This window comes from Bacteroides sp. 1001302B_160321_D4 (assembly GCF_015667765.1).
Lineage (GTDB): Bacteria > Bacteroidota > Bacteroidia > Bacteroidales > Bacteroidaceae > Bacteroides > Bacteroides xylanisolvens.
This window is the reverse complement of the sequence record NZ_JADPLO010000037.1, coordinates 1-57,671: the sequence shown is the minus strand read 5'-3', so window position 1 is coordinate 57,671 and position 57,671 is coordinate 1. Positions and strand designations below refer to the sequence as shown.

The 57,671-nt window shown below is 41.4% G+C and carries 47 protein-coding genes; 11 read left to right on the top strand and 36 right to left on the bottom strand.

What is annotated here, in order from left to right; genetic code table 11:
* Positions 1 to 158 precede the first annotated feature (158 nt).
* The 7 genes from KFO40_RS14990 (at position 159) to KFO40_RS14960 (ending at position 10,069) form a co-directional block, all read left to right on the top strand.
* The gene (locus KFO40_RS14990) at positions 159 to 1,922 is read left to right on the top strand and encodes a type VI secretion system Vgr family protein (protein ID WP_211146521.1); all 1,764 of its coding nucleotides are present in this window, start codon (positions 159 to 161) and stop codon (positions 1,920 to 1,922) included.
* Between the two features lie 2 nt (positions 1,923 to 1,924).
* Positions 1,925 to 3,283, top strand: coding sequence for a hypothetical protein (locus KFO40_RS14985; RefSeq protein WP_211146520.1), 1,359 nt, complete (start codon positions 1,925 to 1,927; stop codon positions 3,281 to 3,283).
* A gap of 13 nt (positions 3,284 to 3,296) precedes the next feature.
* Positions 3,297 to 3,551: an immunity 17 family protein gene (locus tag KFO40_RS14980; protein ID WP_211146519.1), complete on the top strand. Its 255-nt coding sequence runs from the start codon at positions 3,297 to 3,299 to the stop codon at positions 3,549 to 3,551.
* 5 nt (positions 3,552 to 3,556) lie between these two features.
* Positions 3,557 to 7,984: a DUF6531 domain-containing protein gene (locus tag KFO40_RS14975; protein ID WP_248005590.1), complete on the top strand. Its 4,428-nt coding sequence runs from the start codon at positions 3,557 to 3,559 to the stop codon at positions 7,982 to 7,984.
* 11 nt (positions 7,985 to 7,995) lie between these two features.
* Positions 7,996 to 8,466, top strand: coding sequence for a hypothetical protein (locus KFO40_RS14970; RefSeq protein ID WP_248005589.1), 471 nt, complete (start codon positions 7,996 to 7,998; stop codon positions 8,464 to 8,466).
* Between the two features lie 254 nt (positions 8,467 to 8,720).
* Positions 8,721 to 8,987: a hypothetical protein gene (locus KFO40_RS25895; RefSeq protein WP_211146517.1), complete on the top strand. Its 267-nt coding sequence runs from the start codon at positions 8,721 to 8,723 to the stop codon at positions 8,985 to 8,987.
* A 332-nt stretch (positions 8,988 to 9,319) separates the two neighbouring features.
* Entirely contained in the window at positions 9,320 to 10,069 is a 750-nt protein-coding gene (locus KFO40_RS14960) for a hypothetical protein (protein ID WP_248005588.1), read from the top strand.
* 292 nt (positions 10,070 to 10,361) lie between these two features.
* On the opposite strand, the gene KFO40_RS14955 is transcribed toward KFO40_RS14960, so the two are convergent.
* The 15 genes from KFO40_RS14955 to KFO40_RS14890 all read right to left on the bottom strand — a co-directional run bounded on the left by KFO40_RS14955 (position 10,362) and on the right by KFO40_RS14890 (position 26,737).
* Positions 10,362 to 11,072, bottom strand: a complete 711-nt coding sequence (locus KFO40_RS14955) for a hypothetical protein (RefSeq protein WP_211146516.1) — start codon at positions 11,070 to 11,072, stop codon at positions 10,362 to 10,364.
* 2 nt (positions 11,073 to 11,074) lie between these two features.
* The gene (locus KFO40_RS14950; RefSeq protein WP_211146515.1) at positions 11,075 to 12,166 is read right to left on the bottom strand and encodes a relaxase/mobilization nuclease domain-containing protein; all 1,092 of its coding nucleotides are present in this window, start codon (positions 12,164 to 12,166) and stop codon (positions 11,075 to 11,077) included.
* 2 nt (positions 12,167 to 12,168) lie between these two features.
* Entirely contained in the window at positions 12,169 to 12,552 is a 384-nt protein-coding gene (locus KFO40_RS25720; RefSeq protein ID WP_248005587.1) for a MobC family plasmid mobilization relaxosome protein, read from the bottom strand.
* A gap of 198 nt (positions 12,553 to 12,750) precedes the next feature.
* Positions 12,751 to 13,092, bottom strand: coding sequence for a permease (locus tag KFO40_RS14940; protein ID WP_211146514.1), 342 nt, complete (start codon positions 13,090 to 13,092; stop codon positions 12,751 to 12,753).
* 24 nt (positions 13,093 to 13,116) lie between these two features.
* Positions 13,117 to 13,761, bottom strand: coding sequence for a hypothetical protein (locus KFO40_RS14935; protein WP_317194786.1), 645 nt, complete (start codon positions 13,759 to 13,761; stop codon positions 13,117 to 13,119).
* Complete coding sequence (locus tag KFO40_RS14930; RefSeq protein ID WP_138995444.1) at positions 13,700 to 14,416, bottom strand: hypothetical protein; 717 nt, start codon at positions 14,414 to 14,416, stop codon at positions 13,700 to 13,702. The genes KFO40_RS14935 and KFO40_RS14930 overlap by 62 nt, the downstream gene beginning before the upstream one ends.
* An 8-nt stretch (positions 14,417 to 14,424) precedes the next feature.
* Entirely contained in the window at positions 14,425 to 14,661 is a 237-nt protein-coding gene (locus KFO40_RS14925; protein WP_005939551.1) for a helix-turn-helix domain-containing protein, read from the bottom strand.
* A gap of 235 nt (positions 14,662 to 14,896) precedes the next feature.
* A complete protein-coding gene (locus tag KFO40_RS14920) occupies positions 14,897 to 15,298 on the bottom strand; it encodes a hypothetical protein (RefSeq protein WP_005939548.1) in 402 nt (133 codons plus the stop codon).
* Positions 15,295 to 15,879, bottom strand: a complete 585-nt coding sequence (locus KFO40_RS14915; RefSeq protein WP_248005586.1) for a hypothetical protein — start codon at positions 15,877 to 15,879, stop codon at positions 15,295 to 15,297. The genes KFO40_RS14920 and KFO40_RS14915 overlap by 4 nt, the downstream gene beginning before the upstream one ends.
* Positions 15,880 to 15,957: 78 nt before the next feature.
* Positions 15,958 to 17,115, bottom strand: a complete 1,158-nt coding sequence (locus KFO40_RS14910) for a site-specific integrase (RefSeq protein WP_196213472.1) — start codon at positions 17,113 to 17,115, stop codon at positions 15,958 to 15,960.
* Positions 17,116 to 17,127: 12 nt separating this feature from the next.
* The gene (locus tag KFO40_RS14905; protein ID WP_211146512.1) at positions 17,128 to 18,279 is read right to left on the bottom strand and encodes a site-specific integrase; all 1,152 of its coding nucleotides are present in this window, start codon (positions 18,277 to 18,279) and stop codon (positions 17,128 to 17,130) included.
* A 157-nt stretch (positions 18,280 to 18,436) separates the two neighbouring features.
* Positions 18,437 to 19,168 carry a RagB/SusD family nutrient uptake outer membrane protein gene (locus tag KFO40_RS14900; protein ID WP_248005585.1) on the bottom strand — a complete coding sequence of 244 codons (732 nt, stop codon included), beginning with the start codon at positions 19,166 to 19,168 and terminating at the stop codon, positions 18,437 to 18,439.
* On the bottom strand, positions 19,169 to 19,492 hold the full coding sequence (locus tag KFO40_RS25715) for a hypothetical protein (RefSeq protein WP_225449726.1): 324 nt from the start codon (positions 19,490 to 19,492) through the stop codon (positions 19,169 to 19,171).
* A gap of 12 nt (positions 19,493 to 19,504) precedes the next feature.
* Entirely contained in the window at positions 19,505 to 22,588 is a 3,084-nt protein-coding gene (locus KFO40_RS14895) for a SusC/RagA family TonB-linked outer membrane protein (RefSeq protein ID WP_008643144.1), read from the bottom strand.
* Between the two features lie 156 nt (positions 22,589 to 22,744).
* Positions 22,745 to 26,737 carry an ATP-binding protein gene (locus tag KFO40_RS14890; RefSeq protein ID WP_128859276.1) on the bottom strand — a complete coding sequence of 1,331 codons (3,993 nt, stop codon included), beginning with the start codon at positions 26,735 to 26,737 and terminating at the stop codon, positions 22,745 to 22,747.
* 153 nt (positions 26,738 to 26,890) lie between these two features.
* Here KFO40_RS14890 and KFO40_RS14885 point away from each other — a divergent pair, with 153 nt between their 5' ends.
* Positions 26,891 to 28,459 carry an ATP-binding protein gene (locus KFO40_RS14885; protein WP_151936155.1) on the top strand — a complete coding sequence of 523 codons (1,569 nt, stop codon included), beginning with the start codon at positions 26,891 to 26,893 and terminating at the stop codon, positions 28,457 to 28,459.
* 104 nt (positions 28,460 to 28,563) lie between these two features.
* Here KFO40_RS14885 and KFO40_RS14880 read toward each other — a convergent pair whose 3' ends face one another.
* From KFO40_RS14880 to KFO40_RS14840, 9 genes are all read right to left on the bottom strand, one after another.
* On the bottom strand, positions 28,564 to 29,919 hold the full coding sequence (locus KFO40_RS14880) for an MFS transporter (RefSeq protein WP_128859277.1): 1,356 nt from the start codon (positions 29,917 to 29,919) through the stop codon (positions 28,564 to 28,566).
* Between the two features lie 16 nt (positions 29,920 to 29,935).
* Positions 29,936 to 30,856 (bottom strand): glycerophosphodiester phosphodiesterase family protein, encoded by a 921-nt coding sequence (locus KFO40_RS14875; RefSeq protein ID WP_008643138.1) that lies wholly within the window; start codon positions 30,854 to 30,856, stop codon positions 29,936 to 29,938.
* A 30-nt stretch (positions 30,857 to 30,886) separates the two neighbouring features.
* On the bottom strand, positions 30,887 to 33,418 hold the full coding sequence (locus KFO40_RS14870) for a glycerophosphodiester phosphodiesterase family protein (protein WP_055235399.1): 2,532 nt from the start codon (positions 33,416 to 33,418) through the stop codon (positions 30,887 to 30,889).
* A 21-nt stretch (positions 33,419 to 33,439) separates the two neighbouring features.
* The gene (locus KFO40_RS14865) at positions 33,440 to 34,786 is read right to left on the bottom strand and encodes a RagB/SusD family nutrient uptake outer membrane protein (RefSeq protein WP_055235400.1); all 1,347 of its coding nucleotides are present in this window, start codon (positions 34,784 to 34,786) and stop codon (positions 33,440 to 33,442) included.
* 12 nt (positions 34,787 to 34,798) lie between these two features.
* A complete protein-coding gene (locus tag KFO40_RS14860) occupies positions 34,799 to 38,218 on the bottom strand; it encodes a SusC/RagA family TonB-linked outer membrane protein (RefSeq protein WP_211146511.1) in 3,420 nt (1,139 codons plus the stop codon).
* Positions 38,219 to 38,380: 162 nt separating this feature from the next.
* A complete protein-coding gene (locus KFO40_RS14855; RefSeq protein ID WP_004314735.1) occupies positions 38,381 to 39,361 on the bottom strand; it encodes a FecR family protein in 981 nt (326 codons plus the stop codon).
* A gap of 67 nt (positions 39,362 to 39,428) precedes the next feature.
* On the bottom strand, positions 39,429 to 40,025 hold the full coding sequence (locus KFO40_RS14850) for an RNA polymerase sigma-70 factor (protein ID WP_004314736.1): 597 nt from the start codon (positions 40,023 to 40,025) through the stop codon (positions 39,429 to 39,431).
* A 212-nt stretch (positions 40,026 to 40,237) separates the two neighbouring features.
* The gene (locus KFO40_RS14845) at positions 40,238 to 41,536 is read right to left on the bottom strand and encodes an outer membrane beta-barrel protein (RefSeq protein ID WP_120144156.1); all 1,299 of its coding nucleotides are present in this window, start codon (positions 41,534 to 41,536) and stop codon (positions 40,238 to 40,240) included.
* A gap of 6 nt (positions 41,537 to 41,542) precedes the next feature.
* On the bottom strand, positions 41,543 to 42,091 hold the full coding sequence (locus tag KFO40_RS14840) for an RNA polymerase sigma factor (RefSeq protein WP_049703136.1): 549 nt from the start codon (positions 42,089 to 42,091) through the stop codon (positions 41,543 to 41,545).
* Positions 42,092 to 42,267: 176 nt separating this feature from the next.
* On the opposite strand from KFO40_RS14840, the gene KFO40_RS14835 reads away from it, so the two are divergent.
* The gene (locus KFO40_RS14835) at positions 42,268 to 42,990 is read left to right on the top strand and encodes a NigD-like protein (RefSeq protein ID WP_074708452.1); all 723 of its coding nucleotides are present in this window, start codon (positions 42,268 to 42,270) and stop codon (positions 42,988 to 42,990) included.
* A gap of 139 nt (positions 42,991 to 43,129) precedes the next feature.
* On the opposite strand, the gene KFO40_RS14830 is transcribed toward KFO40_RS14835, so the two are convergent.
* Positions 43,130 to 43,819, bottom strand: a complete 690-nt coding sequence (locus tag KFO40_RS14830) for an MIP family channel protein (RefSeq protein WP_004314740.1) — start codon at positions 43,817 to 43,819, stop codon at positions 43,130 to 43,132.
* A gap of 117 nt (positions 43,820 to 43,936) precedes the next feature.
* On the opposite strand from KFO40_RS14830, the gene KFO40_RS14825 reads away from it, so the two are divergent.
* The gene (locus KFO40_RS14825; protein WP_165450455.1) at positions 43,937 to 44,107 is read left to right on the top strand and encodes a hypothetical protein; all 171 of its coding nucleotides are present in this window, start codon (positions 43,937 to 43,939) and stop codon (positions 44,105 to 44,107) included.
* A 24-nt stretch (positions 44,108 to 44,131) separates the two neighbouring features.
* On the opposite strand, the gene KFO40_RS14820 is transcribed toward KFO40_RS14825, so the two are convergent.
* Positions 44,132 to 45,058 carry a hydrogen peroxide-inducible genes activator gene (locus KFO40_RS14820; RefSeq protein ID WP_008643125.1) on the bottom strand — a complete coding sequence of 309 codons (927 nt, stop codon included), beginning with the start codon at positions 45,056 to 45,058 and terminating at the stop codon, positions 44,132 to 44,134.
* Positions 45,059 to 45,196: 138 nt separating this feature from the next.
* Between KFO40_RS14820 and KFO40_RS14815 the strand changes: the two genes are divergently transcribed.
* The gene (locus tag KFO40_RS14815) at positions 45,197 to 45,673 is read left to right on the top strand and encodes a Dps family protein (RefSeq protein WP_004314742.1); all 477 of its coding nucleotides are present in this window, start codon (positions 45,197 to 45,199) and stop codon (positions 45,671 to 45,673) included.
* 310 nt (positions 45,674 to 45,983) lie between these two features.
* Here the strand turns inward: KFO40_RS14815 and KFO40_RS14810 are convergent, their stop codons facing one another.
* The 10 genes from KFO40_RS14810 to rlmF all read right to left on the bottom strand — a co-directional run bounded on the left by KFO40_RS14810 (position 45,984) and on the right by rlmF (position 57,377).
* Positions 45,984 to 47,120, bottom strand: a complete 1,137-nt coding sequence (locus tag KFO40_RS14810; protein ID WP_008643122.1) for an AMP-binding protein — start codon at positions 47,118 to 47,120, stop codon at positions 45,984 to 45,986.
* A 21-nt stretch (positions 47,121 to 47,141) separates the two neighbouring features.
* Positions 47,142 to 48,167 (bottom strand): o-succinylbenzoate synthase, encoded by a 1,026-nt coding sequence (locus tag KFO40_RS14805; RefSeq protein WP_211146510.1) that lies wholly within the window; start codon positions 48,165 to 48,167, stop codon positions 47,142 to 47,144.
* A 172-nt stretch (positions 48,168 to 48,339) separates the two neighbouring features.
* Positions 48,340 to 49,164, bottom strand: coding sequence for a 1,4-dihydroxy-2-naphthoyl-CoA synthase (menB, locus tag KFO40_RS14800; RefSeq protein WP_004310001.1), 825 nt, complete (start codon positions 49,162 to 49,164; stop codon positions 48,340 to 48,342).
* A gap of 3 nt (positions 49,165 to 49,167) precedes the next feature.
* A complete protein-coding gene (gene menD, locus KFO40_RS14795; protein ID WP_211146509.1) occupies positions 49,168 to 50,835 on the bottom strand; it encodes a 2-succinyl-5-enolpyruvyl-6-hydroxy-3-cyclohexene-1-carboxylic-acid synthase in 1,668 nt (555 codons plus the stop codon).
* A 19-nt stretch (positions 50,836 to 50,854) separates the two neighbouring features.
* Positions 50,855 to 51,970: an isochorismate synthase gene (locus tag KFO40_RS14790; RefSeq protein ID WP_211146508.1), complete on the bottom strand. Its 1,116-nt coding sequence runs from the start codon at positions 51,968 to 51,970 to the stop codon at positions 50,855 to 50,857.
* On the bottom strand, positions 51,967 to 53,199 hold the full coding sequence (locus KFO40_RS14785) for a Cof-type HAD-IIB family hydrolase (protein WP_004315182.1): 1,233 nt from the start codon (positions 53,197 to 53,199) through the stop codon (positions 51,967 to 51,969). Before KFO40_RS14785 ends, KFO40_RS14790 begins: the two co-directional genes overlap by 4 nt.
* 84 nt (positions 53,200 to 53,283) lie before the next feature.
* Positions 53,284 to 53,646, bottom strand: a complete 363-nt coding sequence (locus KFO40_RS14780; RefSeq protein WP_008643118.1) for a DUF488 domain-containing protein — start codon at positions 53,644 to 53,646, stop codon at positions 53,284 to 53,286.
* 65 nt (positions 53,647 to 53,711) lie between these two features.
* A complete protein-coding gene (locus tag KFO40_RS14775) occupies positions 53,712 to 55,469 on the bottom strand; it encodes a helix-turn-helix domain-containing protein (RefSeq protein ID WP_211146507.1) in 1,758 nt (585 codons plus the stop codon).
* A gap of 154 nt (positions 55,470 to 55,623) precedes the next feature.
* The gene (locus tag KFO40_RS14770; RefSeq protein WP_211146506.1) at positions 55,624 to 56,391 is read right to left on the bottom strand and encodes an N-acetyltransferase; all 768 of its coding nucleotides are present in this window, start codon (positions 56,389 to 56,391) and stop codon (positions 55,624 to 55,626) included.
* Between the two features lie 50 nt (positions 56,392 to 56,441).
* The gene (rlmF, locus tag KFO40_RS14765; RefSeq protein ID WP_049703141.1) at positions 56,442 to 57,377 is read right to left on the bottom strand and encodes a 23S rRNA (adenine(1618)-N(6))-methyltransferase RlmF; all 936 of its coding nucleotides are present in this window, start codon (positions 57,375 to 57,377) and stop codon (positions 56,442 to 56,444) included.
* Positions 57,378 to 57,671: the final 294 nt, after the last annotated feature.

Here is a 57,671-nt window from a genome sequence, read left to right as displayed (position 1 = left end):
GTATAGGAAGCATTCTCTTATGTTTTTAAGCATGATAATCTAAAAAACATCTATAATATTTGGCTTTATTATTCTTATTCTTTAACTTTGGGAGAATGGTTTTATTTTCTTCTCTTTCTTCCCCCCAATAAAACTATTATTATAAAATATTTATTGCCATGCTGGAACAGAAGAATATAATCGTAAGTATAGCTGGGGGGCTACTCTCCTCATATCAAAAGGTCTTATTAAAACAGACAATAAACGACCATCACTATTTTGAACTGGTTCTTGATATAGAGACTGGTGAATTATATGATACCCACACACTAGAGCGCAGTAAAGACTGGGTAGGAGAAAAAGTGGAAATAAATTTCGGAAATAAGCAATTTATAGGAATTGTAACACAAGTATCTCTCAAACGAAGTAGTGGTAATTATGGATGCCTCATTGCTTCTGGTTATTCCATGACTTTCTTACTTGAATCAGATTTGCATTGTGCTTCATGGTTGAATAAGACACTGGCTGATATTGTGAAAGAAATTTGTGATAAAGTAGGATTAAGTGTGTTAGTAAATCCCGAATATAAAGATCCTATAGAGTACGAATCCCAATACATGGAAAGTGATTTTGACTTCCTTCGCCGCTTGGCACGACAGTATCATGAATGGTTCTATTATGATGGACGCCAATTAGTGTTTGGAAAGCCCCAATTACCTTCTGCAATACCATTGACTTATAATCGCGATATTTTCAGCATGGATATGAATATTCAGGCCATAGCACGACCATTAAAAGTGCAATCATATAATTCAAAGGTAGCTCAAATGTATGATAGTACTAGTCCGAATGTACCACAAGGTCTTAACTCTTTAGGACAATCAGTTTTTGGTTCGTCAATGAAAATGTTTAAATCCCCTTCTGTTCAATATTCAGAAATGAGAATAACCAATGCGAGTGAGTTAAAATACTATTTACAAAGGAAACAACAGAGTGATAGTGCTGCATCTCATTATATTAATTGTGAGACTGATAACACTTGCATTGATTTAGGAAGTGTGGTATCTATACAAACCTCTATTCATGTCTATAAATCAGAGTGTGTAGAGAAACTTTTAGGTTCATATTTTGTAACAGAAATAACACATACTATTGAATCTGGTAATAATTACCGCAATCAATTTTCGGCTGTAAGTTCTTCTGTTAATTGTCTTCCTGTTCCTAATGTTCCTCTACCAGTGGCTCAAACACAACAGGCGGTGGTAATAGACAATGAAGACCCCAAAGGGCAAGGGCGCGTGCAGGTAAAGATGAACTGGCAATCTGGAAACATGAAGACCTCATGGATACGTGTCATGACCCCTGATGCCGGAAGTAGTGATTCCGTTTCCAAAAACCGTGGATTAGTTTTTATTCCAGAAAAAGACGATATTGTGCTTGTGGGTTTCCGTTATGGTGATCCCAACAGACCTTTCGTGTTTGGAAGTCTGTTCAATGGAATTACAGGCACAGGTGGTGGCAGTGGAAACAAGAAAAAAAGTCTGACCACTAGAAGCGGATGTACTATTACCATTGATGATGATAAAGGCAGTGTTACGATGAAAGATAAATCCGGGAATAGCTATAGCGCAGACGGAGACGGGAATATAGTCGTTTCAGCTTCCAAAAGTATTAAATTATGCGTTGGAGAAACTATGATAATATTGGACTGTGACGGTAACATTACCTCCAATGCACAAAATAATATATCAGAAAATGCGGCAAATAATATATCACAGCAGGCAGATAGCATAGACAGTACTGCTGTCAATGAATATAATATTAATGGCACTGATGTAACCGCTACTGCTGAAGGTAGTGCTATGATTTCAGGTGGCACTTCAACCACAGTTGATTCATCAGGTACAACAGCCGTTACGGGTTCAATCATTAAACTTAATTGACAATGAGCAATTCCATACAACATATAGCAGACAACATGCTTAGCATGTGGGAAGAAGCCATAAGAAATCCGGTGAAAATGGTGCGCATCGTAATTAATCCTGGGGATGAAATTATGATCAAGGCTTTTTATGACTATATGCTGGCTATAGACAGTGATGAAGAAGATATGGTATTCGTTTTGGAATGCCCTTTTTTTAACCCTGCTACTTTTTCTAAAGAGCTCCTTGAATATGTAGAGACGCAAATTATACTTTGGAATGAATCAAAGAAGCCGGGAAATATTGTCTTCGAACATATTGAATGGAAACCAGATTACAACATAGAAGATAAAGAAAATCAAGCTATGCTGGCAGTCAGCAACTTTAACAGGTTGACTGAAATTCTTGTCGGTGATATAAATGTAAAGTGCAGTTTTATTTTCGACGTAGGAGAAGTATCAGACAATGAGTCTTGTAAGGAATGGTTCAGACAAGCTCTATCACTACCATTCCATAAACAGATGATTTGGGGCATAGCAGACATAAAAGGATTTGAGTATTTCAATAAGTTCCCGACTCTTTTTCCACATGATTTTATTTCAATTTATCCACCGATAGACATAGATGGAGCTATGGAGCAGTTGGCAGAACAAGCTGCTAACTACGACCGCAATGATCCTGCTGCATCCAAATTCAGGCTTGCACTGATAAAACTGATGAACAGTGTTAAAAAGGGGGATTCAGCCCAAACAGACAGATATTCAAAAGAATGTCTGGACATGGCTCTTGTAAATGTAAAGAATGACATTAACTGGCTAAGCCAATTTGTTACAGTATATACAATATTGTATACAGACAAGATAATACGTAAGGATGTGGATGCCGCCCTATATTTTTCAGGCAAAGCCATTGAATCTGCACGGCTAGGCATTGGCAAACTTGATCCGTCGCTGGCATTCCGACTGCTCGGTAATACATTATTTGGAAAGGGAGGGATACTTGTTCGGAAATCTGAATGGACGGAGGCGGCAGAAGTTTATCAGCAAGCTGCTGACGCATATAAGAACTGTAAAGATTACCTTATGCAGGCAGAAGCCCTCAGGATAAGCGGATGGTGCTGGGAAAAGAAACATGAAGATGGATGTGCTGCTGACTGTTATATTGAAGGATTCCGACTTATAGAGAAACTCTCTTCTGATTTGATCAGAAACTCATCTTACCCCTTACTACTGCTTAGTTTATTGCATAATTCCAAACGTATGGAAATTCTTTCAGATGATAAAATGGAGAAAATATTAAGCAAGGTACTAGGTAGTGATTGGAAAGATTATTTATATGAGTACAAACGAAATTTAGGGAAACGTTATGAACCAGGACAATGATATACAGAATTTTATGGGAGGACTTTCAGAAAAAATATCCGTTTTTTTTGACAAGAACCATGATATTGCCTTTTTAGTTTTTATCGGAGTCTTTGTTTTTTTGCTGATTGGCAATATTTTAAACTGGAAATGGACCTATGAACCTAAAAGTTGGGTTGGGTATTATTGGCTTGATCTTTTGGGACCAACTGCTTATCGTTTTTGGAATGCAGCTATATTGGTTGTTATAATAATTATATTATTTATTATCTATTTTCATACATATTAACTACTATGTCATTAAGAGAAGATGGTTACTTTGAACAAGTCAGCGCACAGCTAGAGTCAACAGTTGGTGCCCAATTTTCGGATGTGACTGACAGTGCATCAGAAAATGCCGAGTCTGGGGTTTCTCCTTCTGTTAATGCGTTGGATGTAGGTATAAAAGCAGCGACTGCCATAGGCGGTCTTCCTGACAACGTAGCGGAAGCGACAATTCTTCCGGTAATAGGTGCGCTTGGCATCAAAGGACAAGCTTGTCTTCCAATAGCCAAACAACTTGATCCAGTAATTGGCATAGATATACATTTGGTAACAATGCCTCCTTCCCCGGTTGTTCCTATGCCACATCCTTATGCCGGGATGCTGCTAAAGCCTCAAGATTTTCTTGCAGTATCCATAGCGACATATATAGTACCCAAATTGCTTCCGCCTAAAAATGAATCAGAGACTGCCGATGAATCTAAAATTCGTGACATTAAGCAGCTAGGCATAAATATGGCTGTAAGCAAAATTGGAGCGACTGTCAAAATTGGAGATTTTCTTCCTCGTGCTGTAGCATCAACTGCAACAAGAAGTATTCCTCATGTTCCGATGGGAGCTGGATTCGCTATTCCTTCACGCCCTATACCTAAAAACAATGGTCATGCGTTTATGGGAAGTCTGACTGTGCTTGCAGATGGTTTACCTCTCTCAGGAGGAGGTGCACACTTGCATCTTGACTGTAATGATTTGGGTATTCCAAGCGTGCATAAAGTAACCGGTCAATTTCTTCCCACAGGGATTATCAATCCAATTCCATTGGCAAAACCAATTCTGACCAATCCTGTACCTATACCGTTAAACCCAGTGGATGCACTTGCGAAGAAATGTATGGGTGCTTTTGGAAGGCTTTACAAAAAGAAAAATGCAAATGCTGCCAAGCGTTTGCATGACATGGTCAACGAAAAAATAAAGAGCGGAAAACTAAAGAATATGCTGCATAAGACCATCTGTACCGTAACCGGGCACCCAGTGGACGTGGCAAGCGGCACATTTTTCACTGATGAGGAGGACTTCTGGCTGGACGGCCCGATTCCTCTCTCTTGGGAACGTACCTGGTACAGCCGAAGCGACTATCAGGGACCGCTTGGCAATGGATGGCATCATACATACGATATGGGTATTGTGGTGGAGGACGGCTTACTTACCTTACGCATGTCCGATGGAATACCTGTGGCTTTCCCGATACCGACAGAGAAGAAGCCCTCGTTCATCCGTGCAGAACGCAAGGAAGCCAGAAAGGAAAAGGAAGGCTACTGCATCTGGGATATGGACGAAGACCTATACTACCGTTTCACCCAGAAAGAATACGACACCGTACATCTGCTGGAGAGCGTGTCGGATACAAACGGATTCTCCATAAGGTTCGGGTACAATGGTAAAGGAAACCTGAAAGAAATTACCGACAGTGCGGGAAGAAAACTTGTCGTGGAATGCGACGAGCGTAACGGACGCATTCTGGAAATAAAAGGCCCCCACCCTGAAAACAAGGGAGAAGAAATAATCCTTACATCCTATGAATACGATGCGGAGGGAAACATGACATGCCAGCGTAATGCCGTGGGCGATGCCATGCGGTATGAATATGAGGGGCGGCTAATAGTAAAGGAGACATGGAGAAACGGTCTTGAATGGCATTTTGAATATGATGGGAAACATATTGGTTCCAAATGTATTCATACTTGGGGCAGCGGAGGAATATACGACCATAAACTAAAATATAAGGATGGGGTGACGGAAGTTCTTGACAGTTATGACAAACTGACAATATATCACCACCAAGATGGTCTGGTGTACCTCAAAATAGATGCAAATGGTGGCGAATACCGCTGGAAGTATGATTCGGACAGAAAACTGCTTCAGAAAACAGATCCTGTCGGCAACAGCAATCTGTACAAATATGACCAATGGGGCAACTGTACAGACTTTGCAGAATCCGGCGGTGGAAGCGTATCAGCCGAATATTTTCATAAAGAAACATTACGTAACAGACCTGCAAGCATAACAACAGCTGACGGTGGTACATGGAAATTCGTGTATGATAAAAAGGGTAATATAACTAAACGTAAGAATCCTGAAGGAGCCTGTACAATCATAGAATACAACGAAGGTCTGCTTAAACACATTACAGATCCGTATGGAAAGGTTACAACACTGTCTTACGATGAGGAGAAAAACTTAATACTGGTATCTGACAGCCGAGGCAACACCTCAAGCTACCGCTATGACGGACTGGGACGCTGCACGCAGGTGACAAATCCTAAGAGAGCAGTACAGACAAGACGCTATGATGCCATAGGACGCGTGACAGAGGTGGAGGATTTTGACGGGAACCACATACACCTGAGATATGACGGAATAGACAACCTGCTGGAATACCGGGACGACCTGCAGAAGGTGGAATACACCTACTCGGGCATGTGGAAGCTGACACACCGCAAGGACAGCCGGGGCGTGGTGGGTTTCCATTATGACAGGGAAGAACGGTTGCGCCACGTGATAAACGAGCGGATGCAATACTATGAGTTCGACCTTGACGACGTGGGCAACGTAATTCGGGAAACAGGGTTTGACCGGGGAATAAGGATATACCAGCGTGACATAGCCGGACGTGTAACTAGTGAAAAGTTGCCGAGCGAGATCGTACGGGAATACGAATATGATAATGCATCTAGGGTAACAAGGGTGTCGTATGTAACCACGGATGAACCAGACCAAACCTACCGGTATGGAATATCGGGAAGGCTAATGGAAGCCACACGGGGTGAAAGCCGCGTGGAGTTTGCCTACAACGCACTGGGACTGCCGGTAACGGAAACGGCGGACGGTGAAACAATCACACGCACCTACGACAAGACCGGACAGATACTGTCCCTGCAGAGCACGCTCGGGGCGAATCTGGAATACAAACGCAACGACTTCGGAGAACTGATGGAGTTTCGGGCCGGAGACGGCAGCGGGAACGGTGAAATGCCGTGGAAGTCGCAGCACAGTTACGACACACTGGGCTTTGAAATAGAACGTATGCTGCCCGGAGGCGTAATGCGAAGTTTCGTTTATGACAATATTGGCCGCCTCGTGGACGCACGCACGAGAAAGGATGCGCAGACACGCCATATGCGCAGCTACCGCTGGGGCAAGGCTGACCGACTGCTCGCAACGGAAGATAGCAGACGTGGAACGACACGGTACGGGTACACTCCGAACGGACAGCTGGAATATGCCGAGTACGGAGACGGAACGGAACAGTGGAGAAAGAGCGACAGCCTGGGAAACCTGTACCCCGACCCGGACTGCACTGTACGTCGCTTCCTGAAGGGAGGAGCAATGGAACAGGACGGAAAGTGGCACTGCAAGTATGACAAGGACGGAAATCTGACAGAACGATACATCGGTACGGGAAGATGGCTGGACGGAAAGAAGGAACACTGGAAATACAGGTGGAACGCTGACGGCTCGCTGGCAAAGGTGGTACGACCTGACGGAGAGGAAGTGACATTCGAATACGACGCTCTAGGAAGAAGGCTCTCCAAGAGTTTCGGTACGACCGTGACACGCTGGATGTGGAACGGGAACGTGCCTTTGCACCAATGGATTCAGCATAGAACTTACTCTTGGAATGACAGTAACTGGGAAACGAAACGGGAACACAGTGGAAGACTCCTCTGGCTGTTTGACGAGAGATTTTTTGTACCTGTCGCCATGATAAAAGAAGGCAGGGCTTATTCCATACTGACCGACCATCTGGGTACGCCTACCGAGGCATACGATGCGGAAGGTAATGAAGTATGGAGTAGAATACTCGATATGGATGGGAACGTCATTGAGGAGACTGGTAACAAGGGAATGGTACCGTTCCTGTTCCAGGGACAGTATTATGACTGGGAGACGGGGCTGGCGTACAACAGGTTCAGGTACTACTCGCCGAAGATGGGCATGTATGTCTCGCAAGATCCAATTAGACTGGCTGGCGGAATACTTAGCCTGTATGGGTACGTTGATAACACTAATATTGTTATTGATTTATTTGGACTTAGTGGTCGCGGTAGTTCTACACACCAGAATATTCAGAACCAATTAGCAATAGATTTAGGTGAAAATGCTGAAATCGAAGGGCAAATTAAATTAAAAAATAAAAAATCGAGGTTTGGTGATGTAGTAGTCCGAAATAATGATGGAAAAATTATTGAGGTACATCAGATTGGAGAAATGCGTTCTCGCGGAGGATTTAGACCATCAGCAAGAGAACGAGGTGCTATTATGGACATCAGAGAGGCTTTAGGTGATGAGGTGAGAATAGTTTTCCATGATAAAAGGCAACGAGTAACACTTATTAATCCAGATAAAGCAGATGATTGGAAGGAACCGAATAAAAAACATAGAAAAAATTCATATAGCTAATTATGAGGTCAATGCAGTTTTGTTATTTTGCGGATAAAAAAGGAGAAGAAATTGTAAGGAAAGAACTATTAGAAACATTAGGTTCTCTTCTTGTGATGAAGTATTTGTCAGGCACAGATAACATTGTCGAAGATACAGTTAATTTTGTATCAAATTTTAGCGAAAGATCATTAATAACATCCACAGATGTAAAGAATTATCTTACAACAGACGAAAATGGTCATCTAAATCTTTTCAATAACCCTGTTATTGAATACAAACCTTCAAAAATAAAAGATGAAGGTATTTATTTGGAAGGACGTTTGGCATATTTTGCTGGAGACAAATATCCAGAATTAAAGAAAATAGTTCAATCGTTATTCAGAAAGTTAAAAAAGTATTGTTGGAAAGATAAACAATGGCAAATTTGGGTATTTGAAACTGTTGGAGATGAAGCAACCGTTTTTATACCCAATAGAATAGTCAGTCTAAAAAAACAATAGACATAAGTTTTGATATCTAAGGGAAAATAATAAATAAACTATTATGTCAGATGTGGGTTATTTCGACAGCGTAAGTGTGAACCTGAAGGCCTGTGTTGGGGCGCAGGTAAAGGACATCTCTGAGGGCACAAAGGTGAACTCCGCCACCGTCGTATCCCCTTCGGTCAATGCGCCCAATACTGGCGTGAAGGCTGCGGTGGCTCTCGGCGTTCTTGCCGGGAACCTCTGCGAATCAGCTATTTTCCCCATACTGGGTGGAAGGGTATGACCTGGCTGTCCGTGTCCAAGCAGCTCGACCCTGTCATCGGCGCGGACATCCACCTCGTGACGGTCCGCCCACTCTCGTCGTTCCCATGCCTCACCCTTATGTAGGGGTGTTGCTGAAGCTGGAGGACTTCCTCGCAGCTGCCTGTGCCTCGTACCTTATTTCTCCTCCGCAGAATACGGGAGACGCAGATGTCGCAACTCTCTCCGAAGTGTCATATACCATCAAAACGGTGCTCGAAGGCATGCTGGTATAAAAGGTACTGATGGAGTAAGATTTGGTAAAGGAGATACAATAATCCGTATCACACCTAAAGGAACACAAAAGCCTACAGTAAGAGGAATCGAGCAAATAGGTATAGAAGATTCCTCTACTCTATTATTAGGATATGAAAGTAATAATGTAAGAGGAAATAAAATAAACGGAATTAGGGATAAAAATAGTGAGAAGGGCAAATTGTACATGCGTAGTGCAGAGAAAAAACTTAAAAAAATGTCTCTTTCTGATCGCATCGCAAATGGAGAAAGGAAAACATTTGAGGAATATAGAGCTACTAAAAAGAATAGTTACGGTTAAAAATTACATTTTATGAATCAACAATATACTTGCCTTCATGACAAAATGATTGAAGAACTGTTTATCCAGTATGATAAATGTATTGACAAAAAAAATAAAATAGTTTCATTTTTTTTGTCAAGCCTTTCTACTGGTAATATGTTATGGCGAAGTTTTTTACCAGCATTCGCAATAACGCGTACATTCCCAAGACATCACTTTGTCAGTTCTAATGAAGTTAATAGATTTCGTGATGATCCTTGTAAAATCTGCAATATAGATTCATGGGCTGGATTTGAAAATGAAGATTATAATTTTTATTTAGAGATAGCTTCCAATGCTGGAGGAATTCCAGCTTTTAGTCTTGAATTTTGCATTGTACTACTGACTGAGTTTAATAAATTGGCAAATAATGCAATAGAGCCAAGCTGTACTGATGCTCATATTTTTAATGAAATTATGATGAGCCTTGTAGATGCCTCATCTCAAGAAACATTAAAAAAGGATATCGTCAAAAGAATTAATAAGATTCAATTATTTGATACAAATAAAACTCAGACCCAATGTCTTCTACAAACATTGGGCTTCTGTGGAATTTTGGAAACGGAACAACACAAAAGTCCATTTCATGGCTATGTAAATTTAGGATTAGCTCCCAAAAAATCTCACAAGTCTGATTGGTCTTATCCTGTTGATTTTTGGGAACCATCAGACGGCATAAATAAAGAAGCTTTTAAGTTTTGGTTTGAAGGTTATCCGGAATTTGAAAAATACTGGCAGTAGAACATTATTCTTACAGTCATGTAATTGTATTAGTACATTAGAACCTACAATCAGAAAATTAAGTCTTGATAAACTGATTATTGAAAATTGTACCAATCTGAAAGCAGATGAAACTTTAAATAAATATGTCAAAAGTATATCAATAATATAATTCTTATTTTTTGATGAATAGATTGTCAAAATAAGTAGCCATAAACGTGCAGATAAGATTATTTGCTCTTACAAATGGCAGTAGATTAGAGTTTTAATTAAATCTATCTCTAATCTGCTGTCATATATTGTAAATTAAGGTTTATTCATTTCTATAATCCATAGTTTTATCATGTCTCAAACATTTCTGACGGAGTAAAATATACTTCTGTTCAATATCATTCAGTCTGTGATTTTCATGTAAAATAAAGAATGAGGTTACGATGCTGACTACCCATATAAAAAGGGCTACAAGGATGCAGAATTGTTTGATATACCTGAACCCGACATATCTGTCAATCCAAGACCAAAATTTCTTGAAGGTCCAAAGAATCCAGCCTTTAATGGTAGTAGGTTTTACCGGTGCTTTTGACATGTTATGCCGTTCTGCTACAACATCAAGTATACGGTTCATTCGTTCTATGTAAGGGATAATCTTAAGATATTGCTTGTTCGTGTCCGCTGTCAGTGCAACAGCGTTAAGGCTGTTCTTTTGTATATCCGTACATAGATTGGCAATCTTAACCAGTAATTCTTCTGTCTGGGCATCGGACTTTCCGGTTTTCAGTTCCTCGTATGCTTTGCTCAATTTATCTAATATATCATAGAACAAATTTCTCAGCTGGATAAACTGTCTGTCTCCACTGCTATCCATATTGTGGCCACCGGTTTTACTTACAGAGGCAATTTCACTCTTTATAGAAACAAGTCCGGCTTCTATCCGGTTAAGTTTGTCCGTATGTCTATCCAGTGTAGTCTGGATTTCATCAATGGAATCATATTCTTCATCCTTTAACGGTTTGTTCTTTGCCATTGTTACCTCCTTCTGCCTTTTCGTGGTACATATTTGTCTTTTTCTTCATCACGTTTGTTATCGTCGCTACTTCCACTACCGCCACCTCCTGTTTCGGGTGCCTGATGTGGCTGAACTATCAGTTCAATGGCGGCTCCAACTATTCCAGATCCTATTGAACTGCCACTATCGGTTCCGCTTTCTACATTGCCAGCAGCCATAGTTTCCTGATTGGATTGTGCATCCTGAATATTCGGGCTGTATTCCGGAGTGTCCACCGGACAGGCTTCCGCATGAGCCATATCCTTTGAGATATTCATGTCAGATCCGGTAAAAACGGAGTCATGTTTTCTGATATCCGATATAGCGGTTTTTTCCTGCCCATAACTGCCGAACTTCCTTCTTAAATTTCCGAATGACAATTCCGGATCCACTTTCTTTCCGGCAAAAGAAAGATTTTCTGCTGTATATACAATACCACGTACATTCCCGTATTCATCCCTTACCATGGTTATATCGACACCTTCTGATTTCAGCCTTGAGATATATTCTTTCCACGAACTGGCTTTGTCAAGAACAGGGAAAGCTATGTCCATGATATGATATTTGACCTTATCCTTTCCGATAAGTCTGTCTCGGTTTACATCTTTTTTTCTCTTTGATGGAGCAGAAAGTCCGTATTTTGCCCGGATAGATTTGCAGACATTTACTGAACGTGCATAGTTGCTGTCGCATGTGATAGCCTTTCCTTCGTTGTCTATACGACTGTAAGCGATGTGTACATGATCGTGTTCTTGATCAAGATGACGGTAGCCGAGATAGATAGTGGGCGGAAATTTCATACGCTGCATGTATTCCTTGCAGAGCTCCGTTATAAATTCGTCAGTCAGCCTTTCCCGGTCTTTGGGCGAGAAACTGATTACCAGATGTCCCATCTTGTCCTTTATCTTGGAAGAACTGTTTGCCCATTGGAGATTGAAGGCAGCAACAACAGTCCGGTTTGAGGTTGTACTGACTCCATTGGAAAAAATCACTTTGGCATTTTTCTCTTTCATGCTATTGAGGTAGTCAATCAGACCTCCGGCTGATTTCCCTTTCATTATTTTTGCATTCATCGTTATCTTAGTTCACTTATTTTATTCAACACTTCATCTATCTTTTCTGACAATAGCCTGTCAGCTGCGGCCACATCCTCATAGCCTGCAATGTGCGCTTCGTGTGCCAGCTGGTTCAGGTTGTTTGCCATTCCTGCGAGCTTCCTGAAACAATCCATCATCTCCTGGGAGAGCGGTTCGTTTATCTTACCGTTTATTGCCAGATCATAGACTATGGAGGAAAGTGAAGCCTTCATCCTGCGGCTTCTTTTTTTTAGTTTTTTGAAGTTCAGTTCATCAAAACCGACCTTTATAAAATGGCACTTTTTCTCTGCCGAATCCTTTCGAGGGCGGCCTCCTTTTCTCCGTTCTGAATCCTTTCGGGGTGTGGGTGCAAATTCTGTCATGTCCGTTTGTTTAAGGTCATCCAGGCGGAGCCTTCCGACATTCAGTCGGTGGTTTTTTGGCACAAAAAACCTATCTTGCTCCCACACCCCTTAAAAAAAGTGTCCTACTTTCTGAACAGGATGTACAATGCTACGGAAGCCATTATAACAGGCTATTGTACAATATTCGTCGTGGATGACGGATTTATAAATGGAGTTTTATCTGTGCCAGTGTACCTGTGCTTCCTCATAATATGAGTGGTCTCTGGCTATTGATTCAAGGACTTTGTGCAGATAGTCCAGTTCGTGGTGCTCCAGGCATGGAATGGCTCCGATTTCTATATTGTATGATGCTATCCACCTGTATTCGCCCCACTTCTCATAGTCTTTTCCGGTACGGCTTACTATGGAATCAAAATAGGTATTTACCTGTTCTATCTGCCGTTCCGACGGTACACCATCTATGCCTTCGGCATGTATAAAGGAAATCATGGAATCAACGGCATTTGCCAGTAAAGGATCAACTTCAGCGAGTACCTTTTTGAGTTCTTCCTGTTTCATGTTTTAACTTGTTTGGAGAATATGTCAGCTCCGGTATGAACCGTTGCCAAACCTGATGGGCACGACCATTTCAATAAGCCGGTCGGCGATACGTTCCTCATATTTTTCCTTAATCTGTGAAAATGTCAGATTTGTCGTAAAAAGGGTGAACAGCTGTTCCTCATACCGTTTTGTTATCAGGTCTATCATAGGGGTAAGACAATTGCCGAAACTGATGATTTCCTTCGGGTCTGTCCCGAAATCATCTATTGCAAGGATTGGAAGTCTGGTTATCCGAGCCCATTCCTGATATTCGTCTTTGCACCTGTAAGCCAGTTCCCTTGCATTCCACAGCGATACGCTATAACTGGAATTGGTCTGCGGATGGCGCAAGTTCAATGAATTTATCAGGGTACGGATGGCTTTAAGCCATGTGGTTTTTCCATTTCCGCACATCCCGCTGAAAAACAGACCGAACTTTTCGGAATTTCCCGTAAGGAAACGTGCAATCTGTTCACGTTGGCTTTCAAATTCTTCACAGGTTGTGAAATGTCTGCACCGGTATTCGACTTCTGCCTGGTATGCGGCCAGCAGCATATCCTTTGTCTGTTCGTAGGAATATGGCAGCCTAAACCGGCCAATCGTAATCTTCCGGTGAAGTAGCTGTGATTTCAGTAGCTCTACGTCCACTGTTGACTCGTTTTGATTCTGCTCTTTCATGTTTTAGTCTATAATTCATTTTAATGTTCAGCCAGTTGCGGAAATGTTTCTGGATGTCTATTATTTCCCTTTTGTCGGATGACTTCATTTTTTGTTCGGCAAAGAACATTTTCAGGTATTCCAGTACAGTTTCACGGTCTATATCGCTTCCCCGTTGAAGGATTACCGAGTCCAGCCAGGCAGCATCATTTGCAAGAATCATTTCCAGTTCATCCAGTTCCAATTTTCCGTTGCTGACATTATGAATATTATTATTTCTATTTTTATCTTTTATATTAATAGGGGACAACGGCACCGACATCTTTACCGACAAGTTCTCCGACAACGGCACCGACAACTGAGAAGTACGGTCAATTATGGTATATAAAGGCGGATTCTCCTTTCCAGTCCCGGCTGTGAATGAAATCAGACCTCGCTGCTGGAGTCCGGCCCTGGCCTTTACAATATTCTGCTTTGTTGTCTGAAGATCGGCACTTATTCTTTCCGTATAGCCTGTAAACGGCATCTGCCATCTGGCGGAATTTGCCATATTAAGAAGATAGAAGTATAAGATTGTTTCTGTCTTGGAAAATGCCCTGTATCCGTTATCCCTCCAGAATAGACTGAACAATTCATACAGGTTCATAATACAGGCTATTTAAGAAGGTCTTTTTGGGTCACATAGGCGATTGCCTGCCGGTCCACTTCTTCCTGTGGTGCTATGCGTATCCTGCGGAGCCATTGATCAAGCTCGTCCTTGTCAAAGAAGCACAGTTTGCCGTTTGGTTTGTAGAAAGGAATCTCCTTTTTCATCATCAGTTTATGCAGATAAGACTTTTTCATCCCCAGATATTCGGCAGCTTCTACCGTTGTCAATAAATTGTTTGTCATATGATTCTATTTTATAATTATTATTTCCGTTTCAACAGCAAACAGGTTTTTGAATGCTTTTTCTTTCCTTTTGCTCTGTTGCAAAATTATGCCTATTCCCAAGTGGAACAATGTGTACGATTTGTGGTTGGGGACAAAAAACAAATAAAGCCATATTGTTGCTAATCAACAATATAGCTTTATTTAATTTGTTAAAAGATGTATATCTCTGTGGTCGCTCTGTAATTCTGTGTGGTCACTTCACAGATTTTGCCTTTTCGATGGCTTTTTCGATTGCCTTGACGAATTGGGCATTGGTTTCTCCTGTTCCGGAATTGAGGGCATCTCTATAATGGGATTTGTAGTATCCGGGACTGATTTTACACTGTTCCAGCATGTGTTGTATCCACTCCTTTGCTAAAGACTCATTCATTATTTCTTTACTGACGACATACAACAGGTAACAGACACGGCTGTTTTCACGATGACGGACAACAACAGGCCGTGAAACTTCTTTCAGGTTCATGAAATCTACGAAATCCGTACCTTTCATGTGTTCAAACTGGTTGCCGTTGCAGATCTTGTACAGGCTGCAACAGATGGTCAAATCTACTATATCAAATAGTTTGGCCGTTTCTTTCAAGTACAGTCCTGTCATATCTTACCTTCGGATTTCAGTTCTTCTATATCTTTGATAATGCTGTCTGCAATCCTTTTCATTCGGACAACCAGCATTTCAAGGTATATCATCTCAAAAAAATAGAGTTTGGCTGTTTTCTCACGTTCTGCGGTGTAAAAGCGGTATGTCTCATCACTCTTGGCTTTCGCTGCTTCATATCTTGCCTTTACCTCCTCGGATTCTTTTTCTATATCCTTGTAATCGTCATCTTCAGGATTGAGATAGTCCATGCGGACACTCATTTGAGAATACCGTTTCCATAGTTGTGAAGCGGCATATGCAATAGAGTCATATTCCTTTTCAAGCGGCTTGATATGCCTGTCGCAGACTGGTTGCGGATTATAAGAGCCAAATATATCCTCGTGACTTTCATAAGTGGCAAGGAAGTCAGACGCAGCGGCAGACAAGGCTTTTGCCTGTTCCATGAGTATTGCCGGGCTGTCGTTTAACTCTTTTTCAGCCGAGTTGATTATACTGTTTATGTCTTTGTAGTCATGATAGAATCCGGAAAAAACCAGATTTTCCTCAAAGGTCAGTTCTGTATCTTTGATATATTTCAAAAGGAGCCTGTTTACTTCAAGCAACCTTTCAGTTATTTCAGCAATATACATCTTTATAGTGGGGTTATGTAATCAATACTAAAATTCCATGTCACTGAATGCATCGTCTATAAGACTGACTGCATCATCCTTTTTCTTGTTGATGATCTTCGCATATATCTGGGTTGTTTCCACCTTGGTATGCCCAAGCAGTTTGCTTACAGTGTATAAGTCAACTCCCAAAGTCAGCATCATCGTTCCGAAAGTATGTCTGCTGCAGTGGAACGTTATCGGCTTACTTATTCCGGCGGCTTCCATCCATGGAGTGATATACATCTTTGTGCAGATCTCGCGCGGAAGTTTAGGGAAGATAAGACACTCATCACTCATGTTACCTTTTTCCGGGAGCCAGCCGATGGCTTTCTTGGATATGGGAAGATATATGGGTGTTCCTGTCTTCTGCATCAGCTTGTTCAGTCTCCACTGGTCACCGTCCTTAATGAGATCCTTCCATCTGAGCTGACGGATATCGCTATATCTCAAACCGCAATAGCAAGCGAACAGAAAAGCCTGTTTGATATGCTTATGGGGATTTTCCGTTTCTTCAACTTTTTTCAATTCATCTATTGTCAGGAATTCCCTTTTGCTTTCTGGTACCTTTATCTTGTCCTGGACGGAAAGCTTGTTTATGGGATTTTCTGATATGATGTCCTCACGGACTGCCGTGTTCAAGGCATTACGCAGACAGGACATATAACTGATTATCGTGAATGTCTGAACCTGTTTTCCGCTACGTGTGCGGTAGTCATTTTTCAGGAAGCTCATGAATCCGATGCAGTATTGCCTGTCAATTTTGTTGAGCGGAATGTTTATATTGTATTTTGTCAGCACATTTATGGTCTTGTGAATCAGCTTCTGGTCTTTGATACCCTTCTGTGCCTGCTTCTTCTTGAAAGTTTCCATCCAGTCGGCCAGTGTCTGCTTGGCTTTCAGTGAAGTATTCTTCAGACCGGCCTTGTTGTTGGTTATTTCAAGAATACGGGTCATCTTTATAGCGTTGGCAGCCTGTAGAGTGGCTTCGTTTTGAGCCTTTGCCATGGCTCCTTTCTCCGGTATCAGATACAGTTTCAGAAACTCATAGCTGCGCTTTCCGTCCACATAACAGTCCAGATAAAGTGACTGTACTCCGTTAGCCAGATTCTTTACACGGAGTCTGACGGGTTCCTTTGTGGATTTGATTGTTACTTTATTTGTCATATATATGGGGATTTATAGTTCGTTATCTATCAACCGGACTGCATCGTCTTTTTTCTGACTGATGATTTTTGCATACCGTTGTGTGTGTTTGATACTGGTGTGCCCCAAGAGTTTTGATACAGTATAAAGGTCAACACCAAGAGTAAGAAGCATGGTGGCATAGGTATGCCGGGCCGTGTGGTATGAAACATTCTTGTTCATGATTCCGGCTTCCTTTACCCATGGCTTCAGATACTTTGAGAGAGCATAGGGAGTCAGATCAGGAAACACATTGCTGTCAGCATTCCTTTCAGTGTCCGGCAACCATTTCAGTGCCTGTCCGGGCAAAGGAATATAAACGACATTTTCAGTTTTTTTCATTCTGGTAGCCACTTTCCATGTACCATTGTCACTGTAGATGTCTTTCCATTTGAGGGCTCTGACATCGCTCAGGCGCAGTCCACAATTACAGGAAAACAGGAATGCACGTTTTACAGTTTCATTTCCGCACCTTGCTCTGATAAGCTGCTTTACTTCATCGATTGTAAGATATTCCCTGACAACTTCGACCGGTTGTATCTTTTCAGACGACGATAAAAGGGAAAAGGGATTTGTAACAAGTATTCCTTCACGGACGGCCGTGTTAAGGGCTGTATTCAGTTCGCAGAGTATATTGAATCCAGATTTGGGGCTCAGACATCTCCCATCCGACATTTTGTATTCAGTCTTAAGATAATTGGAAAAACCGATGCAGAAAGACTTGTCAATCTGACACAACTCTAAATCTTCACTGTATGTTAAAAGGAATTTTTTGGTTCTTGTGATGTTCGATAGTTCTCTTACACCTCTGTCCTTTTGGATTGTATAGTATTGGTTCATCCATGAAGATAACATGATGGGGGATTGTCCCGTATCTTTGTTGGAAATATATTTATCCGGTACCGGGTTCTTCTGGAGTTCTTTAGTACGTTGCTTCCTGAGTTTTTCAACCTTGTTTAAGGTTGCACGGTTTTTTCTGATGGAATTGTCATCCGTCTCCACAAGCAGGAACAAATTAGGAAGACGTTCATACGTGCGCTTTCCATTCTGGTAAATCTCAAAAGATATGGATTTACGCCCGTCTGCCTTGGTAGTAAACCGGACTTTTACGGGATCTTTTGTATATTTGCCTCTGTCTCCTTCCATCACTTCTAGTTTTGTTACAGCTACAAAGGTAACACAATTCCCCGTATTTATCGCAAAAACGAGTAACAAAATTACAGCAAAAATAAGCTATTTAATAAAACGAAAGGAATCAAAGATAGTTTTATAAGTATCTATAAATTAGCATTATGAGTTGCTTTTATTTCTGTTTCTTTCTTTTGATTTTCGTATTTAAGGTATTAGGCTCCCACAAATCAGGTTTTCCTTCGGTTGTCAACCCATTTACAATCTTTTTATCCGTAGTCGGTTTACCGGTAGTTATATCATAAAAGGCATCCGCCAAATCAATCGTTCCATTCATAGCCTCCAAAGGAGCGTCATAATGCGGGGCCATCGCGTTACCTTCTTCTTTGCCGGGACCTTCATACCGAACACTCATAATGATTTCATTGCATTGCTCGTTTGCTTCGGTAAACAGATCCATATACGGATTATCCCCTGTTTTGTATAATGAATATCCCAACTCCTTTACTTGGCGATATGCGCTGATAGCTTCGTCCCATTTCTCATTGTAGAGTGCCAGTCGCCCCAATAATGATAACGCCGCTCCTTTGGTCATCCTTCCCCATGAAGAAGCCGTCGGAGGAAGAACTTTCGCCGCATCTTTCAAATCTTTCATCACATCTGCTACAATAGTGGCGCGGTCTGTTTTTGCAGCTTTCGCATCTGTAACGCTTTGTATAGAGGTAAAATAAGGTACATCATGATACAACATTGTCAGATTCGTATACATTAAGGAACGGAGTACCACAGCTTCCGCTTTATAAATTTCAACCTTTGAAGCATCCATCGGCACTTTGTCAATGTTACCAATCAACGCATTACATCTTTTTATTTCTTCATAAGCCCCCATCCAATATGATGTCACCATCTAGGAACTGGATGTGTGAATACCGTTACAAATATCATATCCCGGCATCCATCCCGTCCAATTAAAATGTCCGCCATTATCTGTCATACAATCCATAGCCAACGGCCCTCCTCCTTTATAAAGATCTCCATTGTACAGAAAGTTATTCTGTAATCCGTCATAACAAGCCGCCAATCCACTTAACGCATCATCTTCACTGGTCCAGAATGTTCCGGATGACACAGCTACCAAAGAATCTCTCTGCAAGAAACTGTCGGAGCAAGAATGCAATGTAACCGCAATCGTTGCGCACACCAAAAGGATGTATGTATTTATTAGTTTCATCTTCATTTATTTTTAAAATTTCACATTCACGCCGAAAGAATAAGTACGGGTATTGGGATGCACATCATTCCGCATATCCCCGCTGCTTTTTTCCGGATCATAATTTTTCAAAGGAGTAAATGTCAATAGGTTTGTTCCCGCCACATAGAAGCGTACATTCTGCACGCCGATTCCCTTCAACCAATGAGCAGGAAAAGTATAACCGATTTCCATGTTCTTCAACCTGAGATAATCCGATTTCTTCAACCAGAAAGAAGAATATACTTCGTTCTCGGTGTTACCCAGACGCGGCATACTACCGTTCGGATTGCCTTCGCTCCATCTATCGAGCCATTCCGTGGTCATATTGCCACCATTGGAGATAGTAGCCTGCGACCAGTTGTAGCGATATATACCGGCAACTCCCTGCCAGAACGTACTGACGTCTATCCCTTTCCACGAGAAACCCAGATTGAACGAATAACTCATTTTTGGGAACGGATTACCAATAATCACCCTGTCATCCGAAGTCACATTTCCACTGTCGTCGGTATCTTCGTACATGATATCTCCCAAAGCGGGCATCGTCCCATCTTGCTTGATTACTTCTCCTTTACTGTTGGTGCGGTTCAGGTCTGCTTCCGTACGGTATATACCTATTGCTTTCAGTCCGTAATATGCGCCAATCGGATATCCTTCACGGTTGATAGTAGTCTCCCACTTCTGATCGATCCCTCCACTATCATCTACAATCTTGTTTCGTACGGAAGAAAGATTGAATCCCACATTCCACGAGAAGTCACCTTTGTGATCAAAATAATTGGCAGAAAGCTCCCAACCTCTGTTCTGCACTTTTCCAGCATTTTGAAGCGGAGCATCCAGAAAACCGATGTATGTATAAGGCATTGCCAGTTTCAAAAGGATATCGGAAGTCAGCTTGTTATACCAGTCGAAAGTGATGGAAATGCGTCCTTTCCAGAAAGAAGCATCAAAACCAACATCTGTAATAGTGGTCGTTTCCCATTTTATTTTATCATTAGCCACTATATTATCTGCCATACCAATCACTTTTTGATTGCCAAAATAGTAATTATATTTGGCTGCCATCGTGGGAGCATAAGAATAGTTACCTATTTCCTGATTTCCCAATTTACCCCAACTACCACGAAGCTTGAAAGAAGTGAGTGGCTCTACATTCTGCATGAAAGATTCATTGGTCAAGACCCATGCAGCCGAAAAAGAAGGGAAATTAGCATATCTGTTCGCCTTTGGCATACGGGAAGAACCGTCACGACGAATATTAAACTCAAATAAATAACGATTGTCATAATTGTAATTGACACGCCCGAAGAAAGACTGCAACGCATATTCGGCCGCACTTCCCGTTGCATTAGGATTGGCTGTGGCAGCATCCAGTTCATACAGATTGTCGGTTGACAAATTCTCTTTATACGCATTGGTCAAATCTTCTCTCCACGCTTGAACCGAATGTCCGAGCAAGGCAGCGATTTCATGCTTCCCTATTCGCACATTATAGGTGAGTATATTCTCATTCGTATAAGTCGTGCTCAAATAATGATAATCATTCACACTATTTGTTCCCATTGTATTTAGCACATTCCCGTCCGCATCATATACTCGCATATCTTTAGGAACAAAAGTAGAAACATCATTCATGAAGAACTTATAGGCAAGACTGGAACGAAATTTCAAACCTTTCCAAATATCCACTTCTGCAAAAACATTCCCATCGAAATGATAAGAATAATCATCTTTTTTCCCTTGATATAATTCCTCTACCGGATTCTTGAAAACAGTTTGAGAAATAGAAGTACCATCCACACATCCCCAGTGTCCATTGGAATATTTCACCGGGACAGTTGGACGCGTGTACCATGTAAGAGCACGCATCAAGCCATCTCCCGTTATATTTTTAACCGGAGCATCCGTCTTTTCTTTACTTCCGGCCAAGTTCAAACCGATTTTGACAATTCCTAACTTTGCATCTACATTGGAACGGAAGTTAAAGCGTTCGTAACCTGTCTCTTTCAAAATGCCACTCTGGTTGAAATAAGAGGTAGAAATCATATAATGTGTATCTTTTCCTCCTCCACTGACGGAAAGGTGATGCTGATGCATCGCTGCCGTATGAAACAATTCTCTTGCCCAATCTGTATTAGCAAAATGATCGGGATCGGAACCATCTTGAATCTTCTGCAACATTTCAGGAGTATAAAAGTCAGTGCCTTGAGCATCATTATACATTTTCGCCCAGTCATAAGAGCCCACATAATCGGGTAATACGGTTGCCTCTTGAAGAGCAATGCTACCGGAATAAGAAATGGCAGGCTTGGATTCCATTCCTCTTTTGGTCGTTATCAGGATTACTCCGTTTGCCGCACGTACTCCATAGATGGAAGCAGACGCCGCGTCTTTCAATACGGACACATTGTCGATATCACCTGCAGGAATTTGAGCTATCTGAGCAACGGATGCTTCTACTCCATCAATCAAAACCATCGGATCATTATTGCCACTCAAAGTTCCGACACCACGGATACGAATTTCAGGGGTATCTTTACCTGCCTGCGCACCATTATTGGTCAGTACCACACCTGGCAGACGCCCCTGGAGCATATTTGTTGTATTGGCTACAGGCATCGTATTCACATCCTTAAAATTGACAGAAGCAACAGAGCCGGTCAGATTGGCTTTTTTCTGTACTCCATATCCCACAACTACCACTTCTTCGAGTTGCTCGCTATTTTCTCTTAATATAACCTTCAGCGACGTTTTTGCAGGAGATGCAGTCACTTCTTCCGTTCTATATCCGATAAAGGAAATCTGCAAAATAGCAGTTGAGGAAACTGAAATTCCAAAATGTCCTTTCACATCAGAGATAGTTCCGTTGGAAGTTCCTTTTTCTGTAATACTCGCACCAATAACAGGCTCACCGCTACTGTCTGTCACAATTCCGGAGACAGTGATCTTTCTTTGTTGCGTTGCAGCACGGGCAACAAGTCCCAATGACAAGTAAATACAAAGCAACAAGATCGAACGAACTACGACTATCGGCACCGAACAAATAGCCTTTTTCAAAAAGTTCTTTAGTTTCATGGCTAATACATTTAAGTTTAACAAAATATTTTTCTGCAATATTAGCGCACATACAGAAAATGGTTGGATTCGAAAAAGACAAAGACTAACACAAATCGGACAAAATACCGATTTCACAGTATTCTGTCCGATTTGTATCTATAAAAGGAGAGAAAATTAATGAGTATCCAATAGCATATATTGCTTGGGAGTCATATTAAACTCTGCGACGAAACATCTTGAAAAATAGGAAGCATTGGTATAACCGACCATATACATGACCTCTGAAACGGAGAATTTCTTTTGAGCCAACAGCACTGCCGCTTTCTTCATCCGGATTTGACGGATATAATCGACGGGACTAGAACCGGTGAGCTGTTTCAACTTCCGATATAACTGCTTACCGTCTATATCCATCAAATCGGAAAGCATCGTCACATTGAATTCCGTATTCTCCATATTTTCTTCAATAACGCTCACCACCTTTGCTAGCAGGATTTCATCATTGGACTGAAAAGACTCCTCAACCACCGGCTTTGAAATGTTCTCTATCCGTATTCTCTGCTCCAGACTATTGCGTCTTTCCTGCAACTGAACCAAACGGAGAGAAAGCTTATCAATATCAAATGGCTTGGGCATAAATATATCAACTCCTGCTTTGATGCTATTCTTCTCGGTTTCAAGATCATCTTTCGCCGTCAGCATTATCGCCGGAATGGAGGCTGTAGGCTGATTGCGACGTAACACCCGGCAAAATTCAAGACCGCCCATTTCCGGCATCATTTCGTCTACAATAATCAAATCGACTGTGTTTTCCCGAACAACGGAAAGTCCTTCTTTTCCATTGAAAGCCTTCAAACAACGATAAGTCTTTGAAAAAGTCTCTATCAGGAAAGATACCATTTCCTGATTGTCATCGATGATTAACAGTACGGGGAAAGAATTATCTTCTACGATGCCTTCCTGAATATCGCTATGTTCTTGAATGGGAACCCTGTTTTCATCCGACAAAGGGAACTCCACTTTCACCGTAGTGCCGTAGCCTTCTCCCTGACTATGGACTTCTATTCTTCCACCATGAAGTTCCACAAATTTCTTAACGATATAAAGCCCGATGCCACTGCCGTTCGTATGCTTTCGACCGGTCTTGCTTTGGTAAAAACGAATAAAGATGTAGGAGAGGTCTTCTTTCTTGATGCCTATCCCGTTGTCGGATACCACAATCGTATTCCTGTCTCCCTCTTGCCTGATAGCGACATGAATCTCACCACCCGATTCGGGCATATACTTCACTGCATTGGAGATAATATTGACAAATATCGACTCTATCTTCAGGACGTCCAGATTCATCCAGATCTCTTTTTGATTGGAAGCAAAACTTTTAAATATCTTCTTTTCCGCGAATACAGGAGAGAAACTCTCGACTATGTTCTTTAAAAAAGCACAAAGTTCTATATGCGAACGAATAAGCACATTTTCGCTATTATACTCCATCTGCTTGAAATTCAGCACCTGTTGTATCAGAGTGTTCAAACGCAATGAATTCTGATGAATAAGCTCCAGTTTTTGTTTGCTTTCCTGATTTTTCGTCTCACTGATCAGCTTACTCAAAGGGGCGATAATCAGACTAAGCGGTGTCTTCAACTCATGGGATATATTCATGAAGAAATCCATTTTCAAGTTGGATAATTCCAGCGTTTTCTCCTTTTCCATTCGTTCATACCGACGCTTCATCCTCAACTGAATACGCCACAGTATCAACCATGCAATGCACAAAAATATCAGTATATAAATGGTGTAAGCATACAAGGTTCTGTACCAAGGAGGTAAAATGGTTATTTTAAAGTTTGTGACTGATGAAGCGGTAGAGGTATCGTTCCCGTTACGAACTTTTATAGTATATCGTCCCGGTTCCAGATTGGGTAGGAAGATGCGGTTTTGAGCTACTTCCAATTTAGTCCATACGTTGTTTGCCCCGTCCAGACAGTAATAAAAAGCTCTGTCTGTTTCCGGCGAATAAGTAAACGAAGAAAATTCGAGTGTCAAATTACTCGTCGAATAATGCAGTTCCACTTCATTCCGATATTTCACACTTTTCCCTTCATAATCAAGGCCCGGCATCAAACGTCCTTTGCTATTCCAGATAGAAGTAATAGTAACCGGAGGCTCCGATGAAACAGTGTTTTGCGCCAACATCGTAGAAAGACAAGCTATTCCATCCTCACCACCCCATAACAAAAGCTGATGTGAATCATCTAAGAAACAAGACAAGTAATAATAGTTGGGAATTGAAATATTTTCTTTCTGCAATGTCTCTCTATTAAGTACTGATATACCTTCCGTATAGGAGAACCACAATTTCTTCTCCTCAACCGTAAATGAATATACATGGCTTCCCTCTGGCAAAGTGCAAACTTTCTCTACATAACCGGAGAATATATGAAGCCTGTAAATGATGCGCTCTGTCGAATACCAAATATAGTCATTGCCATCATAAATCATTTTATCCAGATAAATATCTTTCTTTTCAATGTGATTATTCCGAATATCAATTCTAACCAGGCCTTCTTGTGTATTCACCCAGACAAAGCCGTTTTTATCGACCTCTATTTTATACACTATATTACTCAAAGAAGGGGACGAACCATTTGCATCCGAATAGTTTTTCTCTGCCAGATAGGGAATGGTGTTATCACCGGCAGTCAGTTTATTCTTATTCACAACAAATAATCCTCCCAGATAAGTGGCAATCCACAAACGTCCTTTCTCATCTTCATAAATATCATAAGCCCAATTTGCATTCTTCAGTCGGGTAGCATTAAGGATAGCGTAATGAACAAATCTGCCTGTATTTACATCATATCTGGCAATTCCGCCGTCGGTAGCTATCCAGATATCCTTATCTCTATCTTCATAAATACATCTGATGCGATTGTGAGGAAGAGCGTGTTCGTTGTCTCCCGACCTGAACCAATTAATCTTATATTGTCCTTCTTCTGCACCGGACACTTTGTTCATCAATATAAGTCCGTTTATCCCTCCTAACCAATAATTTTCTTTTGAATCTTTTAAAATTGTGGTAAACTGATTTCCAATTCCATTATCGGTTATTTCTGAAATATGGATAAAATGAAAAGTCGGATGATAAACTGCTAATGAGGATCCCCGATCTGTCCCCAACCACACATTCTTGGCTTTATCTGTAAAAGCACACCAAACAATATTATTACACAGCGATTGTTTGTTTCGGGAATCATGAACAATATGCTCTAATTTATGAGATTCCACTCCATAAATATACAGTCCGTTGTCTGTACCCACTACTAAGTCTTTCTTTCCGTCCAGAGTTAATGTTTTAAATGAATTGGCAGGGAAAGAAGGTATTTTATTAATCTGCCGGGTGTCAGGAATATATTGAAACAAAGCTCCTTCCGTACCTACCCAAAGGCAGTTTCGCCCTTCATCCCATAGTAAAGAGTTAACCATTTCATTTTCGTACTGCTCCGGCAAAGGAAGCCTTTCTCTCTTTTTTTTTATCGGATTATAAAAGCTCAATCCACCATAGGAACCAATATATAATTTAGCTTCTGTAGGAACTAAAGAATAAATAATAGTTTGTTCATCAGATGCTGTTAATGGTACACTCATCAATGAATCTTTTTCAAAATCATAGCAATATAAATCTTTATCGCGCGAACCAATCCATAGCTTTTTATCAAACAGAGCCAAAGAACGTACTGTTCTTATCTTTTTTAATTGTGCATTAACTGGTTCATATTGTTCTGTAAACAAATTGAAAAACAAAATTCCCCGACCTGTACCTAAACATAAACGGACTGAATCTATCTGCACTATTGAAAATATATCCTTCGTTTCAGAATCTGCTTCCAACACATAATCCTGTATCCGGTAGCCGTCATAACTAAACAACCCGTTCTTCGTACCTACCCATATCAATCCCGAATTATCCTGAAAAATCGTATTTACCTGATTGGCATCATGAGGTAGAAGTATATTTTTAAAACTCTTATATTGATTTCCATAGCTGAAAGGAAAGGGCTTACTATTAGCTGCACAAACTTCGAAAATAGTACATAATAATAGAAATAAAAAGAATAGTCTATTTATGTAACTCTGCCACCTTAGTGTGTTGTTCGTGATTTTATTCATAATGCTTTGTTTGCACAAATGTATTGTTAATAGAAATAAAAACAAAATTTTAATATCATATATTTCTAATGCATCCTGTTTTTAAAGTATTCATTTACCATTATCTAGAAATTATTGCTACCTTTGATGTGTATAACAGCTAAAGAACCGAATATGTATGACTTGATGCGTAAACTTCCTATTGGAATACAGACCTTTGAGGATATCCGAAGGAAAAATTATTTATATGTGGATAAAACGGCATTGGTATGGCGAATGGCGAATATGGGAAAGCCATATTTCCTAAGCAGACCACGCCGTTTTGGCAAAAGTTTGTTGTTATCTACATTTGAATCCTATTTTTTAGGCAAAAAAGAATTGTTTGAAGGCCTTGCCATTGAGAAAATGGAAACTGAATGGAAGGAATATCCGGTTTTACATATTGATTTGAACGCAGAAAAATATGATAAACCGGAGAAGTTAAATGAAATTCTTAGTAATCATCTGACTCAATGGGAACTTAAATACGGGAAAGGGATTGACGAGAGAACCCTTTCTTCACGATTCGGGGGTGTTATTCGCCGGGCATGCGAACAAACAGGTCAACAAGTAGTGGTATTGGTGGATGAGTATGATAAGCCGCTTTTGCAAGCTATCAACAATTTGGAACTTCTCGACGATTACCGCCAGACATTGAAAGCCTTCTACGGAGTGCTAAAAAGTGCCGACCGCTATCTGCGATTTGTATTTCTTACCGGAGTGACAAAATTCTCACAAGTCAGTGTATTCAGTGATTTGAATCAATTGAACGACATCAGCATGAAGCCTCCGTATGCTACGGTCTGCGGCATTACTCGGCAAGAATTAGTTGATACTTTCACACCTGAACTCAAAAACCTGTCGGAAGCAAACCAACTGACTTTTGAAGAGACACTTCAAAAAATGGCTGCCACCTATGATGGTTATCATTTCTGCGAATTTGCCGAAGGAGTATTCAATCCCTTCAGCGTACTCAATTCTTTCGACGGATGCAAATTCGATAGTTACTGGTTTCAGACAGGTACTCCTACATTTTTAGTTGAACTGCTGCAAAAAAGCGAATACGACCTCCGTACTTTATTAAGCGGAATTGAAGTACCGGTTTCTTCTTTTGCAGAATATAAAATGGATGTTAATAATCCTATTCCGCTGATTTATCAAAGTGGATATTTGACGATTAAAGACTACGACAGAGAATTCCAAAATTATCTATTAGATTTTCCAAACGATGAAGTCCGCTATGGGTTCATGAACTTTCTTGTACCGTTTTATACTCCAATGAAGAACAATGACCAAGGATTTTATATTGGAAAATTCATCCAAGAACTCCGAACTGGTGATTATGAAGCTTTCCTCACCCGTCTCGAAGCCTTCTTCGCAGGTATTCCCTATGAGTTGAACGACCAAACCGAACGTCATTATCAAGTTATCTTCTATTTGGTATTCAAACTAATGGGGCAATTTACAGAAGCCGAAGTCCGCAGTTCGCGTGGGCGTGCCGACGCTGTGGTTAAAACTCCTAAATACATCTATGTATTTGAATTCAAGCTGAATGGAACTGCCGAAGAGGCACTTAAACAAATTGATGAGAAAGGTTATCTAATTCCTTATAAAACAGACCACAGAGAGATAGTAAAAGCAGGTGTAGAGTTTAGTGCTGAAAGCCGGAATTTAAGTCGCTGGCTGGTAGAAATCAATCAATAAATATAAAGCCATTCCGGGAAGAAAAAGCAATCATTACTTACTTCCCGGAATGGTGACTAATACCTTGAAAACAAAGACTTATATTCTAACCTAATGTACTCACTTTAATCCACTTCTTTTGATTTTGCATTCCAAACGAACAAGGCAAACAACACTGAAAGTAGAGCTGAACCAATCCAAAACCAATTGATATACGTGAAATCATAAACGTCAACGCCATTCTGAACCGTCTTTTGACCTTCTATTAATATACCGCTCATCACGTCTTGCAATCCGGCACCGATATAACTGGCAATACCGACTACTCCCAATGCAGCACCCGACGCATTACGGGGAGCAATATCCACTGCCATCAAACCACCCAGAAAACAGATTAGTACTCCGATTCCTAAACCGAAAAGAACCATAGCCAATACATCTATCCAAAAATGTACGCCCGGAACCAAGAGAAACAGACAAAGTGCTATTACATTCATCAACCCAAATACTAAAGCTGGAATATTACGACTGCCGGAAAACATTTTATCGGAAATGATACCGGAAAATACTGTGCCAATGATTCCACAAATAGAACTGATTGATATTATAAAACTGGCATCCAGCGTAGAATATCCCTTTTGAGCTTCCAGATAGAAAACACCCCAACTATTTACCGCATAGCGGCTAATATACATAAATGCACTGGACAGAGCCAAAATCCAAATTGCAGGATTCTTCAAGACAGCCTTTTGTGCTTTGTTGAAATCTTCCGTTTGTTTACCAGACAAAGAATGGGAATCCACAGATGAAGAATTTTTGTTCAACAAGAATCCCTGGCTCTGTGGCGTATCACGCATAAAGACAAGCATCATAAAGAAACCTAATATCCCAATAATGCCAGCTCCAATCATCCCGTACCTCCATCCCATCCAACTGACTAATAAGGCTATGGAAATAAAGGTTAATGCTTCACCCAAATTATGACTAGCAGACCAAAAGCCGTAAAAAGTTCCCCGTTCTTTACTACTGTACCACCGAGTGAGCGAAACCACTCCGGATGCTGCTCCCATCGACTGAAACCAACCATTCAATCCCCAAAGTACGACAAAGGCATAAAATGAACTGGTGAAGCCCAAACACAGATTTATCAAAGCGGAACATAATAATCCCGTAGACATAAAACGCCGAACATTACTACGGTCAGCAAGAAAACCATTCGTCAACTTACCCACTGCATACACAAAAAACAGACAGGAACCGATAATTCCTAATTGCGTTTCGGAAAATACTCCCTCCTCTACAATTGGCTTGCGCACTACGTTCATGCTAAGGCGACAAACATAGTAAATGCCATATCCGGTAGTAGCCGACAAAAATGTAGCCCAACGGATGCGCTTAAAGCGGGAAGAATCTTCTGAATCAGTCTCTCCCCCGGCTAGCGGGGAAGAGATTTTATAAAAATCCAATATTTTAAATGACATAACCGAAGTTTACATATTAATGAAAGGCGTCTATCTTATGCTCATTACGTTTCTTACGGGCTTGCAAGTATTCCAGTAAATAAGCGGTACGATCAGTCTGAATGATTGTTGCTCCAAGTTTATCTATCAAATATCCATATCCTTCATCCGGGTTTTCCAATGATTTGTCGTCATCATGTCCGCCTGCCATCGTATCCCAAAGGGTATTATACCAAATTTTACTTTTTCCTTCCAGCTTCGTCCTCACTTGTTTTGGGAATTGACAAGTATCCGATTCGAACAACAATTCGAAGGCTACCGGGTGAAGTTCTTTCATGAAATCATCTATTTGCTGCATAGCTCCCGGGCGATCCAAATGTACGATTGGCATATATATGATCCGATCTAAATATTTTCCCAAATCCTTTTTCACTTCTGCAACAGGCTTTGACCCCTTCATGATGATCTGTTCAACGGTTCCGGTTTTCTCCAGAATGGGGAAAATCTCATCGAATATCGGATAAGCCTTATCCAAATTTACCATAACGCGCCCTTTAGCCGTCAATAATGCTTCCTCCAATGTAGGCACACGATGTTTGGTTCTCAAAGCAGCGCCATTCTTCAGACGGAGTGTCCGGATAGAATCCAGTGTCCACTCGACAACCTTACCTTTTCCGGTGGTCGTTCTATCCAAGGTCTTATCATGCATAAGGATCAACTGTCCGTCTTTGGTTTTCTGAACGTCCAACTCCACGACGTCGGCTCCCAACCGGATAGAACTCTCTATTGCTGCCAGCGAATTTTCTGGTGCAAAGCGCCAATCCGCCCGGTGGGCGACTACGGTTACTTCTTTATTATCAGGATTCGTAATCTTTGCGTAAATTGCCTTCACCGGTTCATCTGCAAACAAGCGGAAAGGAAACAGCAAAATAATTCCTATTATCAGATAGTTCTTCATATTCATCTTTATCATCTATACTTTGGGGGATTATCTATACTTTTTGGATTTTAAATACTTGGCAGCTAATTCGGCATAATCAGTCTGTACGACATTAATACGTTTGTTTATCATGCCTACCAACCCCGAATAGTTGTCCGACAACATGTTCGTATCATTCGCTCCTACGATATTGGAGAATAAAAGCCAACCTTTGGATTTAATGTCTTCCGTCATCGCTCCCGCAAGAGCATCCGAGGTGGAAAGTTGCATCATCTGCACATTGTCCGTGTAAGATGAAGCAAAATAGGTAATATCATCTGAAGCTTTTGCCATCGGATGCAGTAACAGAGTGCTGTTCGCCGCTTTCAAATCGTATGCATAATTACGGTTGTTTGAAACATAAAGCAGGACTTCGTTTTCCATGTCGAGTTTTTTAAGTAATGCCACCATTGTCGCTACGGCAACGTTTTTGTTGACTATATCCAAGTTAAAATAAACCTTTCCTTTGCCTTTCTTCAATGCGTCCTCTAAAGTGGGGATTCGTTCGTTTGTCAGATTCCCTGCTGCATCTTTAAGATAGAGTTGCTGTAATTGCTGATAAGAATAATCTCCTACCGCACCGCTTCCGTTAGTGGTTCTGTCGATCGTATTATCGTGCATCAGCACCAATATTCCGTCAGAGGTGGGACGTGCATCAAGTTCGATCATTTCTACTCCTGCATTGATTGCATACTCTATGGAAGTTAATGAATTCTCCGGTATGCCATCGGCTATACCTTTCTGCGTGTTCGCCCGATGGGCACAAAGCCAGACCTTATAGGAACTATCATCAAATAAATTCTTTAAATCGGTCTTCAGATTTCCTGTAATAGGCAATTGTCCGCCCGGTTCGCCTCCCGGATTCTCTCCCGAGCCTCCCAACTGTGCACTGGTGTGGCGGCTGTCTTTCCCTTTCATCGGCCATGCCGAAGCTGCACATCCGGTTATACCTTCATCTTCCAAAGCTACCAGGACACTCTTCGACGGATCTACCGTGTGAGTAACGCCAATATAGATCGTTCCATCCGGTCCGATTGTAGGCGAACTCCAGATTTTTCCGATACCCGCTTCCCAGTTATCTTTTAAAGGAGAATCGCTCTCGCTAATCAGTGCAGCCAAGTCTTTTTTCAAGATTAGCTGTTCTTCCGAGGATTCGGGTTTAATGATATAATAATTACCGGATTGCGTTCCAAAATGAATATTTCCGGCCTGATCGATTGCCGCACATCCACTGACGTCTTCCGGCACACCGTAATGCCATTGAACAACTCCATTAGGAGATAATGCAACGATTCCTCCTGTGGCTTCACCCGGAGCACGTTTTACCGTTACAATGATACTTCCGTCCAAGCCTATCACAACACCCCCTTGGTCTAGTGTTCCTACATTTCCTAACGAAGTACGCCATTTCTCAACCCCGTCGCTTCCAATAGCAAACGCACTGCTTCCTATACTCGGGAAGGTGGCAATTCCGTATATAGTGCCGGTTGCGTCCACAGCTACGGAAGCATTCATGTTTTCTGAAGGCTTATCATTTCCCGAACTATATATTTGCCATGCCCACATCACATTACCACCTGTATTCAGTGCAGACGCCGACGCGCCGAATAAGCCGTTCTTTCCACCAGCCCAAATTAATGTGTTGTTCGCCAATGCTATTCCGGCAGATACTCCCCCCGACGGGCCTCCGGAATTGTCTGCGTTTGCCACATAACCTACTCTGTAACCGGTATTCTTATCGACAGCAAGCACAGATCCCGTAGAGCCGCCGTTACCCATATAGATATGATTCTCTCCAATCGCACAAGTCAGATAATTAATACGAGGCTTTGAAGCCTGTCCTTTATTCCAAAATCCTTTTTCAGCATCTCCGGCAACGACCCATTTCTTTGTTCCATCGGGATTGATGGCATATACGCGCCCTATTTTGCCACTTGTGTCGCCTGTTCCTACATACACAGTACCGTCCGTATCAATGCTCGGAGTGGTATGCGTATTACCGGACGGAGAATCACCGTCAGCCGATGTCCATAAGTCGAACTCCCACAATTGTTCACCGGTAGCGGCTGAAAATTTCCGCAAATAATGGTCATTGGAAGTCATATATACATTATTATCATCACTGACTGCCGGAGCCGTAGAACGTATTTCGCCCAACACGTGGGCACCTACCCATTTCAGTTTCACATTGCCGACTTCGGGCAGAGGTTCAGCTTCAATCGTCAATAATTTATGAGCCATTGCATAATTTCCTTTACTGTCTTTCACATGCAAAGTCACTGTATATGCTCCATTCGTTTCGTAAGTCACTTTAGGAGCAACTTCTGTTGAAGTCTCTCCATTCCCTAAATCCCATTGGCAGGTATAATTACCTTCTCCGCCTACTGTCTCATTCGTGATACTGACTTCTTCGCCTACATAGTAGGTTGTCTTGTCAAAAGTAAATTTAGCTGTCAGCGCATTTTCTTTCCAATCATCCGAGCATGCTGAAAGTAGCAGCAAGCAGATAAAAAACGTTGTTACTATTCTTATATTCTTCATACTTTGTTCTTTCTAAGATAATTAATAGCCTTCATTTTGAGGGTAATTTTCCTCTCCCGCCAAATCGCGTTCCGACTGGGGAACAGGATAATACATCAGATAGTTTCTACCGTTCAAGGAAGAAAACAAGTCCAAACGGTTGGTTCGCTTCAAATCATACCATCGTTGACCTTCTGCATACAACTCGCGGTGACGCTCATCAAGTATTTGATTCTGAAACTCTATATCAGTCATATTTGAAGGCAACAAGACGGTTGCGTAGCGTTTGTTCATAAATTCTTTTAATGTAGCCAACCCATTGACTGCTCCCAATGCTTCCGCTTTAATCAGATACATTTCCGCCACACGGGTAACCACAATCGGGGTTTGTGACGGTTGTTCATTGGTAACAAACTGACCGGTACTTCCATTCGGGAATTTAATAATACGGCTATTATCTGCACCAAATACTGCCTTTGCCCGTATATCCTTTGACTTTACGGCGGTATCATCATAAAGATGGCTGTAACATTCGGTAGAAGGAGAGTAATCCCAAGTCGGATCGATGTCATTGACCGTTTGGTAGAATAACAGCAAACTTGTACTACGCTTGTTGGCTAACGCAAAGACCAGTTCTTTGCTACTGCTATTAGAGACAAACGCCTGGGCATACTCAACTGATGTAGTACTCAATGCGAAATTTGATTTTGTAATCACTTTGTCGGCATAAGCTGCCGCATTTGTATAGTCTTTCAAGGACAAACATACTTTGGCTTGAAGCGCATCACAAGCACTAAGAGACACATAAAAACGATCGGTGAAATCAGACAGTAATCCTTCCGCTTTCGCCAAGTCTTCTTTTATAAAACTCCACACTTCGGTTTCGGGAGAAATGGGAACGACGTCGTAAGTGCGCTTACGCAAGATAGGAACTCCTCCCCAGCGAGTGACCAGATGATAATAAATCAAAGCTCTGAAGTAGTATCCGGTCCCTCCTGTCTGCTTCACAACCTGACTCTCTTTATTAGATGACGCTTCGTATGTTTCAACCAAGAAATTTACTTGCTTCAAGGCTGTGAAACATTTCTGCCACTGGCTCAAAACTTCTTTAGAACTAGGAGCCATCAACATGGGGTCGTTCATGGAAAATCCGGGACCTGCCTTGAAATTCTCGCCTTTTACATCACCATCCATATAAAATTTGAATACCAGTTCTTCCATTTCGGCATACACGCCATTCAATAACTTTTCCAAATCGGATTCGCTCAACATATCTTGAGGTATCTGATCTTTAGGCCGCATATCGTCCAGTATACCTGAACAACCCGTCATCCACAAAAGGCAAATGCTACATAGCAAATAGTTGATTATAGTATAGTATCGTTTCATACATCTATATTTTTAAAAGTTTAGATTCAGACCAAAAATAAATGTTCGCAATACAGGTTGCAACCCGAAGTCAACTCCATAATTTGAGTCTCCCGGGCTACCGGAAAATGATGTTTCGGGATCATAACCGGAATACTTGGTGAGAGTGAGTAGATTATCAGCCGAAACGTAGACTCTTAATGAGTTCACGCGGAGTTTCTTAACGACTGATTCCGGCAAAGTGTAGCCCAAAGTCACAGTTTTCAGTTTAAAATAGGAAGCATCTTCCAAATAACGTGTTGAGGTTTGCACGTTATAGTCATAATCATACCCGGTATGTACTCCTATTCTTACAGGACGAGGAATCGTGTTGCTTGTGCCCTCTCCACGCCAATATCCGTTAGCCACTTCTTTGCTTACATTAAAGTATTGCTCGACAGATTCGCCACGGTCGTTTACTTTTACATTGGACAGCGCCAATCCTAAATGGTCAGTACCTTCGGAACCGTTCACTCCCCGCCATGCCGACATCACTTTACCGCCTACCGAGAATTGTCCGAACAATGACAAATCGAAACCTTTGTAAGAGAAGTTGGAGGTAATACCACCGTAAAAATCAGGAATGGCTTTTCCTACATTCATTCGGTCGGCGTCAGATATATCTCCGTCTTCATTATAATCGAAATATTTCACGTCACCGGCACGGACTCCTTTCGCATACAGTTTCGCAGGCACTTCGTCGTCACGCTGGTAGATACCTTCCATCTTTAGCATATAGAATGTACTGATAGGCTGTCCGTTAATCAACGCATGCATCGAACCTCCTAAAAGGTTACTACCGCTGCTGGGAACAATATACATATCATTTCCTTCGATGAGGGAAAGCAGCTTGTTCTTTACAAAAGAAATGTTACCACCCAAATCCCATTTAAACTTTCCGGTGAAGATTTTACCATTCAAAGCCAACTCAAGTCCTTTATTCTCTAATGAGCCGATATTGGACTGTAATGTGGTATATCCGGTGGTTGCATTGACTGGTTTCTTAAACAGCAGGTCGGTAGTCTTTTGATAGAACATATCTATGTTTAAAGTCAGGCGAGACTGAAACATTTCTATATCAAATCCGATATTAAACTGGCTGGCTTTCTCCCAAGTCAAAGCACGGGCATCCTGCGAAATCTGGAATCCGGCAGAACCGTTGTAAGAAGCACCGCCCGCACTAATCAGTGATAACGGAGCATAATTACTCACTCCTGCCATGCTACCTGTCATACCCCAGCTTAATCTTAACTTTGCATCATTGACGTATTTGTTTTTTGGAAAAAATTCCTCATTGGAGGCACGCCACGCAAAAGAAGCAGAAGGGAAATAACCATATCTCTTGTTCTTCGCAAAGCGGGAAGAACCATCACTACGCAAAGAAGCATTCAGTATGTATTTATTGTCCCAATTCAAAGCGATTCGTCCGAAATAAGATTCTAAGGCATAAGAGGTATAACTAATATTTCCGGCGTAAATATTAGGACCTGCATTGATTAAATCAAAGTTGGAGGAAGGAAATGCGCCGTTAGCATAGTTATCACTCTTTGCCCCGAATTGTTCATAAGTGTATTTCTCAAACGAATGTCCCAACATGACGGAGTAGATTAGTTTATTCCATTCATTGTTGTAAGAGAATATATTATCTATCACATAGCGGAAACTCTGGTCTTTTTGTTCGGCTAATGCTCCCCAACCACTACTATTTTTACGGGCATCATGCTTGTCCGACAATTTTTTAGATGTGTTGTCCAAAATACCATATACGCTTACTGTCGGTGTGTACTTAAATCCTTTGAAAGGAGTTACGTCTACGCTGAACACACCAGACAATTGATATTTCTTAGCTACCCAGTCTTCTTCATTAATCAGCATCACCGGATTGTGGCGCAAAATATCTGTCCCGTTCACTTTATAAGATGTTCCGTCTTCTTTATAAGGTGAATACCAAGGCTGCTCCTCACGAGCTGTACGAAGTACTTTCAAGCTGGTACTCGTTTCTTCCAATAAGTCTGAACGGCTGGCCGAACCTGCCAGATTCAGATTCAGTTTGAACAGGTTGTTTATTTTATGTGTGAATTTGGCACGCATATTATACTGGTCATAGCTGCTCTTATTCAAATATCCTTCTTGAGTATTAGCGCCTAAAGAAGCAAAGAAGGTGGTCTTTTCATTTCCACCGGAAATGCTGATAGAGCCGGTACCTGTTTTCGAGTTTTTTCTTGATATTTCTTTCACCCAATTGGTTTCCTGAATTTGAGAAGGAACATACAATTGAAGGTTAGCTCCCATTTGCACATTGTAATTATCAATAGCGGCTTGCATCGTATTCATATATTCCATCGAATTGGCCATTTCAATGTCGCTAGCCAGATAAGCGAATCCGTAACGACCGGACACCTCTATCTTCGTCTTACCTTGCTGACCTGATTTGGTCGTTATCAATACAACTCCGGCATTGGCACGCGAACCATAGATAGCGGCCGCAGACGCATCTTTCAAAACTTCCATGCTCTCAATGTCATTCGGATTCAGGTTGGGATATTTTTCGCTGGGGATACCATCGACCACATAAAGCGGCGAGCTTCCCCCACTAACGGAACCGATACCACGAACGGTAACATTCGGTGCTTCTCCCGGAGTTCCTGATGCAGAGGAGATATTCACACCCGCTACACGTCCTTGCAGCATTTTAATCGGATTATAGTCATTACCCTGATCTATATTTTCCATCTTTACTTTACTGATAGAAGTAGTGACTAGCTTTTGTGACTGGACTCCGTAGCCGACAACAACGACCTCGTCTATCATTTTACTGTCTTCCTGAAGTACAACTTTTACGAATGTCTGCCCTGCGGCAGAAAGGTCAACTGTTTTATAACCGATATAAGAGACGGTCAATATTCCCTTTTCCGGTACGTCTGCTAATGTGAACTTTCCATCAAAATCTGTAATCGTTCCGTGCGACTCACCTTTTATCACAATACTGGCACCAATGACTGGTTCGCCTTTTTCATCGACAACAGTACCTGTTATTTTTTTAGTTATCGATTTGTCCTGGGCTTTGCGAATCAATACAATCACATTGTCTTGTTCTTTCTTATACGCTAAGTCCATTCCTCCTAAAAGTTGTTGCATGGTTTGTTCAATCGTTGCATCTTTCACATTTAACGATACTTTTCGGTTTAACTCCGGCAGACTCTCATTGTAGAAGAATTTGTAATTGCTTACTTGCTCGATTTTCTTTAAAGAGGCTCTCAAAGAGATGTCTTTCACATTCACTGTTATTTGGGAATAAGCGGTGAAAGAGACGCTTAAAAACAATAGCAGACAGATAGCCCGCAGTGTTTTCCAGTTCTTACTTCTCCCTGTATTTGCTTGAGGGAGCTTTTCAAAGGTTGTTTTGTGCTTCATATATCAAAACTTTTAAGTTGTTTGATAGGTATACAGACTTCTATCCCTGCTCGTCCAATCGCCTATCAGACTTTAACTCTCGTTAACTTATCCAATTCAGAGAACAAAAAAACCATTCCTAAGTAGTGGGCTTCGGAATGGCTCTATTCTATATTTTTTCTACTATTTCTCTTTCAAAACAATCACCGAACCGTCCATTTCATAATAGAAAGGTGAAGTAAGCATCAGGATATTCAATGCATTCTGTATGCCACCTCCCGGAATGGTTCCGGTGAAATATTCATTAGGTAGTTTATTGGAGTCGAAACGAATCTCTACGTCATAGATGCGTGAAAGGGTTTTCATTATATTTTCCAAAGATTCTTTCTCAAAATAGATATTTCCTTTCGTCCATTCAATGTAGTCACTCGGGTGTACTTGAGTGGCTGTTATCTTATGAGTGGCTTTATTATATTCTATTTTGTCGCCGGGCTTCATGATATGCGACATTTTCTGCGCATAAACCCCTACTTTTCCTTCCAAAAGAACGACCGTCACGTCTTTGGCATCTTCATAGGCAGATACATTAAAAGAAGTACCGAGTACTTTCACTTCCAAATCCCCGACCTGCACTATAAAGGCATGTTTTTCATCATGAGCTACTTTGAAATAGGCTTCACCATTCAGTTGCACACGACGCACATTTTCTCCGAAGTTATTCAGATAGCTTAATTGTGAAGCTGAATTGAGAACGACATTCGTTCCGTCCGGCAATTCGATGGTTGCTTTATCTCCTTTATCGGCTTTTACTATAAAGGGCGCTCCCACTGTTTGCGAAGAATCTATAAGATAGTAGGTGAAGAAGGCAATACAAATGGGTAAAACGATGGCGGCAGCCCATTTCCAAAGATTCATGCGAATAGTTCTTGGTTTCTCTTTTCCCTGTGTCTCTTCTTTTCCCTGCGTCTGTTCTTTGATTCGGGCAAATAGTTTGTCGCGCAGTACCGGATTAATACCGGCATCCGATTTGGAAAATTCTTCTTCCCACCAGTTCTGTAAATGGCGGTCGTTCTTTATCCAATCGGAAAGTTCTTTAATCTCCGCATCCGTTATATTTCCATCGAAATACTTTTCAATCAGTTCTTTATAATATATCTTATCCATCTTCTTTCCTGCTTATTTACAAGTATACATTTTCATCCTATCTACTATCCAAAAACGTGTATTACAATTACATTTCATTAACAAAAAAGGCGATCAGAAGCGCAATTACCTTATCGTAATGCTTCATCAACTGCTCACGCATAAATTTCACCGCCAAAGATAATTGTGTGGCGACTGTACTTTCAGAAATACCCATCATTTCAGCAATTTCCTTATTCGTATAGTTCTGACGCTTACTTAAGATAAAGATTTTCTTTCGCTGTGCCGGCAATTCTTCCGCTAATGAGTCGATATAGTCGTTCAAGAAATGAAGATCAATATTCTCTTCTGTTTGCGAATCACGATCCACACTGCTTTTCAGCAGATATTCATTGTAAACATATTCAACGGTCTGACGTTGGTACATGTTCATCAGTAAATTTTTGGCTATCGTACAAAGAAAAGAAATAAATGAAGCGTTGGTATCGACTTTCTCACGTACTTCCCATATACGGATAAAAGTGGATTGCACCACTTCTTCAGCCATATATTGATTGCCGGAAGAAAGCCGCATAATGAAATTGTACAGTTTACCGCTGTACATATTATACAATCTTTCAAATGCTTGAAAAGAACCGTCTTTTAAATCGATTAATAAATGTTTTTCATCTGTAAAATTCACCATAGCTTAGAGTTTTGCAACAAAGGTATGCAACCATAGACCATTAACAGGTGACAATATTATTAATATTTTCTCAATTATCCGATTTTTATGAGGAAAAAGATACTAATATCAGGATAGTGACGCCATCCGGTCAAGATAGTGACGCTATCTAATCAGGATAGTGACGCTATCTTGAACGGATACCGTCACTATGTTCAGTAAGGTAGTTCGCATTAATAAGTCAAGCGGATACCAGCCTGTATATTGAAGTTAAACGGATTCTCTTTACGTATGGTCTGTATATCCGAACCGTCATCAAAATAATAAGCAACACCGGGTTCTACATAGATACCCAGACGTTTCGTTGCGTTCACCTGTGCACCTACCGCACCGGATACCGAGAATTGCAGAGGTTTCACCGTTTCTTTCTCGGAACCGAGCTTTCCATAAACACATTTCTCCACCATACCTCCACCGGAGACGTAGAGAGTGACGAGTTTCTTATCAAGGAAATTCCAGTTGGCACGCAGCGGAATACCGACATAATGAAGTTTTTGTTCTATCTGCTGCTCTTCACCCGCCAGTTTCGCATCCGAAGAAAGCAATGTGTAAGTCAATCCCGTTTCGAGAGAGAATCCTTTGGCCAGTCCTTTACGGACGGACAATCCGAAGGAAATTGGTTGATGGTGCTTAATGTCGACCACTTGTTTTGCCTGACGCAGATAAGGCACTCCATCTTCAAAAACCAATGTCTGATCGTTAGGTATCTCCATCAAACCGTTGGAAACAGAAAGCATATTCACACGAGACATATAAGCATGAGAGCCGGCACCGACTTCTGTGGATGCTCCGCCCGAATTTCCAACCGATAGTCCCATGGACCATGTTCCTTTTTGAGATGCTCTTTTTTCTGCCGGAATATGTAGCTTGTCTCTGCCGGAAGGGCGACGCGGCCTGTTGTTCGGCCGTTCAGTATCCTGTGACTGTGTAGCCTGACCCACATTTTCACTGTCTACCTGCTTTGCTTCATTTTTCGTCTGTTCCGTCTCACCTTTGAGCGTCTGATCTTTCTCAATCACAGGATTATTTTCATTCCCTGTTACAGGTTCGTTGCTATTTTCTATTGCAGATTGATCTGCATTTGTTTTCTGTTCTGTAAGATTCTTATCAATTTTCGCCAAACGGTCTTCACGAGCCACTGGTCGCAAGACGGGTTCTACGGAAGTGCCCTGCACATCCGGTTGTAGCACACCCGGCAACGCATCGGGTGTAGATGCCAATGCCGGAGTCTTTATATGACGTATTTCATCCGCAGCCGGTGTCCCCAGAAAATATAGACTTACCGACGAAACGACGGCTAACAATATAACAGCTGCAGCAGCCATCATCCATTTTCGATAAGGATATATTTTCTTCTCCACAGGAGGCATAAGTTCTTTCTCCAGTTGTTCCCAAGCGGAAGCAGGCACCGGCTCGGAATAATCCGCGAGCTTCTCCTTCAACTTATTCATCCACAATTCTTTCTCTTCCATCTCTATCTATCCATTATGCGTTATCCATTCTTTTACTCTTTTTGCCAATACACTCTTCGCACGAAATAGTTGCGAAGCCGAAGATTTTTCATTAATACCTAATTCCTGTGCGATTTCTTTATGCGATTTGTCTTCGAATGTATAAAGGTTAAACACTGTACGATATCCGGCAGGTAGTTCTTCTATAAACTGCATCAACACTTTCTGTGGAATAGCTTCTACATCAGAAGCATCCGGTTCTTCATATTCTTCAGGCAACTCTTCTAATGGTGCCGACTGATTGATTACATCATTTTTCCGGAGATATTGCAAAGCTGTGTTGACCATCACCCTTTCCATCCAAGCCCGCAGGGAGCCTTCACCCCTCCAGGTGAACTTGTCGAAGGAATCGAATATCTTTAAAAAACCGTCGTGAAGCAGATCCTGGGCTGTATCACGGTCGCCGGTATAGCGAAGACAGATGCCAAGCATACGTCCCGCATACTGCTCATACAGTTCTTTGCGAGCTTGGTTATTGCCTAGCCTGCATTGTTCCGACAACTCTAATTCTTCCATTCTCTTATACACGTGTTTAACTTATAAATGCAGCAAAGATAGAAATACTGCATAGAGAGAACAACTCTTTTATCACTTTTGTTTCTTTAACAGATTCAAATGCAATATTTTCTATCCCATTGCATTTTCACAATACAAAGGAACCATTTTATATAATCTAAAACTTAAATAAGTATATGAAGAAATTTAAATTCATTGCCTTTATCTTTGCTATTATGACTACAATGCCGATTCTCCAGTCATGTTTGGACGACGATGACAACCCGTCCGATCTTCTGGTTGTCAGTACCATCAATATGATTAGCCAGGATAGCAAGGAATTTTATTTCACTTTGGATGACGGGAAAAAGATGTATCCCAGCAATGCGCAAGGATGGAGTAATAAAGATTGGGTGGAAGGACAACGAGCTTTTGTGATCTTCAACGAGCTGGAAGAACCTGTGAATGGATACGACCTTAATATTCAGGTGAGAGGTATCAATCCAATCTTAACTAAAGACATCATCACGATGGGTGAAGATGACAACGACGAAGAAAAAGTCGGAGATGACAAGATCAACACAACTTATATGTGGATCAACAAGGATAATAAATATCTGACGATTGAATTCCAATATTATGGAACGCATAGTGAAGATAAAAAACATTTCCTGAATCTCGTAATCAACGACAAAGAAGAGTCTGCTCCCACTGCTGACGAAGACAGTGCGGAGGACGAATATATCAATCTGGAATTCCGTCATAACAGTGAAGGTGATTATCCTCAAAGCCTGGGCGAAGGATATGTATCTTTCAAACTGGATAAGATTAAAGACCGGATGGAAGGGAAAAAAGGATTAAGGATCCGTGTCAACACTTTATATGGCGGACCGAAAACTTATGAAGTAAAGTTTCCCTAAGATTATAAATCTAATGTAAACGTGCAAAACACACTCTTTTTTAATATAATATATTAATTACGCAAAAGAGGGCGGTAGTTGTGAAACTGCCGCCCTTTTATCTTCTCCTTTATATAAAGAAGTTATTCTTATAAAAGATTTATTTCTTTTCTTCCTTATCTCCCAGATAATTCCAAACTACCGCACTCAACGCAGCTCCTACAAATGGAGCAATGATGAACAGCCACAACTGCGACAATGCTTCTCCTCCCTGGAATAATGCCGGAGCAATACTACGTGCCGGGTTTACAGAAGTCCCTGTGATAGGAATACATACAATATGTACCAATACAAGAGTCAAACCGATGGCAAGTCCTGCCAGATTGCCTGCTCCCTTCTTCGAGTCGGTAGAGCCGAGCACCACTAATACAAAAATGAAAGTAAATACTGCTTCCGCAATGAATGCCTGCAACATTTCTCCATCGCCAAAACCATTGGAACCTGTAGCCGTAGGTCCGTCATGAGCACCGGTGGAAACTAAAGCAAAAAGAATAGCCGAGCCGATAATAGCTCCGATTACCTGGAAAATCATATACATACCTGCATCTTTTCCGTTCATACGCCCAGTTAAGAACACTCCTAATGTAATAGCAGGATTAATGTGACATCCTGAAATACCTCCGATAGCATACGCCATCGCTACTACTGAAAGACCAAATGCTAAAGCTACGCCGACTGTTCCCACGCCAGCACCTACCGTACCGGTTACACTACCGGCAAAAACGGCACTTCCGCATCCCATAAGAACGAGCACCATCGTTCCAATCATTTCTGCAATGTACTTTTTCATAACTATAAATAATGGTTAATGCATCAAATATAGAGAATTAACCCAAGAAAACAAAGCCTACGTGCCTAAATTATTATTGCTTTCGCAACATTTTTGAATAAAAGGCAAGCAAATAAAATGAAAAAAGGACTTTTGCACGCCATATTAGCCTCTACCTTATGGGCCATCGTAAACTCTCTTATCAAGCAAGGATTGAGCAATGACGTCACTCCGATGAATTTCTCCGAAACCCGCTTTGCCACTGTTGGAGTTATTCTTTTCGCTTATACCCGGTACAAGGGTATATGACAGGAATCATCTCAACCTCTATTATTATAGCAAACACTGTATGGACTGCAAAGTAAGCATTTCTTTGGGGACTGCAGCTTTTATTTCCTCTTTCAGAACACATAGCAGGCTGTGACGAATAAAATCTCTATTTGTCGCCAACACCACTTGCCGCGTCGGTCGGGGGATAGCAAACGGACGTACTAATTGTCGCTGTTCTTCCGTCAATTGAGCCACTGCCAGTTCGGGAATAAAAGTGATTCCTTTTCCGCTTTCTACCATTCTCATAAAGGTTTCCATGCTTCCCAGGCGATAAGCCATCTGACTAACCTTCACCGCTTCCATCTGACAGAAACGGACAAGTTGGTCACGAAAACAATGTCCTTCGTCCAAAAGCCAAAGATGTTCGCCGGTTATATCGGAAGTGCGGATAACGTCATGTTTGAACGAGGGTTCTTTCCGTGATACATAAGCATAAAATTGCTCATAGAAGAGAGTTTCTTCCGTCAAGAATGTGTCTTCTAATTTACTGGCAATAATCCCTGCATCCAAATCGCCGGCATGCAGAGCCTGCTGAATATCCTGGGTTTTCATTTCCGTGACACGAATATCCAGTTCGGGATATTTCTCCATCAGTTGAGGGAAAAAGCGGGGTAGCAAATAAGGAGCGATAGTGGGTAATACTCCCAAACGGAATACACCTGATAATGATTGCTTATCTTCACTGATGATTTCTTTTACTTGAGCTGCCTGCGCCAGAATCACACGAGCCTGGTCTATCACTTTCTGCCCGATGGGTGTCGGGCAGACGGGTTGCACTGTCCTATCGAATAACTTTACTCCCAATTCATCTTCCAGCTTCTGAATCATGGCACTCAAAGTAGGTTGCGTCACACGGCAATATTCGGCTGCCCGTGCGAAATGCCTGAACTGGTCTACGGCTAGTATATATTCTAATTGTTGTATCGTCATCTATCAAATCATATTAAGTTATAGATTTCATCTATGCAAAGATAGAAATTTTCAGTTTGACAACAAGCATTTTCCGCCTTATCTTTGCAGTACAGAAAAAAAAGAAAACAAGTATAAATCATTAAAAATAAAAAGAATATGAAAACTTTAGAATTTATCAAACTGAATGAATCGGGAGCAAACAACGTAGTAGCATCTTTGCAACAACTATTAGCAGACTTCCAAGTGTATTACACCAATCTCCGCGGTTTCCACTGGAATATCAAAGGACATGATTTCTTTGTTCTCCACAGCCAATTCGAAAAGATGTATGATGACACAGCCGAAAAGGTAGACGAAATTGCAGAACGTATCTTGATGTTGGGCGGTACTCCTGCCAATAAATTCAGCGATTATTTGAAAGTAGCAAATATCAGTGAAGTAGATAAGGTGAGCAACGGCGAACAGGCACTGAACAATATCCTTCAGAGTATCAGTTATCTGATTGGTGAAGAACGTAAAATCTTGTCTATCGCTTCTCAAGCCGGAGATGAAGTAACCGTTTCGATGATGAGCGATTATCTGAAAGAACAGGAAAAACTAGTTTGGATGTTGACGGCTTATAATAGCAAATAATTAAGATAAAAGGTTTAGGTTTTTAAGTGAGAAAGAGAGGATATTTCCGTAAAAGGAATATTCTCTCTTTATTATTTCCAGTGTACTAGTACTATCTAAATACGTTCATTCGCTGATATTATTAAAAAAATTAGTTTTGTTCTTTATTTATCAAGATTTATAAAAGTAAGCAACAACTTTCAAAAGATGAAACTTATTCTACTGAAATAAAATGTCTTACCCTGAATTTTGTTGACTCTAATAAGTCTCAACTAAAACTAGGGTAAGACAATTAGAGGCCCCTGAAACGTTGATGAATAAAGGATTTCAATCAAGGTGTGAGAGTGTGAGTGTAAAACGTCGTCAACATTTGTTTGGCTAAAATACGACACTTCGCACGATTAACCTTGCCGTTTTCTGTTTGCGGAATACAATCTGTCGTCCATATGTACTTGGGACGATAATAAGGTTCCAATATTTCCTGTAGTTTGTTTCCGATTTCTTTAGTGTCCGGCTGACCTTCCAATAATTCTGGCTGACCTTCCAATAGTAAGGTTACAGCCTGCCCTAAACGCTGGTCCGGAACTGAAGTAATAACAAATGGCACAGGAATAAAAGAACGAAGCAATTTCTCCATTTCCTCCGCCTGAATCTTAATTCCTCCACTATTTATCACATTGTCTTTCCGACCCAAAATCATAAAACTTCCATCGGGATAGATGCGTGCAATGTCATTGGTTTGCAATATTTCATCACATACCAAAGGGGCATCAATAATTAACGTATTCTCTACAGATAAAGACAGTTTTACTGAAGAAAACGGATAATAATGTTCCGAAGCCAATGTTCCGTTCAGCCGACGAAGAGCAATATGAGATAAAGTTTCAGTCATGCCATAGGTAGAATAGACGGCAGTCGGAAGATGTTTGATCTCCGCCTCTAAAGCCTCATCAATAGCTCCACCACCTATAATCAAAATATCCGTCTGTTTCAATCGTTCTTTCTCTTCGGGAACTTGCAACGTATTATAAACTTGCAGGGGAACCATTGCCACAAATCTCAAAGGCTCTTTTATATCCGCTAAAGGATGACCGGAAGCAGGACGTACAATCAAATTCAAGCCTGCAACCAACGAACGCACGACCACCATCATTGCACCAATATAACGAAGATTCATACAAAGTAATGCCGTCTCTCCTTTCTTCAAATCCAGAAACTCACAAGTCAGACGCGCACTTTGCATCATCTGGTCTTTACGTACAATCAACTCTTTAGGTGTACCCGTAGAGCCTGATGTATGAACAATGATGACAGGAGAATCGTTAAACCATTCGTTCAGGAAAAGATATAAATCCCAACTAGCAGGAGAATGAGCCTCCGCTCCTCCTGCTATTAATCGGCTTATATCCTCAAAAGTATATTCTTTTCCTTCCAGTAACAAGCGTTGTTGTTTTCGATCGAATATCATCGGAATATCCTTTAAATACTATCATTTACAAAACCATAAACAATCTTTTCTTATTTCAAGAGGCACTTCCACGTTGTCTGTAAAGAGCGCCCCTGTTCCCAGTCCCTGTGGCAACGGATTGCTGAATGTTGCACACCACTGGGCAATGGCGTTTAGCCCAATGTTTGATTCCAGAGCGGAAGTTATCCACCAGCCGATCTGTTGTTTTTCAGCTTCGGTAATCCATTCGTCTCCTCCGCATATTCCTCCATGAAAAGAAGGTTTAATAACGATATATTGCGGACGAATTGTTGAAAGCAGCTCCTGTTTCCTTTCCAGCGTATTGCATCCTATCAGTTCTTCATCCAAAGCAATCGCTAATGGAGATTCGGCAGCAAGCCGAGCCATTTCCTCCCATTGTCCGGCACAGATTGGCTGTTCGATAGAATGTAAATCAAACTCGGACAGACGTTTCAGTTTTTCCATTGCGTCCACGGGTGAGAAAGCACCATTTGCATCTACACGCAACTCTATTTCTTTAGAAGAGAAATGCGTACGAATATGGCGCAACAATGTCAGTTCTTCTTCGAAATTGATGGCACCTATCTTTAACTTGATACAACGAAATCCGGCTTCCATCTTTTTCTCAATCTGGGATAACATGTTCTGAAAATCTCCCATCCAAATAAGGCCGTTAATCGGAATACCAACTTCTCCACGTGAGAAAGCCGTATCACATAAAGCCCAGTTTCCTGCAAAGAAATGCCGGATGGCCGTTTCCAGACCAAATAAAATTGAAGGATAGTCACACAAGCCATCCATATCCAATCTGCCTTGTTCCCTCTCTACTTTCCGGCAGACTTTCACTAATATATCTTCGTAATCAGGAAGATCGTCACAACTTAAAGCGGGCAAAGGTGCACACTCCCCTATTCCCACTCTGCCAGGGAAGTCAGGAGAGGTAAAATGAAGATACCAAACTTTACGCGTAGTATATGTTCCTCTGGAAGTCCCGGCAGGTTGCTTGAAATGGAGCAATCGGGGAATAATTTCTATTTTACAATTCATCGTGAATAATTTTTCAATTCACCACAGAATAACACAGAGCCTCACGAAGTTTTAATAAGTTATATCTCTTGCAGTTCTCCTACCATTCTCTCCTCCACAGTCTTGCTTTGCAGAAAATCGGGCTTAAACGCAGGAAAAGCAAACTCTGTGGTACTCTGTGGCAAAGCCGATTTTAAGGGAATTTCGGATATTGTTTGAAGTTCGGTTTACGTTTCTCCAGAAACGCATTCTTGCCTTCCTGTGCTTCATCAGTCAGGTAATAGAGCAACGTTGCGTCACCTGCCAATTCCTGAATACCTGCCTGACCATCCAGTTCGGCATTCAATCCTGCTTTAATCATGCGCAAAGCCAACGGACTAAGCAACATCATTTCTTCCGCCCACTGCACATATTCGTCCTCCAACTGCTCCAAGGGAACTACTTTATTCACTAATCCCATGTCCAATGCTTCTTGTGCATTATACTTCCGGCAGAGGAACCAGATTTCGCGCGCTTTCTTCTGCCCCACTACACGTGCCAGATAAGACGCACCGAATCCGGCATCAAAGCTACCTACACGAGGACCCGTCTGACCGAAAATAGCATTTTCCGACGCAATGGACAAATCACATACCACATGAAGCACATGTCCGCCACCAATAGCAAAACCGTTCACGGCAGCAATCACCGGTTTCGGGATGCTGCGAATCTGCTTTTGCACATCCAATACGCTAAGACGAGGCACACCGTCTTTTCCGATATATCCGCCACGTCCTTTCACATTCTGGTCGCCACCCGAACAAAACGCCTTATCACCGGCTCCGGTAATCACAATCACATCAATATCCGCTTCTTCACGGCAGATGCGCAATGCGTCACTCATTTCAGCAGTAGTTGTCGGAGTAAACGCATTCCGATAGCGTTCACGGTTGATCGTGATACGGGCAATTCCATTATAATAATCAAAAAGAATATCGTCGTATTCTCTGATGGTTGTCCACTCTCTTTGTGTTGACATAATCTATTTTTGTTTTAATTGATGATAATAATTCTTCAACATGCGCGCGTCCTTGTTTTTGTTGGTAAACACCTCCAAGAGCACAGGCTGCTCCATAGCTTCCGGTTGAGTGAAAGTTTTCATCGCTTCAGCCAGTTCTTCGTCATTTTGTGCTTGCAGATAGAGGAATCCACGTTCCTCCGCCCAACCTTTGGCGGACGTTTTATGGACTGCCGCAATAAATTTATGTGAGGTACCCGACATATCCAATCCCGGCAAGGTATGGAAAATCTCTCCTCCTCCATTATTTAACAGAAGAACACGCAGATTGGAGCGAACATTGATGTTCCACAACGCATTCATATCATAGAAGAAGCTCAAATCTCCGATAGCTATAAAGTTCAGTTTGTCGGAAGCTGCCGCATAACCGACAGCCGTAGACAGCGAGCCTTCAATACCGTTTGTCCCCCGGTTGCAACAAACTTCAATCGTAGAAGGAATGGAGTATAATTGCGCATAACGCACCACCGAACTGTTTGCCAGATGCAACGCACATGACTCCGGCAAGGCTTTCAATAACGTACCGACGGCAGACATTTCCGAATAAGCAAACTCCGGTTCGGGAATGATCTTGCAATAGTTTTCCCACACACGGGGATATTCAGGAGTCCGATTGTCCAACAAACTGGCTATCTTCTCCAGAAACTCGAACGGGTCCATTTCAATCACCGTAGTTAATGAGCCGTACAAATCGACCACCTCACCATCCGGCGATACGTGCCAATGTTCTTTAGGCGGATGCTGACGGAGAAACTTCTTCAGCCGTTTGGAAACAACATGTCCTCCATAAGTAATCAACAACTCCGGAACCATCTGGCCGACCTTCTCTTCGGGCATGGCATAAAGCGCCGCATCAAAGTTCTTTACCGGAATACCGGGAACTGTCTGGTTGCCGATATGTTCCGTCAACCAGGCAAAATGTTTATATAATAACTTGATATATCTTTTTTCAAACAGATAGATAAGATTCATCTGACCGATGATAATCATTCGCTTCTGGTATTTATTCATCCGATCGACCAAATCGTTATAATCACGATCGTAGACGTTCAACCCCTGATAACGGGTAATGACACGCACTTCAGGAAGCGAATCGACCGTAAACTGGAACAACGGTTCAGAAATAGGGACATTGATATGTACCGGTCCTTTTCCATGATGGTTCGTTTCCAGCAAAGCTTCATTCACCAGACGATTGCAATACCATTCATCTTCTTCCGTATGAATCTCCGGAAGGTTTACCGACTTCTTAACCAATGTCTGAAATACGCCTGGTTGTGGTACTGTCTGTCCATCCATCTGCCCGATCCAGGCAGCGGGACGATCCGCAGAAATAATGACCAGAGGAACATTTTGATAAAATGCTTCTGCCACAGCCGGATGAAGATTTAATAATGCAGTACCGGAAGTGCAACAGACAGCAGCAGGCTTACCACCATTCAACGCAAGACCAATAGCAAAATAGCCGGCACTCCGTTCATCCGTCACCGGATAGCAGGTAAAATTCGGATGGTTAGACAAAGTATGTACTATGGGCGTATTCCGACTACCCGGACACAACACAACCTTAGTAATCCCATGCGCCTCGAGCAACGCAACCAACTGGAGTATGTTCTTCTTGTCTGTATACATGATGATAATTATTAGTAGTTTATGATTTTAAAGGAGGCACTGCAATCAGCCGTTTGATGGTTTGCAACTTTTTCTCCGTTTCCAGCCATTCGTCATTCAATTCCGAAGAGGCCAATAATCCACCGCCGGCATAAAGAGTAAGTTGTTTATCTTCGATATGCATACAGCGTAAGTTTACATAGATGTCTGTTCGCCCTTCCGGATCGAGCCATCCGATAAAGCCGGAGTAATAGCGGCGGTCGTAACCTTCATTCTGCAAAATAAACTGATAGGCTTCTTCTTTCGGCAAGCCGCATACGGCAGGTGTCGGATGCAAAACTTTCAGAAGGTCTCCCAAACCTTTATTATCTTTCAAAGAAAAACGGAAATCAGTTTTTAAATGTGACAAAGCACCGGCATAAGCAGGATATGGCCCGTTTTCCGTAGAATGAATATCCAGTGAAAGAAGCTGCCGACGGATATAAGAAGCAACATAATCTTGTTCTTTCCGGTTCTTTTCATCCCATACTTGTGGCAGTCTGCCATCTTGCAAAGGCTGTGTTCCGGCCAGCGCAACCGTATGCCATTCGTCTTTCTCACCTGATAAAATGATTTCGGGAGTGCTTCCCAGCCAGATGCCCGTTTGCGGAGTATAACATAAATATATATACGAATGAATATAACGTTTACAAGCCGCCCGAAAGATGGACGAAGGAGAGAAATCAGCTACTTTATCAACTGTAAGATGCCGGGAAAGCACTAGTTTATCAAACGTCCTGTCACGTAACGCATTTATAAAGGTATGAAAGCATGCCGCATATTCTTCCGTGGAAGAAGTCAGAAATGATTCTTGCCCTTGCAGGCGCAAGGCTATCTCCCGGTCCTCTTCCGTATCATCATCCACCGGTAAAGGCTGCCCCCACTGATCGGGTTGAATCAACACAACCGGACATGACTCACTCACCTGAAACGGAGCAATTACAAATCCTCTCTGTCCATTCAGTTCTTTCAAATCGTATATCAAACGGACCGCTCCTTCCGCCTGCGTCAACAGACGGGGAACTTTCTCTCCGGGAATACGGTAAACAGCAAACGGCTGCTTCCGCTGAATAAATGCATCAATAGTTGTCAAGTTACTTATTTCTTCGTCGGTCATCTCTTTTTCATCACACTGTTGACTACCCGTATGGAAGACACCAGTTTGTTTGTTGAAGTAAACACGTCTACATTCCATACGTGGGAGGAACGTCCTTTATGTACAACTGTTCCTACTGCACGCACGGTATCTCCTTCATGTGCAGAAGATATATGGTTTCCGCTGACCTGCATTCCTACTACAATCTCGTCCGGCTGGCAAAGAATCATCGAACCGAGTCCGGCAACTGTTTCTGCCAGTGCAAGAGTAGCTCCCCCATGCAAAATGCCGAAAGGCTGACGGGTACGATGGTCTACCGGCATCGTTGCTTCCACACGATCTTCGTCGGCGTATGTATATTGAATTCCCAAGTTTCCCATTAATGCATGGCGTGCCTGCGCATTCAGTTGGTCAAGGGGAATTTCGGCTGCACGCACTTCGGCTATGATAGCTTTCTCCACTGCAACGGCCACTCCGTCTTCCTCATTCGAAGCAGTCACATAGTCGGCACAGGCTTTGACCGAGTCTTGTGAATGTCCCATAGCTACACCCAGTCCGGCCAACTGAATCATTGTTACGTCACACACACCGTCGCCCACAGCAATCACTTCCTCACGCTTCACATCCAGTACCTCCAGCAAAGCACCCAAAGAGTTGGCTTTGTCGATAGCGCAGGGAACTACTTCCAGAAAATATGGTTCCGAACGGAATACGTCCAACGCTCCGTTCAATCGTCTCTTCCAGTGATCTTCCAGACCAACCAGTGCTTCTTCGTCATCGCTCACCAGCATACACTTACAAGGAGCAAAATCAACGGCAGCAGAAAATTCTTCTTCTTTGATTATTTGCAGGTTATTCAACCGGGCTTCATTTTGGATATGTTCATTTTCAGGAGAATCCGTTATGATCGTATCATCATGATAAGTGAATAAGGCAAAACCGTTTTTACGGGCTTTCTTTTCCAGATACGGCAACATTTCGGGATTAATCCGACGTTCAAACAGAATTTCCCCGTTTTGTGCATTGATAATCTGACAGCCATTATAGGAAAGGATAAAACCTCCATAGTTTCCAAGTTCAAGCATCTTGGCCAGCGGCATCAGGCCATAAGTAGGTCTGCCGGATGCCAGCACAATACGTACTCCCATTTGCTGAACCTTCAACAGGGCAGCCAATGTACGCTTACTAATTTCTTTCGCATCATTGAGGAGTGTTCCGTCTACATCAAGAACCAATAATTTATACTTCATGATTACACGATTTTGATTTAGATTACAAAGGTAGGAAATTGAGTGAACGACAGAAAGCGTAAACAGATAAAAATTACTTTAATTTCACTCTTTCAAACGCATTTCCAGATAATCGCGGAGGATACGGGCATGATTATACACCGGTTCTTTGGAAGCGTAAAGCAATGTTATCACCGGATGCGGCTTGATAAGAGTCAGAAAATCAGCCATTGAGGAAGAAGCGTCAAGTTCTTTCTGATACTGTACGACAAAATCTTCCCAGTGTCCGGGAATATCTTCGTGAAACCATCTACGCAATGTGGAAGACGGTGTGATGTCTTTTGCCCAATAATCATACTTCAGCCATTCTTTCTTCATTCCACGTGGCCATAATTTATCTACCAGTACCCGGTAGCCATCTGTTTCTGAAAAATCGTCGTAAACCCGCTTTATCCTAACCTGTATCATTTCTATTTATAGTTAATTATAAATAGATAAACCGGAAAATGCGAAAATTGTTTAGCAGAATCCACTCAATTCTGTAACGAATCCTGTGCTTTTTTAAATTCGTAAGGAGTCATTCCCGTCTTTTTCTTAAAAAGATTGTATAAAATCGGGGTGCTATTAAATCCGGCCTCATCTGCAATGGCACGTATCGTATAGTTGGGATGCTTTTTCATCAGTTCAATGGCATAATTAATGCGCAATTCATTGATATATCCATTGAAATTGGTTCCGGTACATTCTCTTATCATCCTCGCAAAACGTGCGTTATTCAGATGTACGATTTGTGCCAGATCTTCTCTCGACAATTCTGAAGAAAGATATAACTGTTTCCGAATAACGATATCATTCAGTTCCTGAAATATCTTCTTATTCTCTTCTTCTTCCCCACTTTCTTTATCTGTATCGTTAGCAAGTTCTTCCAGTTCTTCGGGTGAAATACGTTCCGGTTCAACCTCCGACACAACAGCCAGTTGTTCGTATACTTCCGATAACTGGTTCCCATCTTTTCTATTAGCAAATTTCTCGTTTATAAGCCTGGCAAGCATCCTGTTCTTATACTCGACTATATGATTGAAATGCCACAAACGCCAAACGACAAACAGAGTCAGTACAACAATACATGCAAGAAAACAGAGGGTAATATTCCTTATTTTTAATTGAAAAGCCTGTTCGGCAATATATTCTTCTTTTTCAGAGACGCCGTACATTGCATTCAATTCCAATGCAGCATTGTTTCTATCCCGGGTATTGATACTATCTGTTATAGTTAAAATCGTTTCACGTATCTCGGCAGCTTCTTTGTATTTATGCATACCCAAATATGCCTTCACTTCCTGTCGAAGGACAGTCAGATACTGTTCATTCAAAGTATCCTGCTGGGTTCTCATCAATTCCTTGAACCCCCTGCAATTATCAATAACCTTTTCATATTGTCCGGAAAGCGCCAAATAAGGAACCGAGTACATTTTTCCGTCGGGAGTATGAGACTCTTTCTTTGATAAGTATTTCTGATAATATTGCTCCGCCTTCTCATATTTCTTCTCCATGCAATAGATGTAGGCTAATTTGGCATATAAATAACTATATTGACCATCTACATAATCTTCAGAGATTTGAGGTACTTCCTTAAGCCGTTTAATCTGCTTTTCACGCTCAAAACCCACTTTCAATGCCTCATCAATTCGAGAATCATTCATTAAAAAGCTCATTTCTGCTCCATAGTAATAAGAGAGCAGCATCATTTCCCGCATCTCCTTTGAGCCCCGCAAAAGCTCAATAGTCCGGTTAAAATAATCGTATGCTTTATCTTTAAAAGATAATCTCCAATTATTCTCCCCCATACAGAAAAATAACCTGGCTTTGGCTTCCCTGTTCCCTAATTCTTGCGCCTGCCTGATTCCATCTAATGCATAACGCATACTTTCATTATATTTACTCATCATTGCCGAAAACTCAGCCAAATGTACTGTCATTTTCAGCATGTGTTTCGGATCTTTTTGATATATGGAATCAAGCAAATAAGCTTTCCTTGCATACATAAATGCCAATTTATTCATATACATATTACTATATGATAAACTACGCAATTCATTTACAACCCGCAAAGGAATCGTTTTCCTGTTCTCCGCTTCGTCCAGTAATTGCAGAGCACGCCTAGGTTCGGGAATATAAATATCCCTGATATATTTCTCCGTATACAGAGAATCATCTGTTAAAGTTTTATCAGCCCTCGAAAATTGATTATGTACAAATAAAAGCACCAAAATACATACAAAAAAACGCATAAGTTCTTACCGTGTTTTAATCATTCAACATCCAAAGATATGTATTTTCCATAAAAAGTGCAAGGTACATCTTAATTTTGCAAAATTAAAATAAGAAACATTAGCTATCTTCTTATCCCAATCCTAGTTTCTGATAAATCTTCATCTCACAGAATCACAAGCCTAAAGCCTTTCCCAACCGGGCTTCAATACACGCGCTCAAATCGGTCGTAACAAACTTTCCATTATAAAAAAGAGTAAAGATAGTGGCTGGAGTAGGCGCATTTTGTGCTTGTTCCATGGTTTCTAATTCTATTATTTTTAATGGGAGATCTTTACTCTTGGCTGCATTGACCAAAGAACCGCGAACATGGAATTCTGTAAACGGACAGCGATGAGTATAATACACTACTATTCCATCCCGGTCGGGACACTCACCTGTCAATACACTGTCGTTGAATGAAGGATCGGGAGCAGCCGGATTTATTTTCAAAGCCAACAAACTGAATCCGTAAGGAAGTTTTTCTATAGTTTGGAAACCTTGTCGCAGCAGCCATTTTGTATCACTCATAAAATGAAATTTAGAAGTGCCCACTACGGTAACCAAACCATCTTTTCCCTGCAATTTCGCATCATCAATAGCAGACTGCAGCAAAGCCTTGCCATGCCCGCATCCTTTATATTTACCCGACACCCAGAAACAATTTATCATCAGATAATTAGGAGCACTGACAGGAGCCCACGCCTTTTCAGCAGGACCATATTCGATGAACACTTTCGCCCGTTCGTCAATACGTCTGAAAACATAACCATTATCAAACTCTTTTTTCAGCCATGCTTTTTTTAATTCATAACTATCTTTGCATTTCTTGTCCGAAAAAGCACAGCATATATGTTCGTCCGCAATATTCTCCTTCGTCAAAGTGATGTAATTTGTTTCCATAATATTTTATTTAATAGGTTTAAAAATAACAGATCAATAAGCACTCATTATTATGAGTTATTAGAAAATCGCCAGGCTAATATTCTGCTGCTTTTAGTTCCCTGCTGCATTCTGATAATCTTATATTCCGATACATTCACAGACTTCAATTTAGCACATAGCTTTTCGAGATTCTTTTCTTTTGAAACCAAGCTGGTGAACCATCCACAGTTCTTCTGATATTTCTGACTCTCGGAGATCATATTCAGTATAAAACGGATTTCTCCACCCTCACACCAAAGTTCATTCGCACTCCCGCCAAAATTTAATTGTACTTTTTTCACCTTCGTCCCTTTCAGGCTACTCAATTTGCGCAAAGTTCCGTCTTCCGCTTCTTCCTTCGAGCTATGAAACGGAGGGTTACAGATCGTAACATCAAAGTATTCGTCAGGCATGATAATTCCATCAAAAATCTTTCGACTATCTTTCTGAAGTCGCAAGTCAATCTTATGTGCCAATACCGGGTTGCAAGTCACTATCTTCCGTGCATTTTCTATCGAGACCGGATCAATATCACTGCCCACAAATGTCCATCCATACTCTGTGTGCCCTATAATCGGATAAATACAATTTGCACCTACCCCAACATCCAGACATCTGCGTTTCGTTTTCTGTTCGTTCGCATCCTCATCCTCTACCCGCAAATCTTTCGCTACCCTATCCGGCTGAATAAGATCGGCAATATAATGAATATAATCCGCTCTTCCGGGAATGGGTGGACACAAGTATTGTTTCGGTATATCCCAATAACGAATGCCATAATAACTGATTAATAATGCTTTATTTAAAGCTTTTACTGCTTGCGGATTAAAAAAGTTTATAGTTTGTACACCCAGAGGATTAAGTGATACGAATCTCTTAAGTGGAGGATAATTTTCTATCAACAACGGAAAATCGTATTGACCATTGTGTTTATTTCTTATATGTAACTCACCTTTTTGCGCCATGTCGGCAAAGATACAGAGAATTTTCCTGTCTGCAAATTTTCCCTGTTAATACACTAAATTGGAATCAAATCACTCCAAAATATCATAAAATAAGAAAGCATCCCATAAGGTCATTTTCTGATACCTTAATTAGGATGCTTATTCTATAATACATTGATATTCAATGCTTAAAAGCGGAGAGACAGGTTCTATCACCTATCATTTCAAACAATATCACAAACTCGTAATATCTTGTTAATTACCAAGTTATTACAAAGTAAACAGAAAATAAAATATCTCTTAATATCTTTGCAT

Excerpts from the sequence above, each read along its gene's own strand:
- KFO40_RS14990 (WP_211146521.1), top strand. The coding sequence starts at position 159 with ATGCTGGAACAGAAGAATATAATCGTAAGTATAGCTGGGGGGCTACTC.
- KFO40_RS14985 (WP_211146520.1), top strand. The coding sequence starts at position 1,925 with ATGAGCAATTCCATACAACATATAGCAGACAACATGCTTAGCATGTGG.
- KFO40_RS14980 (WP_211146519.1), top strand. The coding sequence starts at position 3,297 with ATGGGAGGACTTTCAGAAAAAATATCCGTTTTTTTTGACAAGAACCAT.
- KFO40_RS14975 (WP_248005590.1), top strand. The coding sequence starts at position 3,557 with ATGTCATTAAGAGAAGATGGTTACTTTGAACAAGTCAGCGCACAGCTA.
- KFO40_RS14970 (WP_248005589.1), top strand. The coding sequence starts at position 7,996 with ATGCAGTTTTGTTATTTTGCGGATAAAAAAGGAGAAGAAATTGTAAGG.
- KFO40_RS14960 (WP_248005588.1), top strand. The coding sequence starts at position 9,320 with ATGAATCAACAATATACTTGCCTTCATGACAAAATGATTGAAGAACTG.
- KFO40_RS14955 (WP_211146516.1), bottom strand. The coding sequence starts at position 11,072 with ATGGCAAAGAACAAACCGTTAAAGGATGAAGAATATGATTCCATTGAT.
- KFO40_RS14950 (WP_211146515.1), bottom strand. The coding sequence starts at position 12,166 with ATGAATGCAAAAATAATGAAAGGGAAATCAGCCGGAGGTCTGATTGAC.
- KFO40_RS25720 (WP_248005587.1), bottom strand. The coding sequence starts at position 12,552 with ATGACAGAATTTGCACCCACACCCCGAAAGGATTCAGAACGGAGAAAA.
- KFO40_RS14940 (WP_211146514.1), bottom strand. The coding sequence starts at position 13,092 with ATGAAACAGGAAGAACTCAAAAAGGTACTCGCTGAAGTTGATCCTTTA.
- KFO40_RS14930 (WP_138995444.1), bottom strand. The coding sequence starts at position 14,416 with ATGAACCTGTATGAATTGTTCAGTCTATTCTGGAGGGATAACGGATAC.
- KFO40_RS14925 (WP_005939551.1), bottom strand. The coding sequence starts at position 14,661 with ATGACAAACAATTTATTGACAACGGTAGAAGCTGCCGAATATCTGGGG.
- KFO40_RS14920 (WP_005939548.1), bottom strand. The coding sequence starts at position 15,298 with ATGACAGGACTGTACTTGAAAGAAACGGCCAAACTATTTGATATAGTA.
- KFO40_RS14910 (WP_196213472.1), bottom strand. The coding sequence starts at position 17,115 with ATGACAAATAAAGTAACAATCAAATCCACAAAGGAACCCGTCAGACTC.
- KFO40_RS14905 (WP_211146512.1), bottom strand. The coding sequence starts at position 18,279 with ATGGAAGGAGACAGAGGCAAATATACAAAAGATCCCGTAAAAGTCCGG.
- KFO40_RS14900 (WP_248005585.1), bottom strand. The coding sequence starts at position 19,168 with ATGGTGACATCATATTGGATGGGGGCTTATGAAGAAATAAAAAGATGT.
- KFO40_RS25715 (WP_225449726.1), bottom strand. The coding sequence starts at position 19,492 with ATGAAACTAATAAATACATACATCCTTTTGGTGTGCGCAACGATTGCG.
- KFO40_RS14895 (WP_008643144.1), bottom strand. The coding sequence starts at position 22,588 with ATGAAACTAAAGAACTTTTTGAAAAAGGCTATTTGTTCGGTGCCGATA.
- KFO40_RS14890 (WP_128859276.1), bottom strand. The coding sequence starts at position 26,737 with ATGAATAAAATCACGAACAACACACTAAGGTGGCAGAGTTACATAAAT.
- KFO40_RS14885 (WP_151936155.1), top strand. The coding sequence starts at position 26,891 with ATGTATGACTTGATGCGTAAACTTCCTATTGGAATACAGACCTTTGAG.
- KFO40_RS14880 (WP_128859277.1), bottom strand. The coding sequence starts at position 29,919 with ATGTCATTTAAAATATTGGATTTTTATAAAATCTCTTCCCCGCTAGCC.
- KFO40_RS14875 (WP_008643138.1), bottom strand. The coding sequence starts at position 30,856 with ATGAAGAACTATCTGATAATAGGAATTATTTTGCTGTTTCCTTTCCGC.
- KFO40_RS14870 (WP_055235399.1), bottom strand. The coding sequence starts at position 33,418 with ATGAAGAATATAAGAATAGTAACAACGTTTTTTATCTGCTTGCTGCTA.
- KFO40_RS14865 (WP_055235400.1), bottom strand. The coding sequence starts at position 34,786 with ATGAAACGATACTATACTATAATCAACTATTTGCTATGTAGCATTTGC.
- KFO40_RS14860 (WP_211146511.1), bottom strand. The coding sequence starts at position 38,218 with ATGAAGCACAAAACAACCTTTGAAAAGCTCCCTCAAGCAAATACAGGG.
- KFO40_RS14855 (WP_004314735.1), bottom strand. The coding sequence starts at position 39,361 with ATGGATAAGATATATTATAAAGAACTGATTGAAAAGTATTTCGATGGA.
- KFO40_RS14850 (WP_004314736.1), bottom strand. The coding sequence starts at position 40,025 with ATGGTGAATTTTACAGATGAAAAACATTTATTAATCGATTTAAAAGAC.
- KFO40_RS14845 (WP_120144156.1), bottom strand. The coding sequence starts at position 41,536 with ATGGAAGAGAAAGAATTGTGGATGAATAAGTTGAAGGAGAAGCTCGCG.
- KFO40_RS14840 (WP_049703136.1), bottom strand. The coding sequence starts at position 42,091 with ATGGAAGAATTAGAGTTGTCGGAACAATGCAGGCTAGGCAATAACCAA.
- KFO40_RS14835 (WP_074708452.1), top strand. The coding sequence starts at position 42,268 with ATGAAGAAATTTAAATTCATTGCCTTTATCTTTGCTATTATGACTACA.
- KFO40_RS14830 (WP_004314740.1), bottom strand. The coding sequence starts at position 43,819 with ATGAAAAAGTACATTGCAGAAATGATTGGAACGATGGTGCTCGTTCTT.
- KFO40_RS14825 (WP_165450455.1), top strand. The coding sequence starts at position 43,937 with ATGAAAAAAGGACTTTTGCACGCCATATTAGCCTCTACCTTATGGGCC.
- KFO40_RS14820 (WP_008643125.1), bottom strand. The coding sequence starts at position 45,058 with ATGACGATACAACAATTAGAATATATACTAGCCGTAGACCAGTTCAGG.
- KFO40_RS14815 (WP_004314742.1), top strand. The coding sequence starts at position 45,197 with ATGAAAACTTTAGAATTTATCAAACTGAATGAATCGGGAGCAAACAAC.
- KFO40_RS14810 (WP_008643122.1), bottom strand. The coding sequence starts at position 47,120 with ATGATATTCGATCGAAAACAACAACGCTTGTTACTGGAAGGAAAAGAA.
- KFO40_RS14805 (WP_211146510.1), bottom strand. The coding sequence starts at position 48,167 with ATGAATTGTAAAATAGAAATTATTCCCCGATTGCTCCATTTCAAGCAA.
- menB (WP_004310001.1), bottom strand. The coding sequence starts at position 49,164 with ATGTCAACACAAAGAGAGTGGACAACCATCAGAGAATACGACGATATT.
- menD (WP_211146509.1), bottom strand. The coding sequence starts at position 50,835 with ATGTATACAGACAAGAAGAACATACTCCAGTTGGTTGCGTTGCTCGAG.
- KFO40_RS14790 (WP_211146508.1), bottom strand. The coding sequence starts at position 51,970 with ATGACCGACGAAGAAATAAGTAACTTGACAACTATTGATGCATTTATT.
- KFO40_RS14785 (WP_004315182.1), bottom strand. The coding sequence starts at position 53,199 with ATGAAGTATAAATTATTGGTTCTTGATGTAGACGGAACACTCCTCAAT.
- KFO40_RS14780 (WP_008643118.1), bottom strand. The coding sequence starts at position 53,646 with ATGATACAGGTTAGGATAAAGCGGGTTTACGACGATTTTTCAGAAACA.
- KFO40_RS14775 (WP_211146507.1), bottom strand. The coding sequence starts at position 55,469 with ATGCGTTTTTTTGTATGTATTTTGGTGCTTTTATTTGTACATAATCAA.
- KFO40_RS14770 (WP_211146506.1), bottom strand. The coding sequence starts at position 56,391 with ATGGAAACAAATTACATCACTTTGACGAAGGAGAATATTGCGGACGAA.
- rlmF (WP_049703141.1), bottom strand. The coding sequence starts at position 57,377 with ATGGCGCAAAAAGGTGAGTTACATATAAGAAATAAACACAATGGTCAA.